The following is a 57671-nucleotide window of genomic DNA, read 5'->3' on the forward strand; positions in this document are numbered from 1 at the left end:
CAGGAGATTATTAGTGATTTGACCAAAGAGGCGCTCCACAATGGGAAATTTATTATACGCAATCAGGTGGCTGATCACTATACCCCGCAAATTCACTCACTTCTGATTGTACCATTTGAGGAACACGGCGAGGTGACTGGAACACTTAAAATCTATTATCGTAAAGCCTATAAGATGACCTATTCGCTCCAGACTATGGCAATTGGTCTATCACAAATTATCTCCACCCTGATGGAGGTTTCACGGATTGAACTGATTAAAGAGGCCGCCAACAAGGCGGAGCTGAAGGCGCTCCAAACGAAAATTAACCCGCATTTTTTATTTAATGCCCTAAATGCGATTGCCTCGACAACACGACGGAATCCGGACAAGGCACGCGAATTAATTATCAATCTGTCTGGGTATATGCGCTACAATTTAGAGGTGAATGATGAATTCATTGAGATTCATAAAGAACTAGAACAAGTTCGTGATTATGTTGAAATCGAAAAGGCTCGTTTCGGCAGCCGCTTGACGGTGGAATATGAGATTGATGAAGTACATGTACGAATACCGAGTCTGCTTATCCAGCCTTTAGTTGAGAATGCCATTAATCATGGCATTTTAAAAACGAAAGGACCAGGTGTAGTCACCATTGCCGTCAAGGATGTGGGGGATAGGGTCAGAATCAGTGTGAAGGATACTGGTCCAGGCATTAGCGCGGAGGTTATCGATCATCTATATCATGATGATGTTCCTGCTAAGCAAATTGGCTTGTATAATGTGCACCAGCGGGTGAAGTTAATCTATGGAAAAGGGATTATGATCCATCGTCTGTCACCGGGGACAGAAGTTCTTTTTGATATTGTAAAGGAGAGCATATGAGAGCAATTATTGTCGAAGACGAAATTCCAGCTCGAGAGGAACTGGAGTATTTAATTGAGGCCTACAGTGGAATCGAAATTACTCATTCCTTTGATGATGGCCTCGATGTGTTAAAATTTTTGCAAGAGCAAGAAACAGATGTCATTTTCTTGGATATTAATATTCCTTCACTAGATGGGATGCTGTTAGCCAGTACCATCCATAAATTTACGAACAGGCCTTATATTGTGTTTACGACTGCCTATAAAGAGCATGCCGCACAAGCATTTGAACTAGAAGCCTTTGATTATATTTTAAAGCCCTACGATGAGAAGCGGATTGCCACGATGTTACGGAGGCTGGAATCTGCTTTTCAGCGTGATCAGTTGGAATGGGAAGCACCTCCGGAAAGAAAGCAGAAAGCCGAAGGGAAAGAAGGTGAAAGCTTCGCACCAACCTCGAAGCGAATCAATCTGAAGAAAAACGACAAAATTATTGTCACAGAAGTGAATGATATTTATTACGCTGCTGCGAGTGAAAAGCTTACTCTTATCTATACACAGCAGGAGGAGTATTCCATGGCCATGAGTATATCGGAATTTCATTCCCATTTACCAGAGGATCTATTTTTTCGCTGTCATCGTTCCTACACGGTCAATTTAACGAAAATCCGTGAAATTGTACCATGGTTTAACCAAACCTATATGCTCCGTCTTAAGGATCTTTCAATAGAAATTCCGGTCAGCAGGAGTAAGGTGAAAGCGTTTAAGCAAGTGATGCAACTATAACCGCCATTCATTCCGAAAACTAGCTATCTCGTTCTGAAAACGATTTCTTTTCTTTTTCCGATGTTATGATGATGATGTAGACAAGCTACCATATAACGATTCAGGAATCATCATGTTGATACAGACAGAAAAGAGGAGATTACTATGAAAACAAATATAGAACGTCGATGGTTGATCGTGTTGGGGACGATTATCGTACAGATGGGATTAGGGACCATCTATACATGGAGTCTTTTTAACCAACCGTTAGTTGAACTATTTGATTGGAAGTTAAATTCAGTGGCACTTACGTTTTCCATTACCAGCTTCGCCTTAGCCTTCTCGACATTGTTCGCAGGCAAGCTGCAAGATAAATGGGGACTGCGTCGATTGATTGGCTGTGCCGGGATTGTGTTAGGTGCAGGGTTAATCCTTAGTTCTCAGGTATCCTCACTGTGGATGCTCTACCTTTTGGCTGGTATCGTTGTTGGGGCCGCAGATGGTACGGCTTACATTACTTCTTTATCAAATCTTATTAAGTGGTTTCCGGAGAGGAAAGGACTTATTTCTGGTATCTCCGTTGGTGCGTACGGAACAGGAAGTTTACTATTTAAGTACATTAATGGTTCACTCATCCAATCGGTTGGTGTGACGCAGGCATTTCTTTTCTGGGGTATCATCGTGATGGTGATGGTTGTGGGCGGTTCATTCCTTGTGAGGGAAGCAACATTGAGTAAAACTACACAAACTGTTAATGGAATGCAGCAGAAGGATTTTACGATAAAAGAAATGTTGAAAACGAAGGAAGCTTACCTCTTGTTTGTCATTATGTTTACGGCTTGCATGAGCGGTTTATATTTGATTGGCGTCGTCAAGGATATTGGGGTAAGAATGGTTGGACTTGATATTGCTACTGCCAGTAACGCCGTCGCGTTGGTTGCCATCTTTAACACTAGTGGACGAATTATCCTCGGAGCATTATCTGATAAAGTGGGCCGATTAAGAGTGGTCGCAGGTGCACTCCTTGTCACAGCTATAGCAGTGACGGTCTTAAGCTTTATTGACTTGAATTACGGTTTGTTCTTTGCCTGTGTGGCTGGAATTGCCTTTTGCTTCGGTGGGAATATTACCATTTTCCCTGCAATAGTGGCTGATTTCTTCGGGTTGAAAAATCAGAGTAAAAACTATGGGATTATCTATCAAGGTTTCGGTTTTGGCGCTATTTCAGGTTCCTTTATTGCTTCATCCTTAGGTGGATTTGTTCCTACCTTTAAGTTGATTGCTGTACTCAGCATCGTGTCCTTACTGATTGCGATGACGATTAAGGCACCAGGACAGGGGCCGTCAAGAACGAAGGAAAGAAGAAACAGCAAAGACATTCGCTCGATGACACCTCGAACAAAAGCCAGTTAAGCCTGTAGTGAACGAAAGGCAGCGTACCCATTTAGGCTGGAGGCTGCCTTTTTCCTTTTTAATGCCACTATTTTTTTCTCAATTTGTTTTATAATAGAGAAAAGAGAATTAGGGGAGGCCATAGGATTGAAATCGTCAACAGGTTTAGAGCAGCAAGGAGAGGGTATTGAACCAAGCATTATTTCAAAGATTACCAACAATAGTATCCTTCTGAAAAATGGCATCCATATTATGTATACATTCTATGAAAGAGAAAAATATATTCAAAATGCTGCAAATTACATTTGCGAGGGATTCGTTAAAGGCCACATGATCTTATTGGTAGACAAGATTGATATTTATAAGGAAATAACTGTCCTGCTACTTGCAAAAGGGTATAACAAGCACCATCTAGAGTCTATTATCTTTTTGGATAATGATCAATTTTATTTATCCACTTATGGCTTCGATATTGAAGCAAGCCTACGAAAACTTAACGAAATATTACAGCCATATCTTAGCCAAGGTGTATTTATACGTACTTGGGGACAAGTTTCACTTCCTGAGAATGATTCGTTGTTGTCGAAACTAAGAGTATATGAATGTGAGGTTAACAAGTTCGTTGGTCAGCATAAAATGATATCAGTTTGTACGTATAATGGTTTAACCATTCCATCTTATATTCAGAATGAAATGCTAAAGGTCCATCATTATTTAATGACAGATAATGAGGTAAGAGTATCCCCATTTTATAATAGTAGAAATCTATCGATTCCTTCAGGTGAAGAGCTAAAAAGACTGGAAAAGATTGATGAGGAAAATAAACAATTACACGAAAAAAATAAATTATTACAAGAAGAAAATGATTTTATTAAAATGAAAAAAGCTGTTATTGAGGAGAGTGAGAAATTTTACCGAGCATTGATCGACGAAATTCCCATCACTATCCTGATTACAAAGGAAGATCATATTATTTATGTGAATCGGAGAGGGAAAGAAAAATTACTTGGTGCGAGTATAGTAGGTAATCATTTTACGAATTTATTTGCGTCACTACCCAGGAATTCTGTAAATGGGTTAAGTGAATACGTTTTTTTACCAGGGAATTCTGACTCTCGCTATTTTGAAATTAAATCCATTCCATTATGTAATAAAGGTGATGACGCTATATTACATGTCCTCATTGATCTTACTCAACAAAAGCTAAATGAAAAACTTATGATCCGTACGGAAAAATTAAGTATCGCCGGTGAATTAGCCGCGGGGATTGCTCATGAAGTACGAAATCCTCTAACCGCAATTAAAGGTTTCATTCAGTTGCTGGACCGGATTGATGACGGGAATAAGGAATATTTAAATATCATAAATGATGAGATTATCAGAATTGAACAAATATCAAGCGAACTATTGATGCTCGCAAAACCACATTCTGACAACTATAAGACTGCAAATATTATCGAAATCATTCAAAAGGTAAAAACGTTATTAGATACACAGGCGATAATGAAGAGTATTGAAATCGAACTCATTTCCAAAAAAAATGAGCTAAATATTTATTGTGAAGAAACAAAAATCAGGCAGGTCTTCATAAATCTTATCAAAAATGCGATTGAAGTGATGGATCAAGGAAAAATATTGATTCATGTTAGGGAACATAATGACTACGTGCAAGTCGATATTATCGACCATGGTGAGGGTATGTCGAAAGAGATATTGACCAAAATTGGCGAACCTTTTTATACCACAAAGGAAAAAGGAACAGGCTTGGGATTAATGGTTTGCTATAAAATTATTGAAAATCATCAAGGGTCCATTGACGTAAACAGTCAACAAGGGATTGGCACTACCTTCACGGTTACTTTGCCATTATCCACTATAAAATAATATGCAGTAGAGTCCTAAGTGTAGCCACACTTGGGATTTTTCCATTTTCGGATTATTTATATTTCAGAAACCGGAAATTTCGGGAATGAAAGTAAAGAGCATTTATGATACTATGACAATATCAAAATAAATACATACTTTTTTACAATTGGGGAGATGGAGTAGCATGCTAAGGTGGAAACGTAATTTGTGGGTCCTTTGGATTGGGGTCTTTTTTACAGCAGCTAGTTTTTCCATGGTCATTCCGTTTTTACCGATATTTCTGCTCCAAATTGGAGTACACGAACACACAGAAATGTGGTCAGGCTTACTTTTTAGTGCGGCCTTTTTCGCAGGGGCGATAGCGTCACCGTTCTGGGGGAGGATGGCCGATCAATACGGGCGGAAGCCGATGATCATTCGGGCCGGTTTTGCTTTGTTTGTCATCTATACATTGATGGCATTTGTGCAAAATCCGTACCAGATATTAGCCCTACGACTCCTACAGGGGTTATTAAGTGGCTTCATTCCGGGAGCAATCGCCTTAATTGGCACGAATACGCCAAGTAATCAAGTTGGCTATGCTCTTTCCATGATTTCGACTGCTTCGGCTTCAGGAGGAATTATTGGACCGCTGTTAGGCGGAGGCATAGCGGACCTAGTGGGGAATCGCTGGGCTTTTGCAAGTGCTGGGCTGATCGTTTGCTTGTCAACACTGTTGATTATTTTCTGGGTAAAAGAAGAAAATTTTAAGCCAAGTAAAGAAAAGGGCTCTGTAAAAAAGGATTTTATAATGGCTTTAAACAACCGCCCCTTAATGCTTGTCCTCCTTCTTACACTCGTCACAAGTTGTTCTGTTATGACCATTGAACCTGTTTTGCCCTTATACATTGTGAAATTGGGAGGTTCCTCTGACAAGGCATCGTTACTTGCTGGGATTGTCTTTTCCTTACCAGGCATCGCGAGTGCTCTGTTTGCTCCCGTTTGGGGGAAATGGGCCGATAAGGTTGGCTTTCAACGTGTGTTATTTATCGGGTTACTTGGCGGTGGTTTGGGCACATTAGCTCAAATTCTCTTCACCCAAATTTGGGGATTTTCGATGATCCGTTTTGTTTACGGGATCTTTTTCTGTGCCGTTTATCCAGCTTTAAACGGTCTTATCGTCAAGTCTACCCCGGATGATTTCCGCGGCAGGGCCTTTAGCTTGAGCCAAACGGCAAATCAATTAGGCGGCATGACCGGTCCGATGATTGGGGGATTCATTGGAGGAATTTTTCCCGTTCATAGCGTATTTGTGGTCACGGGCCTTTTGCTATTAGTGGCGATGGGAACAGCCTACTGGAACGCCGGGGATCTTAATAACCGGGTAAAACGAAAGGCCGTTCATGGGAAGTAAAAAGTCAGATCGATTTGATTGTTGAGGATTAGAATTACTATTTCGATTACTTTAACGCCTGAGGGATATCGTTCTTGGAAGAGCTTTTCGTGCCACACCTTGTTCTCGCTTTTACCTAATTTACAAAAACCATCCATTGATTTGGATGGTTTTTTCAATGGGTGTTTGAAAGCCCCTATTAGTATTTCCTTATAGACAATGCATTTTTGCTTCCGCTTCATTCCAAGGAACGGAATAACCTTGACCCTTGGAACAAAAAATAGAAGCTGAACTATAGTCTGGATCGGCCTCTTTATTGTAGTTGATTTTTTCAATAACCTCTTTTTGATTGTGACAAGGATAATAACCGCCGAACACCAGAGTCAGGATCCCTTTCCCCTGGGTAATTGAGGCAAATTCAGGTCCATAGTTCATGAAGGTTGCCACGGGCACTTTTCCAGTAAGGATAGCTTTGTTCCCTTCAGTAATAGGCGTGTCGAAGCTGCCGTGTGCCTGTTGGATATCGGTCAAGATTTTTCCCATCTGTTCTAGGTCTATTATTATATTAAAGTCATAAAACGGCTCGAGCAGGATGTTCGTCGCTTTTTCTAAACCTTGCCTTAACGCCCGGTAGGAAGCCTGTCTAAAATCACCGCCGGACGTATGTTTGTTATGGGCTCGACCTGTGACTAAGGTGATATGCACATCGGTGAGATGGGAGCCAGTCAGGATTCCGTGATGATCCCGTTCAAAAAGATGAGTCCGAATGACATTCTGTGTCCCAATCGGCAAATGATCAGTATGACACACACTTTCGAATGAAATGCCACTATTTCGAGCGGCTGGCTGAAGCTTTAGGTGCACCTCTGCATAGTGCATTAATGGTTCAAAATGTCCATACCCTAATATCTCAGAGCCAATGGTTTCCTTATATAAAATTTCCGGATCACCAAAAGTGATATCAAGATTAAACCTTTCTTTAACGATTTGTTTGACCACTTCAAGTTGGATCGTTCCCATCACGTGGATATGGATTTCTTGTGATCGTTCTTCCCACGTAACGTTCAATGCAGGGTCCTCTGCGTCTAGGATCATAAAATCGTGTAACGCCTCTTTTATGTTGATAGCTGAATCAAAAATCACTCGTGATTTTAGGGCAGAGACCATTTCGTATTGAGCTTTATCTGTTAAAGTCCCAATGCCATCTCCTGCGGCTGTGGAAGATAATCCAGTAACTGCAAAAATATCGCCCGCTGAAACATGATCAACAGGTGTAACCTTAGTCCCATTACATAACCGGATTTGGGTGACTTTTTCAGAAAGTGCCTGTTCCCCATGATTGTAACGAATTTCATCACGAACCTTTAAGGTCCCACTTAAGGCTTTAATAAACGTCATTTTTGTCCCTTTTTCGTCAAAATGTATCTTATAAACACGACCTGAAAAAGGAGAGCGGTTGTCATAGCTTGTGGTGGTTAACAGGTCTAATTTTTCAAGAAAATGGTCGACCCCAATATCTTGTAAAGCTGATCCGGAAACACAAGGGAAAAGTTGATTTTCTCGGAATAGGTTTTTCAGTGCTTCTAGCCATAATTCCGCCTGATATCCTTCGTTCATATAGGTCTCTAAAAGTAATTCATTTCGTTCAGCGATACATTCGATCAGCTCTTCACTCATCTCCCAATTGAACAAAGTGTTAGTAAGATCGCAGACATCCTCGGTTAAGTGGACGCGAATCTCATTTAGTACTTTCTCAGGATCAGCCCCAACCCGATCAATTTTATTAATAAAGAAAAAGGTGGGGACTTTATGCTGCTGCAAAAGCCTCCATACCGTTTCCGTATGTCCTTCCATTCCTTCGACCGCACTAATAATGACAACAGCATAATCCATCACTTGAATTGCACGTTCCATCTCTGGGGAAAAATCGACGTGTCCTGGAGTATCGATCATATAGTAGCTTGACTCATTATAGTCGAACATGGCTTGGCCAGCGAATACAGTAATACCCCTTTGCTTTTCGATGTCATGTGTATCTAGAAAGGTATCCTGGTGGTCGACCCGGCCTCTTTGTCTAATGGTGTTGGTATGGTACAGCAGTTGTTCTGCCAATGTGGTTTTTCCTGCATCCACATGTGCAAACAGCCCGATTGTTTTTTTCATGTTGCCACCTCAACGTTCTCTTTAAATCTATACTAATAGTATAGCAAAAACTCCATACCAAAACTTCATTTGGCCACTTTCATTTTTGAGTTGTTCATCATTTCTATGTGAATATCATAATATAGATGTAAACCAAATATTATCGAGGGCTTAGGAGGAGAAAACTTGTATTATGCGCGGGTTGTACAGTATAAATTAGGAGCTGGTCAACGGCATGAGGCAGAGCGCCTAACAAAAGAGCTTGATCAAGTCAGTCGAAAATTAGTGGGCTTTCGAGGGAGTGTGTACTTTTTTAATGACCCTTCTGGTGAGTACAGAGCATTGAATTATTGGGATACAAAGGAAGAAGCAGAAAAGGCCCATCAGGTGTTATTCCCTAAATTGGAAGTTGCTCTAAAAGCGATTACTACTGAAAAACCGTCTTGTCAATTTTATCAGGTATTTGAAGCAACGGATGATGAGGATTTGTTGAAATCACATATTAAAATATGACCGATAACATGAACTCGAATGAAACCAATTTATTTGGTTCGTTCGAGTTCTTTTTCATTTATGGATGTTTTTCATTGATATTATCTAGTAAAATGAAGTAAGGAAAGCTCAGTTGTACTATGCTTTTATAGGGGGAGTTATCAATGGAGAAAGAAGGATACATTGAGGTTACAGGGGGAAGGGTTTGGGTTCATACATATGGTTTACAGTCTAAAGGGATACCACTGATTATTTTACATGGTGGCCCTGGTTCATCGTGCTACTCACTACAAGTTCTTAAAGCCTTGGCACCGGATCGCCCTGTGATTTTATATGATCAATTGGGTTGTGGAAGATCTGATCGACCTACAGATACAAAGCTTTGGCATATTGACCGATTTTTAGAGGAATTAGGTCAAATTCGACAAGCACTAAACATTGATGAAGTACATATTCTAGGTCATTCCTGGGGAACGACGCTAGCTGCTGCTTATTACTTAACTAAGCCAAGCGGTGTAAAAAGTATCATATTTTCAAGTCCTTGCTTAAGTGCACCCCTATGGGAACAAGACCAAAAGAAAAACCTTCAGATGTTGCCAGCAGATATCCAGGAAACGATCAAACGCTGTGAAGAACAGGGAACAACGGATTCAGCAGAATTTGCTGCCGCGATTGAGGTATTTAGTAAACACTTTGTTAACAGACTGGAGGATAAACCAGAATGGTTAGAACAAAAACCAGCTGACTATCGAAATGCTGAAATCTATCAGATCATGTGGGGCCCATCAGAATTTACCGTCCTTGGAAACCTAAGGGAATTCGATTGTACACCACAATTAAAGGAACTTACTTGCCCTACCTTATATACGTGTGGGCGTTTTGATGAGGCGACCCCAGATACAACGGAGTACTATAGCCGTTTGACACCAGGTTCATCCTTTCATGTCTTTGAGAACAGCGCTCATATGCCCTATATTGAAGAGACGGACGAATATTTAACGGTTATCGGGCATTTCCTTTCCAGTGTTGAGAAGCTATAATTTAATCACAAAAAGACAGGAGTTCTTCACATAGTGGAGAGCTCTTTTTCTGTCGAAAAGCGATCGAGGAGTATTTTGCTGAAGAAATCGCTTTGATTTACTGATCTAACATATAAAAATGTTGTGACAGCTAAGAATCTTAAAGGAAAATGGAGGAAAATGTCGAAAGAATAATTGAATATAAATATCAAGTAAAGAGGAATTAAACATGAAAAGATTAGGTCAAATTTTTCTGGTGCTCCTATCAATCGGATTTACTAGTTACCAAAAAGTTGCTGACGGTCACACTTTTTTTACGCTAGACTTTTTTATATTTACCATCATTGCCTGGTTTGTCGGCTGGCAATACGATAAGGCCCGCTTTTTTGAAAAAAAAGCACGTGAAAGTGAAGAGAGTTATAAGCGATTGTTAGATTCGCTGCCGGAACCTGTTTATATTACCCATAATCATCGATTCCTATATGTGAATAATGCAGCAGCGCAAATGATTGGCGCAATTAATAAAGAGGATCTTTTCGGCAAGCAAATTTTTGAATTTATTGTACCCGAGTACGAAGCGCGATTACTGGAACGATTTAAGCAGCTTAATAAAGTGAAACGTCCGATCAACGCCATTGAATATAAAGCAAAACGGTTGGATGGATCAAAGTTTTTTTTTGAAGTGTCCTCTTTGTCTATTGTTTTTGGCGGAAAAGAGGCCATCCTTTCGATTGGTAAGGATGTGACTGATCGAAAAGAACAGACAGAACGGCTCCTCTTAAAATCTGAAAAGTTAGCGTTATTGGGTCAAATGGCAGCAGGCATCGCCCATGAGATCCGCAATCCGCTTACTTCCATTAAGGGCTTCATTCAGTTGTTTAAGGCAAATCAACAAAAGGACGAATACTTTGATATAGTTTTATCGGAGCTTGATCGGATTAATACGATCGTGGGAGAATTTCTCGTTCTTGCCAAACCGTCCGTAGCTGTTTATGTCGAGCAGGATGTCCGTGTGTTAATTAAGGATGTCGTGACATTGATTGGCACGCAATCGATTATGACCAATGTAGAGATTTTTGTTGATTTTGAAGAGGATTTGCCAGAGATAAGCTGTGAGGAAAACCAACTGAAGCAAGTGTTTCTAAATCTTCTTAAGAATGCCATTGAATCGATGCCAGATGGCGGCCATATCCAGGTGAAGGTGTGGACGAAAGAGGAAGGGAAAATCTCGATTAAAATTGTTGACCAAGGGGTCGGAATACCGGAAGAACGGATTTTGACACTCGGTGAGCCGTTTTATACAACGAAAGAAAAGGGGACCGGGCTCGGACTGATGACCTGCTTTCGGATCATTGAAAGTCATAATGGGGAAATCGATATTAAAAGTAAGGTGAATGAAGGAACAACTATTGAACTCACCCTTCCGACGATTACCCAGCCGTTATTAAAGAAAGAACAGTTCGTGGTATGAAGAGTTGGAATTTTAATAGGGAATGTATACATAATTTGCTATAATAGGAGACGCGTGCAAAAACGAATTGTTAAAAATAGGTGGATTCATCAAAGATTTACTCTAAGGAGGATTTTATGAAAAGGAATAGATATGTCTTTTGGGGACTAGTCATCACAACCCTAATCTCCGCCCTCGATGCCAATATAATGCAAACTGCAAGCCCAACTATAGTGAAACAACTTGGGGGAATGGAGCTGTTTGCCTGGATCTTTGTCGTATATATGTTAGCAAGTACGGTAACGGTTCCGCTTTATGGCAAGTTGTCAGATATGTATGGAAGAAAAAGATTGTTAATGGTCTCAGTGGGCTTATTTACCGTCGGCTCCATTTTGTGTGGAATCGCTAATTCGATGGTGATGCTGATCGTTTTTAGAGGGATTCAAGGCTTGGGCGCTGGCGGGATGGTTCCACTTTCGATGATTATCGTTGGTGATTTGTTTACGATTGAGAGACGTGGTAAAATCCAAGCCGTTTTTAGTAGTATATGGGCCATTTCCTCGATTGTCGGTCCCATATTAGGATCATTCTTTGTAGAAGCCTTAACATGGAGATGGATCTTCTTTATTAATATACCAATCGGGATTGCAACAGTTCTCTGTTTAATTCCTTATCAGGAAAGCACCCAATTTAAAAAGACCCATATTGACTATAAAGGATTTTTCTTATTTGGAATTTCAATTACACTATTATTACTGTCTACCAATGTGAGCCAGCCCTTTTGGTACCTAGTAATGGCTGTGTTAGGATTGATCGTGTTTGCTCTTGTTGAACGAAAAGAAGCACAACCGTTTCTCCCTGTATCTCTATTTAAAAATAAAGGGATCCTGATGACTAACCTCTTTATGCTCATCTATTGTCTGTCCTTTTTTGGAACATCGAACTTTATTCCGTTATTTTTACAAGAAGGCAATCATATGAGTATCTATAAAAGCGGGCTCATTTTATTAAGTATTGCGATGGGGTGGATGTTTGGAAGTACGCCAGCAGGGAACTGGATTATTCGATTTGGCTATAAATCCTTATTTATCATCGGCAGCTTCGTTACCGCTATTTCAGGACTTCTACTTTATATTTTTATCAATGATATCTCTTATCTTGGATTATTCTTGATTCTAGTTTTTCAAGGGGTAGCCTTCGGGTTATTATTTGCTGTAGGTACGATCGCTTCACAAGAATTTGCCGAAGCGGATATTAAAGGAATGTCCACGTCGCTTCAAATCTTCCTTCGAAATATCGGGACTTCCATCGGGGTAACTATAATGGGATTGCTCATTAATCAGGCTGCAAATATTGCGATTGGCATGAAAAACGTGTTCTTGTATGCCCTTTGTCTGAGCATCGTTACGGTTATACTGAGCTTTTTCATTCCTGCAAAGACGTCTGCTGTAAGCACTAATTAAAAAGAAATAACAATAATCAAATTATGTAAACTAGTTACAAAAAGAGTTCGCCCAAGTGAGGCGAACTCTTTTTGTTTAGGAAGTATGGTGTCAGGCACCGAATGAAAGCGCTTTATAATTAACAAAATAGTTAAAATAGTCTAAAAATATTGACAGGTTATTTTTTCGGTGGTACCCTTAGTTAAAATTGGATATGAATTGATGACGAGAAGAGTAGGATAGAATTTGTTTTGCAGAGAGTCGACGGTTGGTGGGAGTCGATGACAAAACTATCTGAAGATCATCTCTGAGATGTAGAGCTGAATGATTGAGTAAGCTGTACCGGAACGTCCACCGTTAACATGGAACACGTACAATGACACTGTATGTTGATCGAGAGCCGCAATAGGGTAGACTGTTGCGGAAGTAGGGTGGTATCGCGAGTTAACTCGTCCCTATAACCATGGGGCGAGTTTTTTGGTGTGTTTATAGCATATGAACACGCATCAAGTGAACGAAATGCTGGTGAAGTGATGGGTAAAATAAGTGAAATGAATAGTAAAGGAAAACCGAGGAGGAACATGAATATGAGTCAACAAGTCGATAAAAAAGCATTTAATGTGGAGGATATTATTATTGCAAGTCACACCATAAAGGACGTCATTTCGCCAACACCTCTACAATACAATCACTTATTATCAGAACGGTATGACTGCCATGTTTACTTAAAACGTGAAGATATGCAAAGCGTCCGTTCCTTTAAGATTCGCGGTGCGTATAACCGCATTAAAAAGCTAAGTAACGAAGAAACCATTAACGGAATTATTTGTGCAAGTGCAGGGAATCACGCGCAGGGCGTTGCATACTCGTGTCACCTATTGAAGATTAACGGAAAGATTTATATGCCCAGTACAACCCCTAAACAAAAAGTGAACCAGGTGAAATTCTGGGGCAAGGACAGTGTCGAAATCGTGTTAGTAGGTGACACCTTTGACGATGCTTATGAAAAGGCAATGGAGTGCAGCCAAGCTGAGAAGCGCACCTTTATTCATCCCTTTGATGATTATGATGTCATCGCCGGTCAAGGTACGGTGGCGGTTGAACTGCTCAATGATTGTCCGGAGAAAATGGATTATCTATTCGCAGCCATTGGCGGTGGCGGTTTGCTCGCTGGGGTTGGCACCTATTTAAAGCATTATTCACCGACAACGCAATTAATTGGTGTTGAACCTCAAGGAGCTCCTGGCATGAAGGAATCGTTCTTAAAAGGAGAAGTTACATCTCTTAAAAAAATTGATCCATTTGTTGATGGAGCTGCAGTAAAAACAGTAGGTTCAAAAACCTTTACCATTTGTAAAGAAATCGTCGATGATATTATTGTGGTGCCTGAAGGAAAGGTCTGCACGACTTTATTATCTTTATATAACGAAAATGCTATTGTTGTCGAACCGACAGGAGCCTTGTCCGTTGCAGCGCTAGATACATATGCAGACGAAATTAAGGGAAAAACAGTCGTTTGTATCGTAAGTGGAGGCAACAATGATATCGGAAGGATGCAGGAAATCAAAGAGCGTTCCAAGCTATATGAGGGCTTACAGCATTATTTTATTGTCCAATTTCCACAGCGCCCCGGAGCATTGCGTGAATTTTTGTTCGATGTCCTAGGACCCAATGATGACATTAGTCACTTTGAATATACGAAAAAGAATAACCGCGAAACAGGTCCGGCATTGGTTGGAATTGAATTGAAGGATAGAGAAGATTATCTTCCATTAATTGAACGAATCAAGACGAAGGGGTTTATTTATCGGGAAGTGAATAATGATAGTACATTGTTTCAAATGCTAGTCTAACATTCATGTATCTAGAAAAAAATAAATGTTGCAACTATACGTTCATAATAACGTTTGGGCTGGATCAAACGGTCGTTGGATTGACCTTTTGATCCAGCCTCTTTTTATTTTCTGACCATTTCATCATGTGTAAATGAAGGAATAGTTAATAAAATTTGGTAAAAGTTATTAAATGGGTGGTGATGATGCGTGGTGTTTCGAAAAGCAAACTATAAACATAGTGGAAGGAAAAGGTATCCTATGACCAGTCCTTCCAAAGATCTAGAAGTACAAGATCGTAAATATATAACCGGTTCACTAAAAGATACAGAGGAATCAATTAAGGCCATTTTAGGTGAAAATGATGATCTTAGCATGAAACATTTTAAAATCTTTGGACAATATCATGCGGCCATTTTCTGTTTTTCTGATTTAGTGAATCAAGAAGTTATGAATAAAGAAATATTAAAACCATTAATGTATGTCCCTGAACATTTAATTGGGAGAGAAAAGCCGCTCACGCTTTTAATGGATATCATCATGAATGAAGCGCTCTATCATAGTCAAGCAGGTACAGAGAAGAGGATAGATCTTCTCATTGAAGCGCTGTTACTCGGTAAGACCGTGATTTTCATCGAGGGGCTTAAAGAAGCGATTCAAATTGAAACGAAAGATGTCGAAAAGCGGTCCATTGCACAGCCTGAGACAGAACAAGTCATTTTGGGACCAAGGGAAGGCTTTATTGAAAATATCGCTACGAACATTGCTTTATTAAGGTATCGACTTCCTACAGCTGATTTTCAAGTGAAAACGATGAAGATTGGCCGCTTGACTAAATCAACCGTGGCCTACTGCTATTTAAAAGGAATTGCCAGTGAGACGGTCATCAAGGAAGTAGAAAAACGATTATCAGAAATTGACATTGACGCTATATTGGACGTGGGATATTTAGAACAATTTATTGAGGATAATCCGTTTTCACCGTTTCCGCAGACACAAAGTACGGAACGACCTGATCGAACTGTCGCCAATTTAATCGAGGGAAGAGTAGCCATTCTGGTGGATGGTTCACCTTTTGCATTGTTGGTCCCAGTTGTATTTAACCAATTTTACCAAACAACAGAAGATTATTCGTCCAGGTTCTTGATGGGTAGTTTTGTTCGGATGGCCCGTATTGTGGCACTTGTATTTTCTCTTATATTTCCGTCCCTTTATGTTTCGTTTATCTCTTTTAATCCCGAGTTGCTTCCGACTGAATTTGCTGTTGCCGTAGCTGGGGGACGAGCTGGGGTGCCATATCCTGCTGTTGTCGAAGTTCTTCTTATTGAAGTGGCTATGGAGGTTTTACGGGAGGCGACGGTCCGCCTTCCAAAGCAAGTGGGTGGTGCCTTGTCCATTGTGGGTGTTTTAGTGATTGGGCAAGCTGCTGTAGAAGCAGGCTTATCAAGTCCGATTACCGTGGTGGTCATTGCGATTACGACGATTGGTTCGTTCGCAACTCCCGCTTATAGCGCCGCATTTGCCCTTAGGATGCTTAGGTTTCCTATTATGATCTTAGCGGGTATTTTTGGTTTATATGGAGTGGTGATTGGCGTGATTTTTATTTTTAATCATATGCTTTCGTTAAAATCTTTCGGTGTTCCTTATATGTCACCCATTTCACCAGAGAACTATCAAGGGATGAAGGACGTTGTCTTTCGCAGTCCGTTATGGTGGATGCCGAAACGACCTGGATTTTTACATCCACAGAACCAAAACAGACTTAAGAAAAATGATAATACCGTCTTAAAACACAACAAGGTTGGCAACGATCAAAGGGAGGAGAAGAGTAATGGGGGATCCGAAGGAAATTACGACACTCCAGGCAACAACGATCATTATTAGTACGATTATTGGTGTCGGCGTTCTTCCCTTGCCGCTGTTTGCAGTCCGTGCTGGCGAGACAGGGGCGCCGCTCGTCACATTATTAGGGATTCTGTTAGCGGCTACGGGATTATTTATCCTCACATATTTAGGAATGCGTCATCCCCAAAAAACGATCATTACGTATAGTCATGATATTATCGGCAAGTGGCTCGGAAGATTCTGCAGCATATTTGTGATCGTCTTTTTTTATATTCTCACAGGACTTGCGGCTCGTGAATTTGGTGAAGTGGTAGTATCAGCTGTATTACGGGAAACTCCCTTGGAGGTAACGGTTCTAGTCATGCTTTTACTAGCCTGTATTAGTTGTCGGAATAACATCAATGTGTTTTCATACATTCATAATTTTTACGTCCCTATTATATTAGCACCAGGTTTAATTATTGTGGCATTTTCATTAAAGAATTCAAACCTATTATATTTACGTCCCATTATTGGAAACAATTTTCAAGATATGGCAGCTGGAACGTTGACCATTTCCGCTTTGTTTCAAGGTGCATTTATCATCACCTTAATTATTCCATCGATGAAAAAGCCAGCAAAAGCGTTAAAGGCTAGTTTTTGGGGAATATTTGTTTCCGGTGGTTTATATCTATTAATTGTCATTGCTACTGTATCTGTTTTCGGTTCAGAAGAGATTAAACAAATTTTTTGGCCGACATTAGAATTGGCTCGAACAACTTCACTGCCTGGAAATATTCTGCAGAGATTGGATGTCATCTTCTTAGCTGTTTGGGTGACGGCGGTATTTACCACCTTATTTTCCAGCTATTATTTAACCATTCATTCGATTAAAGAATTATGCAATTTAAAGGATCATAAAATGCTAACCTATTTTATTTTGCCATTCGTGTTTATTTTCGCGATGCTTCCGCAAAATATCGTCCAAATGTATAAGGTTATTCAAGACATAGGCCGCGCAGGTTTGGTAATTACATTTCTATATCCGGGCTTATTATTACTAATTGATGTTTTTAAAGGTTGGAGGAAGAAAAGAAGTGTTGTACAAAAATCGTAATGTCCAGTTGTTTCTGTTGTCCGTTCTTCTTCTACCAATCCTATCAAGTTGTTGGGATAGTCAAGAAATTGATGAACGAGCCAATGTTTTGGCGATTGGAATTGATGTAGCAGATAAACAAGAAGAGAAATCGGAAGATGAAATCGCTCATTTAAGGGATTTTTCGATAACGAATAATGAAATCTTTAAGCTCACTGCTCAAATTGCGATCCCCGGCCGGATTCCGCTTGGCCCTGAACAAACAGGAGGGAAAGAGAAGCCCGTCTTGGTTGTCCAGGTTGTCGGACATACCATTGAAGATGCGATCATCAATCTCCAGCAAGAGGTTGCCAATGAACTATTTTTAGGTCATTTACGTATTATCGTTCTCAATGAAAAAGTGGCAAAACAAGGGACGCAGCGCTTCAATGACTTTCTTAGACGCAATCCAGAAATACGCAGAACGGCTTCACTGGTCGTTTCCAAAGAATCGGCAGCCACCTATTTAAAGGTGTCACCAGAGCTTGAACGAATACCATCCCTTTATTTAGCGGACATGGTTGATAATTTAACAGCGCTCGGGAAATTTCCGCCCAGTTTTATCGGGCTGTTTTGGACAATCCTATCCAGCAAGGGTCAGGACGCATATTTGCCCTATTTCCGTCTCAAAAAAGGAGATAACCTAGAACTAAATGGGCTCGCTTACTTTAAAGGAGATAAAATGGTAGGCAAAACGAATCCAGCCGATATTGGCATCTTTATGTCTGTTAAAGGAATCCACAGAGGGGGTTACGGAGCCTTTGTAAAGGTGCCAGGCACCAATGAAGTCGTCGTTGTGAAAGCCATGAGTCGAAGAACAAAAATTAAAGTCAGTTTAAAGGATGGGAAACCGCATGCGTCCATCAAAATCAGCTACGAAAGCACCATTGATGAAAAGGGAAATCCTAAACTGCTAGTATCAAATTCGAGTTTGTTAAAAAAAGTGGAAAAACAAGCATCCAAGGATGTCGTTGCCTCTACTAAAAAATTTATTAAACGCACTCAGCGGGTAAAATCAGATGTTTTTGGATTTGGAGAGCATTTTAGAGCGAAGCTGCCCCATTTTTGGAATAAAAAAATTGGTACGAAGGAAAAGTGGGAGGACTACTATCAACAGCTTACATTCGATTTACAAGTAGAGACGCATATTCATCGGGTTGGAATGAAGGCAAAATAGTTTTTTTGAAAGGATGAGACATCCTTGTATATCGGCTATTTGGGCTATGTGATTACTATTTTTTGTTCAGCAGGCTTATTGCTGCTTATATCAGATGTAAAAGGCTATAGAAATGCTCATATGAAGAAGGAGCAAAAAGTATCCCAAGTTTTAGGCTGGATGAACATTGTCATTGGATTATCCCTATTGGTGGTAAATTGGTTCTATCAGACATTTTTTTAAAACATCAATTTGGGTTGAAAAGAGAGGAAATTCTCGCTTTTAAACATTAAACACTTAACAAATGAAGACTTTAAGGTATAATATTATCTGTGCGAAATGCAACCTTTAACTATTTTTGTTACTCTATTAACAGAAATCGGCAGGAACATAGAATGATTAGGTTGAAAGCAATGAAGGAACTTTTTTTAACATTATCATTTTATGTAGATTCAAACCGGAAAGAGAGTGTTCACAATGGGACGTAAGTGGAACAATATTAAAGAAAAAAAAGCGTCAAAGGATGCCAATACGAGTCGTATTTATGCGAAATTCGGTGTTGAAATTTACGTGGCCGCAAGACAGGGTGATCCGAATCCTGAATCCAATCAGGCCTTGAAATTTGTCCTTGAACGAGCAAAAACCTACAATGTACCAAGACACATTATTGATCGTGCGATTGAAAAGGCAAAAGGTGGTTCAGAAGAAAGCTATACGGAACTTCGTTACGAAGGTTTTGGACCAAATGGGTCTATGGTCATCGTTGATGCACTAACCAATAATGTCAATCGTACCGCAGCAGATGTCCGCGCGGCATTTGGAAAAAACGGTGGAAATATGGGAGTTAGCGGTTCAGTTTCCTATATGTTTGATGCAACCGCTGTTATCGGTGTAGAAGGAAAGTCAGCTGATGAAGTACTTGAACTATTAATGGAAGCAGATGTGGATGTGCGCGACATTTTGGATGAAGATGAGCAAGTGATTGTTTATGCAGAGCCAGACCAATTCCATGCCGTACAAGAGGCATTCAAGCAAGCTGGGATTACCGAATTTACCGTTGCCGAATTAACGATGCTGGCGCAAAATGAAATCACCCTTTCAGAGGATGCTTTAGCAAAATTTGAAAAGATGATTGATGTATTAGAAGATTTAGAAGACGTTCAACAAGTTTACCACAACGTAGATCTTGGAGAATAAAGAATGAAAGCAGGCCATAATATAATGGTCTGCTTTTTTCATTTCCGCTTGGATATTGAGAGAATAAATATCTACATTGTTTAACTAAACTAGCAGGCGATATTTTTTATATAGCGAAAAGCTATCAAAATGCTAGCATTTCTGTTTTTATCTGATAGTGTTGTGGTACTTGGGGCTATTTAGCTTTCTAAGGTATTTTTTGACATTTACACTATTTCGTATGGTATTATACTAAATAATACATAGTGGGAAAGGATGAATCCAGTGTCATTTGAAAGTGTAAAAACTCATTTTAAACAATGGAATCGTGAGACAGATATTCTGGAATTTGCAACATCCAGTGCTACGGTGGAGGAAGCTGCCGCAACGATTGGGGTGATCCCAGCTCGCATTGCCAAAACGTTATCATTTCGAGGTTCTGAGGAAACGGCTATGTTGATTGTTGCTGCCGGTGATGCAAAAATTGATAATAAGAAGTTTCGCCAGAAATTTGGTTTCAAAGCACGTATGCTCACGCCTGATGAAGTGCTCGAACAAACAGGTCATGCTATTGGTGGTGTGTGCCCGTTTGGTTTAAAAAACGATCTTCCCGTTTTTCTGGATGTTTCGATGGAACGCTTCGTGACCCTTTTTCCAGCGTGCGGTAGCAAGAATTCGGCTATTGAACTTACAAAAGAAGAGTTAGTTACCTATTCCTTTGCCAAAGAATGGGTAGATGTTTGTAAGGGGTGGCAAGAAGAGGAAGAGCCAGTAAAAGATGTTGAGCACATTGAAGTGTAAATAAGAAACGCGCTAGGCGCCCGTCTATCGGTGATAAAGGGAAATTTAGTCGTTTGAAAATCGGCTAAGTCTCCCTTTATCTATTTTTCCTGCAGTAGCAGTGTGCCCTCTACTCCAAGCAACAAAGTCGAAAAAACATCAATAACTTTAACAAAGCAAAAAGGAAAGGGCCTGTAAGCAAGCCCTTTTCGTAATAAGTATATTTTTCAAAAGAAATTTACTTCAACCGATTTACGACAAAATCACCAATTTCATCAATCGACATTTGTCCCTCAGGGATTGCGAATGTTTGGAAAACATGCCACATATCATCCCAAATTTTAAAATTGACCTCCACGCCTGCAGCCCGCGCCCGGTTTACTAGACGAACGGAATCATCTAAGAGAATTTCATCATTTCCGACATGAATGAGCATTGGAGGGAATCCAGTCAAATCCGCATGTATAGGTGATACAAGTGGGTGACGCGGATCAAGGTCACGAATATATAACCTTGGAGTTTGCCGCATTGAATCTGGAGACAGCCATGGATCGGCCTCTGCACGTGTTTTCACCGATTCACCTGATCCTTCCATATCCGTCCATGGTGATAAGAGCACGGCCAAGGCTGGTAACCGTTCGCCTTCATCCCTTAAGGAGAGGAGGGTAGCTAACGTAAGCCCGCCGCCAGCTGAATCGCCGCCAATCACAATATTCGCCGATGAATACCCAGCAGCGATTAACCAGCGATAAATCCGAACGGCATCTTCAATTGCTGCTGGATATGGGTTTTCAGGTGCAAGTCGATATTCAGGAACTAAGACACGTGCAGCAGTTGAGCGGGATAACTTGGAAGCCAAATAACGGTGGGTGTTGCAGCTTCCCATAATGTAGGCACCACCATGAAGATACAGAAACACACGGCCTTCGACTGCATTGGGCGCCGTAACCCATTCAGCGTTCATTCCTTCGATAACCGTTTTTTCTATGTCGATATCTGGACTGACTGGGGTTAAAGTGGATAAGGCTTCTAATCCTTGACGAGCCGCTTCAATACTTGCCTCTGCGGTTTGGTTCGACTTTCCCGCTTTTAAAAACTGCCTCACTACTAAACTTTCTTGACTAGCCATTTCGTTGACTCCTTTCAAATCATATTGAATGCGTTTACATTTATGTATTTCTTCATTCATATTGAAAATCCTCTATTATCTAATAAATAAACCCACATCTTTTCTTTCAATGATGTGGGTTTGCTCAGCTTATCTGGGGGTTATCGGTTTTACTGATATGGCAGGGGACAGAGTCGTCACAACGCAGCCTTCTAATTGATTGGGCTGTAATAATCCTAGGTTAAGTGCGGCCTTTATTTTTCCGTCATCGGGCTTTTTGACCACCTGAATGAGATCAGTCATCCGTAAATCTTCTAATCTTTTAATGGTTTCCTCCTCCTGATATTTTTCCATTTTCCGGATTTGCCGTTGGAGCTTGTAGCCATTAATCGTAAGTTCTCCTTTATGATCGCTCCCCACTTGTTGATTAAAATAGGATTGAAACGTTTCCTTTAATTGATTCATTTCTACCTCGATTTCTTTTTTCTTTTTATTAAGTTCGTAATATCTGTTTAGCATCTCACCTGTGATCAAGGACTCCTTGTTTTTCCCCATCAATCTCGTCCTCCTTTATACGAACGTACATTCTATATTATGAGGAACCAATTGAAAATATAACTAAAAGGAATTTTTGGAAGGGAAAAACATTTGCATTCTTCCTCATATCATGGCAAGCTTAATTATGATTAAAAACTTCTTTGGAAAGATATTTATAGGTGATTAACATGATTGAGGTAAAAACATCAAAGCTAAGCGATGGGGAATTAAATAGAGGGGTATTTGCAACATGTGATATTGCGAAGGGTGAGCTTATTCATGAAGCCCCGGTTATTCCTTATCCAAATGAGGAACATGTTCATATAGAAAAAACGTTGTTGGCCGATTATGCATTTGAGTATGGAATCAATCACACAGCCCTCCTATTGGGATATGGGATGTTATTTAATCATTCCTATCAGCCCAACGCTATTTACGAAATTAATTTCCCCAACCATACGTTCGATTTCTACGCCTACCGGGATATAAAAGCAGGCGAAGAAATCCTCATTAACTATAATGGTGATGTAGATGACAATGAACCGCTTTGGTTTAACAAGGACGAAAAAAATGATTAAATAAAAAAGGGATAGATTGAGCAGTGATTCTGCTTAATTTATCCTTTTTTTATTTGTAAAAACTTTTTAGCAGGATATCTCGTCTAAGGTATAGAAAGGGGGGACAGAGGTGGAAGAATTCATTGTTGAAGTGTTAGAAACAGAAGATATGGATAACGCAATTGATGAAATTATGATTAGATATGGCCAAGAGATTTTACAGCTTGTATATTCCTATGTGAAAAATAAAGGGCTTGCTGAAGATCTGACCCAAGAAATTTTTATCAAATGCTATAAAGCTCTACCTACATACAGCGGAAAATCGAAGTTACGAACGTGGTTGTGGCGCATCGCTATTAATCATTGTAAAGACTACTTGAAAAGTTGGTATTACAAAAACGTAATGATCACTGATCAAGAACCCGTGAAGAGTAAAACGAAAAAGGAAATGATCGAACAGGCAGTCATCCAAAAGGAAGAGGGAGATGAATTGATTGCCGCAATCATGATGCTGCCGATTAAGTATCGTGAGGTTATTTACCTATTTTATTACGAGGATTTGCCCATTAAGGAAATAGCTCATCTTACAGATACAGGTGAAAATACGGTGAAAACTAGACTGAAACGAGCAAAAGAACTTCTAAAAAAGCGATTGGAGGTATAGGACATGGAGGATCGTTTAAAAAATATTAAGAAATCAATGGATCGAACAACTTTTTCGCAGTTGAATTTTACAGAAAAAAATCGGAAAGAAATTCGTAATAAAATCAATCAACAAAATGAAAGAGAAGAGAATATTTTACTGGCCCTCATGCAGCTTCTGGTCACACAAAAAACGGGTTTCGAATTGGCGCAGCTTTTGCGTGCCCGGGACATTCGGAAGTTCGAAGACAGCCAAGGAGGCTTATACACACTATTACACCGTCTAGAGCAGTCAATGTATATTCGCTCAAGCTGGGACGTCACCTCTGTTGCTAAATATTATCAGTTAACTGATAAGGGGGGCAAAGTATTGAAAAAGCTTGAAAAGAAACAGACAAATACTCGCTTGGCATTCAAGGAATTATTAGAGGGGTGAGAGAGGTGGAAACAAAAAAGCAGGGTTTCTTAAACGAAGTTTCCAATCAAATTCATTCAAATGAAGCAAAGAAATTTGTCACGGATGAATTAAGTTATCATTTAACTGAAACAAAGAAAATGTGGATGGAGAAGGGATTAACAGCAGAGGAAGCAGAGGAACAGGCGGTCGACCAAATGGGAAGCGCCATTATACTTGGCAGACAATTGAACAAGCTGCACCGACCAAAGGTGGATTGGCTGCTTGTAGGACTTTTACTTATGACATTAATCCTTGGATTTTTGCCCATGTATTCGCTTGGCTATATGAATGTAGGCCATTTTATTTTTAACAAGATCATGTTTGTCTTGATAGCAACTGTTGCTGCTGGTGGCTTGATGTTAATCGACTATCGGAAATGGTTTAAGCAGGGATGGTTGTTTTATTCGATCGGGTTATTTATACTGCTGTTACTGAAATATTTTTCCAATACGATGATTAATGGACTGCCTTTGTTTAGAATCCCACCACTTATTACAATTGAAAGCCTTATGGCGGTACCATTCCTTTTTCTTGCCTGGTCAGTATTTTTTGATAACGAGCGGATGAGAGTATGGCAATTTGTCCTTTTGTTTTTGATACCATTTGGTTTACTGTTATCTCTTCCTAGTATTTCAACCACGTATCTATATACTGGAATGGTATTAGTCATGCTGTGGGGAAGTAAATTCCGCAAAAAAACGATTCTAACCATTTGGACAGGTGCGGTGAGTTGCTTCTTGGTATTTATCTTGACTTCATGGTTTTTCCTTAAGGAATATCAGACCGCGAGATTGTTTGCCTTTTTGAAACCAGAAAAATATTCAGATGGTGCCGGTTACATGATTTTACGGATTAAAGAGTTATTGTCCAAAGCAGGATGGTTTGGTGCAAGTAAAAACGACTTCATTCCTGAAGCGCATACTAATTTTGTTTTTGTCAGTTTTACGTATTATTATGGATGGATCTTTGCTGTTATTCTTGTTTTGATCCTCACCTTATTTGTGGCTCGAATCGTTGCCATCTCCGTGAAAATCAAAGACTCGTTTGGAAAGCTCCTATTAATTGGTGCAGTAGCTCTCTATGGCATCCAACTGGTAACCAATATTGCTATGGTCCTCGGAATAGTACCGATGATTACGATGTCTTTACCCTTCATCAGCTATGGGTTAATGCCAACTTTATTTAATGCCTTTTTAATTGGAATCGTATTAAGTGTTTATCGGCGCAAGGACTTGATCCCGGGCCACAATTTGTAAATGGAATCAAACAGTTTCAATGGATAAAACGTAAAGGATGCGAACGATGACAAAGCAAGAAGTGCTTAAAATATTAGTACTAATAGAATCAGTGTACACTTCCTTTATGCTTAAAAATGATACAGTGCAACATTGGTTAGAATTATCCAACCAAATGAATTATGGAAAAGTATTGAACGCGCTATTAACCTATATGAAAAAAAGTCCTTATCCACCAATAATGGCAGATCTTGTTGAACAAAAGATTGAAACAATCGAATTATCTACGAGACGAATCCCGTCAATCCACGAAAAAAGAACAAAAATCGTACAGAACAATATACCTTTAAGGACTAACACACAGCAAATTTGGATGGCAGAGTATTCCTTAAAGTAAGCCGTCCTGTGACGAGATTGCTTAAGTGTAGGTACCTTAAAAACCTCAATAGTTTGAAAAAACAAGGACATCTGCCTATGCCTTTTATCCATTCCAACATAGTCTAGACTGTAACCTATAAAAGGAGAGATGCTCAAATGAATGATATGAGACAATTTAATGTTGGAATGGGTACAGGCGGTTTCCCAGGGATGGCTGGATTTGATGGTGCAGGAATGGGTGGCTACCCAGGAATGGGTGAATTTGGCGGATGGGGCGGATTCCCTGGTCATGGCGGACATGGTGGATGGGGCGGATTCCCTGGTCATGGTTGGCATGACGGATGGGGCGGATTCCCTGGTCATGGCGGACATGGTGGATGGGGCGGATTCCCTGGTCACGGTGGTCATGGCGGATGGGGCGGATTCCCTGGTCACACTGGACATGGTGGAATGGGCGGATTCCCTGGTCACACTGGACATGGTGGAATGGGCGGATTCCCTGGTCAAGGTGGCATGGGAGGAATGGGCGGATTCCCTGGTCAAGGTGGCATGGGAGGAATGGGCGGATTCCCTGGTCAAGGTGGCATGGGAGGAATGGGCGGATTCCCTAGTCAAGGTGGCATGGGAGGAATGGGCGGATTCCCAACCAATCTTTAATTAATACTTGCCCTTAGCGAAAATTAAACTAATTTAATAAATATATAAATTTGAGCATAATCGGTATGCCAATCCGATAGAATAAAGAAAACTCGCCGATTGGAGAGCCCCTAAGGGCGAAGACAGAGGCGGAATTATACTTTCCTATCGGCTAAAAAAACCTTGAACATATTCAAGGTTTTTTTATTTCTCTTTACACTACCTAAAATTCGACCAGCATTCCTGGCTTATTTTTCACTCATCGTTTTTAGACGTGCAAATGTTTCTTTATCTCAAACAGTAACATGAATTTTTTTATCAAACCTTGCTTCAACGCTAGTGATGGCAGTTGCGATTAATAGGGTTTTTCCATCGACGAGGAGTGGATCCCTTGTGGCGAAATTATTCTCTGTTATTTGATCGGCAAAAATAATTACCCAATTTGCTTTTGGCAAATTGGCATTAAGGAGTGTTTCTTCATTTGTGGCATCCCCGCGAACATAAAACAGCCGTTCATCCATCACCGGAGCTTTTTCTAACTGATCGATGATAACAATATCAATCTTTTTATCAGATTTTACTATTTCTTGATCGCTAATTTCGATTTTACACTCCAGCCAATCAACACAATATGATTTTTGCCCGTATTATAGAGCCATCTTTTCAATGCCATTCCCACGAATGATTAATCCTGCCTTTCCAGAGATCGAATATTTTTTGCCTACCCAATTAATAAAAATTAACAGCACAAGGAAGCATCAGAATCATTTTTGTTTAAGCATGCACGATGACTTGATAAAATAAATATAAGGGGAGGAGAAAATAGCGACTGCAGATGAAACCGAAATTTTGGAGGGGAAGCTACTGATGAAAAATTTAGTAAGCACGAACGAAGTAGTCATTGGGAAAGTATATATGGTCGAAATGCAAGATGGAGAAATTAGTTCTTTCCGTGTACTGAATGAAACGCCTACGCATTTTATTTTTTCTTACTCCACAAATGAAACGGTAGATGTATTCGAAAAAGCTAAAAAAGATGTATTTGGGATATTTGAGGTTCGAGAGTGGTGGGATACAAAAGGGAAGCATTCGAACCCATTGATAAATTAATGACTAAATAACCCTCATTTCCTTCTCGGGAAGTGAGGGTTATTTTCTTAAAGAATACTATTTTTCATCGTCCAGCTATCACTTACGTCACAATCCATAATATAGGTAATCGGAATGAGCAGGGTAGAATCATCCCCATTTTGTTCCCCAAATCCCTGGTTCCTTTTATAGGAGATAAACTTGTCAGTAAATTGCAAGGGTCCCATACTCAGAATAGAACCATGGTCCAACACATTAATTTTAAGATCCCCAAGATTCACAGACATTGGTGCAAAGATCACCAGTATTCCCCCTTGTTCGAGAATGATTCCTATATAATACTATTTTTTGCGGTATTACTATCTGAAATGTCAGGGTCAACTACCCAAGAAATCGGGATATTCACAGGTGATAAATCCCCATTTTGTTCTCCAACCCCCTGATTCCTCTTATAGGAGACCAACTGGTCAATAAATTGATTAGGTCCAAGGTTGACGAAGGAGGAATTGTCAAGGGTGTTTACTTTAAAACCGATAAAATTAATGGCCATTGGTGCGATATTCACCTATATCACTCCTTATACTTACAGTTTAAGCTAATGTCATGGATGAGAGGAAACTTACACCCCCATTTCTCTTCATCGTCGGCATATCGATAATTTCGTTATCTAGCACAAACTGGATCGGGACCACGATTTTGGAGAAATCCGCTAATTGTTGACCGAATCCTTGATTTTTTTTCCCATTGACATGGTTTCCTATTAGGATGGCTGGACCTATGGAAACTGTGTCCTGGTGGTCTGCACTGTTTATTTTCAATGAGCCAAGGTTGACTCTTGTGGGGATAAAATACATAAGTTTCTCCTTTCCAATGCTCAAAGAAGCAAAATTCAATTTCTTATTACTATATTCCTCAGCTCCGCCGATAAGACCATATTAGTATGGCATCATCATCTTTTCTACAAAAAAAAAGAAAGTGGTGGAAGCCACTTTCGAAAGAAGGAAAACTTTTATGGGTTAGTACAGCATATGTTCTAGCTTGTACGTGCATGTAGTGAACATGTCCATTTTGAAAAAATATTTTAAAGGGAGCTACAGGAAACTACCTTACTGCGACCTTCTTGCAAAATCAACAAAACGAAATTTATCAGGGCGATGTCTTGACTCTGTATATTGGAAAAGGGTGGCGTCCTCCAAATAGACAAGGTTTTTAATCACAACGATATTATGAAAACCCTCAAGATCTAATAAGGTCTTGTCTTCTAATGTAGGTTCAACTACGACAATTTCCTTTTTCGCAAAACTAATCGACAAATTCAAATCATTTTCAAGGTATTGATAAATCGAATCCGCACAAATTTCTTCCGTTAGAGAAGGGACATACTTACTCCATAAATAATCCTTATCTAAGATGATTCTTTCTCCAGTCATTTCCCTTGTTCGGGCGATCTTCCAGACAAGGTCCTTACTGCCAAGGTGGAGCTGCTGCCGGATATAGCCATCGGGCTTAACTAAGGAAAGTTCATTGACAATGGTTTTTGGCTTACTGCCCATTTTACTTGCCAGTTCCTTAAAACTAACTAATCCAGAGACAGGAAAATCAAATTTGCTGATATCGATGACAATCGAACCTTTTCCTCTAACTTTTTGTATATAGCCATTTTGTGAGAGTAGATTTAACGCTTTTCTTATCGTTTCCCTTGATGTATCAAATTGATCCTTTAATTCATTTTCAGAGGGGAGCAGCGTTTGCGGAGGAAGTTCGCCGCTTTTTATTTTCTCGACTATACTGTTATAAATGGTTAGGTACTTGTTCGTCATAAGATATCTCCGATCATTATTTCAGGTGGTACACAATCGACTCATATGGTCGTAAAAGAATCTGCATTCTAAGTTGTGCTGAGGAATCCTCATAGTTAGAGAGTACCATCTTACTCTTACACTCATCAAGATTTAAATGAGCCGGAAGGGAAAATCTCTTTTCTTTGCTATAAAAATTGCTCATGACGAGTAATTTTTCTGAATCATTTGTTCGTATAAACGCAAAAACTTCTTCATCTTGATCTAAAATTAACTGGAAGTCTCCATCCGTGATGATATTCATTTCTTTTCGTAATTGAATGAGTTTTTGGTAGTGATAGAAAATCGAATCGGATTCTTGTCTTGCTTTTTCTGCATTAATTTCTTGAAAATTCGCAGCTGTTTTGATCCAAGGTGTACCGGTTGTGAAACCTGCATGTTCACTTGCATTCCACTGAACAGGGGTCCGGGAATTATCTCGTGATTTTTGCTTGAGGATTTCGATAATCTCTTGTTCGTCCATCCCATTATTTTTCAAAATAGTAAACATATTTAAAGACTCAACATCACGATAGTCGTCGATCGCATCAAAATTTGGATTGGTCATCCCGAATTCTTCACCTTGATAAATATAAGGAGTTCCTTGCAGCATATGGAGCACAGTTGCTAACATTTTCGCCGATTCTTTATGGTATTTCCCGTCATCACCGAATCGAGATACGACCCGAGGCTGATCATGATTACACCAGAAGAGAGCGTTCCAACCGCCGCCTTTATTCATTGCTACTTGCCAGGTAGCCAAAATTTCTTTCAATGCTTGAAAATCAAACTCCGCCTTCGTCCATTTTTCTCCATTTAGATAATCGACTTTCAGGTGATGGAAATTAAAGGTCATATTTAATTCGTTTTGTTCAGGATTGGTGTAAAGAATACAATGCTCAATCGAGGTGGATGACATTTCACCAACGGTCATAATATCGTAGTGCGAAATTACTTGTCCATTCATTTCTTGTAAAAATTCATGGATTCTTGGTCCGTCTGTATAAAATTTGCGCCCATCACTATCATCCTGAGGGAACTGTTGATCTTTCGAGATTAAGTTGATGACATCCAATCTAAACCCATCTACACCTTTCTTTAACCAAAAGTGCATCATCTCATAAAGTGTCATGCGTACTTTTTCATTTTCCCAGTTTAAATCTGCTTGTGTTACATCGAACAAATGAAGATAGTATTGATCGGTTGGCTCATCATACGCCCAAGCAGATCCGCCAAATTTTGATTCCCAGTTGGTAGGCGGCTCGCCGTTTTTACCATCTTTCCAGATATAAAAATCCCGATAAGGGTTATCCTTAGAGGACTTAGCTTGTTTAAACCATTCATGTTCTGTTGATGTATGGTTGATCACGATATCCATTATTATTTTTAAACCGCGTTTATGTGCTTCTGCTAGCAGCAAATCAAAATCCTCCATCGTTCCGTATTCATCATGGATAGTGTAGTAATCACTGATATCGTAGCCATTGTCCCGTTGTGGTGATTGATAAATAGGGGTTAGCCAGAGAACATCAACACCAAGCTCTTTTAAATAATCTAGTTTTCCAATGATTCCTTGAAGATCTCCTGTCCCATTTCCGGTTGTGTCATGAAAGCTTTTTGGATAAATTTGATAAACGACTGCTTTTTTCCACCATGCTGTTGACATATTAAACACCTGCCTGTAAATTTTGATAACTCTAATGTGGAAAAGGAGGGAGAGAGTCTCCCTCCAATTATGGAGTGTACATTACTTTTTAAAATTTAATTTTTTAATCCCTGTTTTTGCAAAGATGTTCGTTAATACAAATGGAATGACGATGGCAATCACCATGCAGACTCCAAAGATAACCATATATTTCGGCTGAATGGATAGGATACCAGGAAGACCGCCAACTCCAATCGAGTTAGCCATTACGCCAGATGCGACTGATACGACCCCGGCAATCATCGAACCGATCATTGCTGCCAAGAATGGGAAGCCGTATTTTAAGTTAATACCGAACATCGCTGGTTCTGTTACACCTAAGTAACATGAAATAGCCGCTGGGATCGAAACTTGCTTTTCTTCTTCATCTTTACGGTTAATAAAGATCATGGCAAGAACGGCTGAGCCTTGAGCAATATTGGAAAGAGCGATCATTGGCCAAAGGTTTGTTCCACCCAGCTCGCTCATTAATTGTAGATCAATTGCATTTGTCATATGGTGTAAGCCAGTAATTACAAGTGGGGCATATGCAAAACCAAAGATAGCAGCAAATAACCAACCAAATGCAGAAGTTAAGCTAGAGTATACAACATGAGAAATTCCTGAACCAATCGACCAGCCGATTGGACCTAAAATCGTGTGGGCAATTAAGACGGTTGGCACCAATGCTAAAAATGGTACCACAATCATTGAAATGGAATTTGGAACGATTTTTCGTAATCGCGTTTCTAAGAAACCTAATACTAATCCAGCTAGGATGGCAGGAATAACTTGTGCTTGATAGCCAATCATTTCAATTTTTGCAAAGCCGAAATCCCAAACGGGAATATCTTTTGCACCTGCAACAGCATAAGCATTTAATAATTGCGGCGATACTAAGGTAATACCAAGAACGATCCCAAGAATTTGCGACGCGCCCATTTTCTTCGCTACGGACCAGGTGATTCCAACAGGCAAGAAGTGGAAAATCGCTTCACCAATCAGCCATAAGAAAGCGTGGACACCCGCCCAGAACTGAGACACCTCAACAATCGTTTTGGTTCCGTCATCTAATAGTTTAATGTCACCGATTACATTTCGGAAACCAAGGATAAGACCACCGACTACAAGGGCAGGAATTAATGGGGTGAAAATTTCTGCTAGATGCCCCATTAATCGCTGTAACCAGTTTTGATTTTGTTTAGCAGCAATTTTGGCTTCTTCCTTAGAAGTACCATCTACTCCGGCAATTTTCACAAAGTCATTATAGAAGCTTGAAACTTCATTTCCAATGATAACTTGGAATTGCCCAGCTTGTGTGAATGTACCTTTTACAAGTTTAATGGCCTCGATTTCTTTTACATCGGCCTTGCTCGGATCTTTTAAGACAAATCTCATTCTTGTTACACAGTGGGTAACCGCTGCAATGTTTTCTTTTCCACCAATGTGCTCTAGTAACTGTTTTGAAGGCTCAGTGTACTTGCTCATCTTCTTTCCCCCTAATGGAATGGGATGGACCCATTCTTTTATCTATTTTTTTATTCCTTCATATACAGGCAATGGGTACGTTTTCATCTTTTTAATCATGCTTGTATATACAAGTTTTGATTACGTTTTCATTTTAACTTGTATATACATGTATGTCAACAAGTTATTATAAATGATATTTTTCCTAAATGATTTGGGTTGGATTGATTCTAGTAAGTTAGGCAGGGTATTATATGATCGACTGTTCCTGAATAGAACTGTGTCTTTTGAACGACTTTTATACTTTACAGCAATAAATCGTTGAATGAATATTTCGAAAATGGTATTATTAACTTGTTTAAATTCTTCTGAGTTTAGACCTCCTAATTATGAGAGCTTAGCCTAGACCTCTAAGTTCTTGATTTTAACCTTTGAATTTTTTTCAAAGGTTCTTTTTTTGTTAGGTAAGGCGAGCATTATAGCTAAATCCGTTTATCAAAACTTAAAGAATCCATTAATCTATTCAGCCTGTTGAAAACGACATCAATCGTATATTAATAGTAAAGATGTCATTCGTTGACCATCCATGGAAAGGAAACATTTTGAAGATGACTTTCCAACCAATCCGTAATACAATCAATGAATGTAATCCTGCAAACATTAATAAAAGGTTATCTAGGCATGACAAGCCCAAATCCAGTTAGAAAATTAACATACCTATAACCAATGAATAAAATGAAAATTATAAAGAAGAACACGCGTAAAATAAGAAAAATATAAAAATAAGAAAAATTACCCATGGTGCCTGACACTCAATTGTGCATTTTCAACATAGAAATGGTATAATTGATGATGGCCAGTTTGTTTCTAGACTAGTAACTTAGGAAATTGGTTCTATAAATTCTTGCAGGGAGGAATAGGCATGAGAAAATTAATAAAAAAATCTCCCTATCTACTATTTTTGCTGGTGTTTCCGCTTTTAGCCGTTATCTATACGTTATTGAATGGCCGGTCACATAAAGCGATTGACATCTCCACTTCCATCGATCACTCCATTCCGTTTTTGCCAATATTTATCATACCGTATATTCTTTGGTACGCTTATATTTTCTGTTTTTTAATTTACTTTTGCTTCAAGGACACAAAAGTTTACATTAAAACAATATTGATGATTGTGATAGGTGAACTAATTTGTTTTGCCATTTATTTCTTTTTTCAAACGACCGTTCCAAGACCTACATTGGTTGGTGATAATGTTATCATAAACCTAGTGGAGTTAATTTATGCAAATGATCAACCGTTTAATTGTTTTCCAAGTATCCATGTTTTGACAACCTTTACCGTGATGCTCGCCTCGATCCATATAAAAAACAAACATATTCTAATGAACCTTTGTATTCATATTATTGGATCATTCATTATTATCTCGACTCTTTTTGTGAAGCAACATGTGATCTTTGATATGATTGGTTCCATGTTCTTGGTTACGTTTCTATATGGAATCTTATTTGAACTGTTGTCGTTTCGTGTGGAGAAAAAAACGGAAACTGTGTATGTAAAAAGCAAATAGTTAACGAGTGTTATAGATTTATTAAAAGGAGTGTCGGTGAGACACTCCTTTTTGGTTTTTTTAAAGCTTGTTTAAAAATAACCTATAAAAAAACGGTTATGCATTTATGTCATATGGATGGTTTTGATATGCTGCAGATTGATAAAAGTGGGTTCTTCCTTAGCACCTGATAGTTCAACAAAATTGTTCCTAATACCTTGGACCTTACCAATGACATTTTCATCTTCACCGACATTGAAAATAATCAATTCGCCAACTAATTTTTCAATTTGTACTTCAAATGAACGGGCAAAGGTAATATTGCTTGGATTCACAGGTAAACTGGAGTTACTGAGACCATACGGACGTTGATTATTTGTGTATGGTATTAACCATTTTAAATGGTTAAGGGAGATAAACATGGTTTTGTAAATGGGAGAATAAAACACAAAATAATTATTCATAATACTGATTATATAACCATGTAATGCTTGTTTACTTGTTACGTAGATTTCTGTAAAAATCCCTTTAGCAGACGTAAGCGTTTTTCTTAATGAAGTTTCTTCGCTATGATTATAAATTGGTGTTGCTTCATCATTAAAACTAATCTCTGAAATCTCATCCTTTTTTAAAAATTGCCAGTGTTGAATATGAACGGTTGGTATATAAAGATAATCAGTACCGTTAAAGACAACCCAAATATCACTGCCAATATCGACTAACAATCCGCTAATAAACTTCTTTCCTGATATCTCCATTTTAATATATTTACCGATGTTCTGCTTTAATTTCATTTACTCACATCCTTTCTTGAATTGTTCCATTTACAAATAGAGGAGGGCTAAATGAGACTGCTTTCTTTTAGGATATAAAATTGATGAGACCTGCCCAGCTCATATTTGTAATCGGACTTGGAAAAACTGCCAAGATCCTTCAATAGAAGGAATCCACCATGAACATCATTGTTTCTTTGAAGTAGTTTTTGGCTAAAATCTAAATGTTCGCTTGCTTTTGGTTGGCCAACCAGCAAACGGGAAACTGCGCTCAGAATCATGGGAAACGGGTTCACCAGTAAAACGGAAAGCTCTTGTTTCCTGGTCCTTTTGTTTCCACACATTTTTAGTATCGTTTGTATAGTTGTCTTTTTTGACATTTTCAGCTTTATGAGATGACATATGTGAGGTAACAGGCGTGGAAGCATGTTCAGCCTCATGGGATTTTGAAGATTTTCCATCTTTCATTTTCGCTGGTAAAAAGGCAGGGGGATTCGTTGGTTGCTTAACAGACTTGGTACCTTTCAGTTTTCTCAAAGCAGCTTCATCATTCTTGTTCTCTTTATGCTTCATTTCATTCGTAGGTTTTTTAATCTCGTGTTTGATTTTTTGATGGCTTTCACCAAAGAATTCAGGTTTCTTTCCTTTATCAGTGTGATCAGTCTTGGCGTCGCTTATTTCGGGTTCCGTCTTGATTGGTTGTGACCATCCCATGGTTTTATTTGGTTCAATGACTTCTTCTACCTCACAAACCTCTTGTTTTTCAGATTTGATATGATGCGCTGAAGTTTTCTCAGCTTTCGCTGTTTGCTTTGAATTGGCTTCCGTCATTACTTCTGCCGTGTATTCCTTCGTTTCACAAACATCTGACTCTTCTTCTTTTTCGTGATTTTTAGACTCATTTTTGCTTTCCTGCTTTTTCTCTTGTTCGTTTTCCTTTTTTTCCTCTTCCTTTATAAATCCTTTTAAAATGTTAGATACATGAGTTAACTTAATTAATATTCGTTCTTCACCGTTAATTAACGTCGCAAAATCAGCATCAATCTCGCTTAATACACCGGTGAATTTTTGTTTGTTGATACTCAAGATTGTTACCCAGGAATGCTGAAACGATTTTAAAAGTTCTGTTAAGCTCTGCGTTTTTTGAAAGTTAACGGTCGTTTTCTCTGGTTGGAACTGTTTCGTATTTTTTGTGATAGCCTGAATTTTATCAATGTTATAATAAAAGATGTACTTATTGTCCGTCTCTAACACGACATGGTCTGTTTCTACCCCAAGTAATTTCCCTTTAAATATGTCTTCACCTACATATAGATTTACGTTAAAACCCGTTAATAAATCCAATGCAGCTGAAAATTTATCTAATCCCATGAATGAATCCTCCTTAAGATATAATGGGTCGCTCCTCTGTATGGAGAAGCGACGTAATGGTTACTCGTTGTCATCGTTTTTTTTGTCTTTGCCCTCGTCATCACTTTGTTTGTTTTCAGAATCACCTTTATGTGGTTTTTCAACCATTAAACCGTAACTAATATTACGGATATGTTTCATTGAAAAACGAACCACTTCATCCTTAACGATAAGGGATGCATAGTGTTTGTTCGCATCACTTAGGACACCCTCTAATGACTCTGCACCACCACGGTTGATTTTCACCCACTGAAATCTAATACTTTCTAACAGTTTGTGGAAGTTCTCGGCTGTCTTGTAGTCTAATTTTTCAGGAACTTTTAAACCGAATTTCAAACTATCCTTAGAGCTCTCTGTAATGCTTCTGATATGGTTTGTTTTGTAGTAAACCACGCCGTCGCTTTCGGTTAAAAGGACAAAATAGTCTTCGAATACTGCCAGTAATTTTCCGATTCTAGATTCTGGGCCGCCTCGATCAACCCTAATCGTTTTGCCCACATGCAGATTCATTAATTCTCTATCCATAAAAGTTTTTTCCTCCTTTGTTTAAATAAACATTTACACTGCATCTATATGTATCACGGGATGATGTTGTACTAATAAAGTAGCCTTTTTTCATAGAATCACTGAAAAATAGGCAAAAAAAAGTATATGATATTTAACCATATACGTGTTTCTTCACTGGAGCCTACTTAATTGTTGTTTTAGATAGTCGTTCCTTTTTTGAATAAAATCGATCATGTATGCATGTTCACGATCGAAGGATTCCACCTTTTTATTGATAAATGGATCTAGGTGGGAATAACATTTTAAGCTTTGAAAGAGGTCTTCAATGATCGATGATTGCACTTCAACAGTAAAATCGTTTTCTAATGTGGTGGAAAGAATTTCACGATATTTCTTCCTAAAATGAGAAAAATGAAGCAATCTTGCCGTTAAGGTATTATAGCCAGTGATGGGTATATAGTCATAGTTGAGTTGTCTTCCATAGAGGTCTCTGCCCCAAGTCCCATCATAATCCCATGGTGTGATTTCGTATGCACCCGTCTCACCATTCAGATAAAGGGCATAATTATGGATAAAACCATCAAAATTTTGGGTACAAACAACGCCTGTCAGCCATGTTAAATATTGGTCAACATTTAATAGATTCGGTATTTTCTTTTCAAATTCCTTATCATTGAGGGTATTTATCATCGCAATCAGATTCTCCAACACAGGAAGATCATCTTGTTTTCCATATTTGATTGTATAGCCTTCTGACAAACTTGTTTTTAATTCCTTTTCTGGTGTTAATAATGAGAAATTGGCGTAATAATTAGTGGCATAAATTATCGGACCCAGTGGTAGATTTCTTTTTTGTAAAAGATATTGGTCAAAAGATTCAAGCTCTAAGTAAATGCCCTTACAAAACCCGTTGATATACAGGAGGATATGTTTGGAATGGGGAGAAATGACGCCAATTCTGTCAAAGAAATCAAGAGAAAGCTTGTTTCGGCTAAGTGATCGATCGTTATATTCGGCATTCAGGTGGATTTCATGGGCCTCATTTACGGTATGTGGTTTTTGAAAAATAATATGATACGATTTCTTTTTTTTCTTTCTAATGACATTCCCTCGATAGGCAAGGCTGATTGAATATTGGTCGGGGCCTATTTTAAGGACAGCGGGTACAGGTTCATCCAACCAAATATCTTTATTTAGTTGGTTCAACATCTTCGGATTGATATAAATTTCATATTTTTGCAATTTACATACCCCTATAAATATTTATTTTTTAGAATACTATGCATTTTAACTGTTAGGGGTGCAGTATCTGGGTATTTGGTTAATTATAAAAAAATAAATGTATGTCTATATCCAATTCCACATTCTCCCCATAAATTAACAATGAGAATAAAACTTTGGGAAAGTGGTGGAGAAAAGTAATGAACATGGGTATGGAGGAACTGTTATCACAAGCACAGGAAAATGGGGTTATGGAATTTTTAATCAATAATCCTGTTGAATTTAAATTAGAGAGGAAAGGTCCTAAAGGTCCAAAGGGGACAAAAGGTAGTTGTGGGTCTAAGGGCAGCGGAGGTTCGAAAGGAAGCCATGGTTCCAAAGGCAGTGATGGATCGAAAGGAAGTCATGGCTCCAAAGGCAGTGGTGGATCGAAAGGAAATCATGGCTCCAAAGGCAGTGGTGGATCGAAAAGAAGTCATGGCTCCAAAGGCAGTGGTGGATCGAAAGGAAGCCATGGTTCCAAAGGCAGCTGTGGATCGAAAGGAAGTCATGGCTCCAAAGGCAGTGGTGGATCGAAAGGAAGTCATGGTTCCAAAGGCAGCTGTGGATCGAAAGGAAGCTATGGCTCCAAAGGTAGCTGTGGATCGAAGGGAAGTTATGGCTCCAAAGGTAGTTGTGGTTCCAAGGGTAGTAAAGGATCAAAAGGGAAGAAAGGTCCAAAGGGTCCTAAAGGTCATAAAAAGTAATCTCTGGGATTCTATCGTTATAAAAAATTATTACTATAGAATATAAAAAATAACGCCGGTACTTAAAAAGTATCGGTTTTATTTTTTATAACTTTAACAGCTTGACATATTATCGTTCCCCGTCATACATATGCCTATTTTGCTGTTTGTGGGTATCAACCTATGGAAAAAATGCCAGGCGATGGTCTATTCATTTTCGACTTACATTTTCTAGATTAATGCTGATTTGCTACCATACGAGATATTCGTTTAGAACAAGCCCTACATTCGGACGTACTATAAACCAAGGCAAGAAAAATAAACGGAAAATATAAGAAGGAAACTTATTGAAGGGAGTCATGTAATTTTTATGTATCATCAAACGACGGTGATCATCACAATTTTTGCATTTATTTTCACTATGTTTATGATCTTTATCCGTCCCAAAAATATGAATGAAGCAATACCAGCCTCAGTTGGGGCAATGCTCGTCTTTTTAAGCGGAAGTGTTTCAACAGGAGATTTATTAGATATAAGTTCTAAAGTAACAGGTGCGGCTATTACCATTATTGCTACGATCGTTATGGCAATTGTCTTAGAAAGCTTCGGCTTTTTCAGCTGGACAGCTGCACTGATGCTAAAATTGTCAAAGGGATCAGGGACTCGCTTATTTTGGTACACTTTACTACTTTGCTTTTCCATGACCTTATTTTTTAATAATGATGGAAGTATCTTAATCACTACACCCATCCTCATTTTGATCTTAAATAATCTGAAGTTGAAAAATCGGCAAAAAATACCTTATCTATTAAGTGGTGCTTTAGTGGCAACAGCTTCAAGTGCCCCAATTGGAGTAAGTAATATTGTTAATCTCATTGCGTTGAAAATTATTGGAATGGATCTGTATCTGCAAACCGAAATGATGTTTATTCCTGGCGTGCTCGGACTGCTATTCCTTTCGTTTTTGCTGTTCCTCGTCTTCAAAAAAGATATCCCTAAAGAAATACCTTTCCATTCCTACTCGATTCCACTACAAAAAAATCGGCCTTACCATCCATTACAGAAAAACACCGAAAGCTTATTTGACAAACAAAAGAAATTAATGATTAAAATGTTAATCTTCGTATTTTTGGTTAGGATCAGTCTATTTGTTGCCTCCTTTATTGGCATCTCTGTTTCACTCGTGGCAGTGTCAGGTTCACTTATCTTATTGATTTGGCGCTGGATCTATTTAAAGGTAAATCCAAAAGACGTCGTTGGGAAGATTCCTTGGCATATCTTACTTTTCGCCTTTAGCATGTATGTCGTAATTTATGGCTTACACAATATTGGTTTAACAACTATATTAGTTGATCATTTTAAAATACTGGTGAATGATAGTCTATTGCATGCCAGCTTAACGATGGGGTTGATCACAGCCTTTTTATCAAATATTTTTAACAATCATCCAGCATTAATGGTCTCAACTCTTGCCTTAACGGAGATGGGACTAGATCCACTCATTATGCAAACGGTTTACTTAGCGAATATCATCGGCAGTGATATCGGATCCCTAATTCTACCAATCGGTACACTGGCCACCCTTATTTGGATGCATATTTTAAAGAAAAATAATATTAAATTTTCCTGGTTTGAATATATTAAAGTAACGATCCTAGTTATTCCGCCGACGTTGATTTTCACATTACTCAGCTTATACCTATGGCTTTTACTCGTCTTCGTACATTAAGATAAAAGGGTTGAAACGGTTCTGCCGGCTTCAACCCTTTTCATTTCATGGTTAATCGGTAAGCTACTTGAAAATTCATAAGCTTTAATAAAGCAATATTTTTAAAAGTATGAACATTCTTCATCGCTTGGATTTTTTCAAAAGGATGGGTAAAATCTAAGATATGGATGTTTATTTAGCCAAATATAATGATTGGGGAAAGCAAAATGATTGCAAAGACTGAGGAAGATTTCAATAGTTTAAAGGAAATTGGTAGGATCGTCGCATCGATTCGAGATGCATTAGTTGAAAAAACGATTCCTGGAATCACAACAAAGGAACTAGATACCCTTGCTGGGGAACTATTTGACAAGGCAGGAGCGATTTCAGCACCAAAAGGGGAATACGACTTTCCTGGCTACACGTGTATTAGTGTGAATGAAGAGGTGGCTCATGGTATCCCAAGTGATCGAGTTATTCAGGAAGGGGATCTCGTAAATATTGATGTATCAGGTTCGAAAAATGGTTATTTTGCGGATACAGGCATTTCTTTTGTCGTTGGTAAAGGGGATGAAATTTTAACCAAAATCTGTGAAGTGGCAAAGGAAGCATTTGAAGAGGGATTGAAAAAGGCAAAACCAGGCGCAAAAATTACTGGAATGGGTAAAGTCGTGCACCAAACAGCAAGAAAACATGGCTTAACTGTCATTATGAACTTGACTGGTCATGGTATTGGCAGAACAATTCATGAAGCGCCTGATTATGTATACAACTATAATGAAACGTCTGATCACGGGATATTAAAGGAAGGAATGGTGATTGCCTTCGAACCGTTTATTTCGACGAAGGATGAAGAAGTATTTCAACTTGATGACGAGTGGACATTTGTTACAGAGCAAAGCTTTGTGGCCCAATATGAGCATACGTTAATTGTGACGAAAGAAGGACCGATCATTCTAACGAAATAAATTTTTCACCATTAGAGAGCGTATTTTTACGCTTTCTTTTATTATTCAAACAGAAAGGATTCAACAGGATAATAGCGGAAACCAATGTAAACAGTCATTGTACCCGCTTTCTTTAGGTTTCACAAATCTGTCATAATCTATTATACTATGGTTTGTTCACAACGGACCCGACTTTCATGAGAGTTGGAAGTCACTTATAGAAAATAGGATGATAGGAGAGGTGCTACGTTTGAATTTAAGTAAAATGAAACTAGCTTGGTTTGGAAATATTAGAGGGGATATATTAGCCGGAATTGTGGTGGCACTCGCTTTAATTCCAGAAGCGATTGCTTTTTCCATCATTGCGGGTGTTGAACCAATGATCGGTTTATATGCATCCTTTTGTATTGCCGTGACAATTGCATTTGTTGGTGGACGACCAGGAATGATCTCAGCCGCTACAGGGGCAACTGCACTATTAATGACTTCGTTAGTGAAGGATCATGGGCTGCAATATTTACTGGCAGCGACGATTTTAACAGGAGTCATCCAAATCATAATGGGCGCGTTAAAGCTAGGACGTTTAATGAAATTTGTTCCCCGTTCCGTAATGACAGGATTTGTGAATGCCTTAGCTATTCTCATTTTTTCGGCGCAATTGCCACATTTTGTTGGTGAATCATGGCAAATGTATGCTATGGTTGCAGGTGCGCTGGCCATTATTTATATTCTGCCTCGTTTTACGAAGGCAATTCCATCTCCATTGGTTGCAATTATAGTGATGACCGCCATCGCCATTTTTACTGGTAGTGATGTTCGAACAATTGGCGATATGGGTGAATTAACTTCCAAATTGCCAGTATTTTTACTACCAGATATCCCCGTTAACTTTGAGACATTGCAAATCATTTTTCCCTATTCTCTATCTATTGCAGTTGTTGGTCTAGTAGAAACATTATTAACTGCCTCAATTGTTGATGATATGACGGATACCGAAAGTGATAAAAACAAGGAAGCACGCGGTCAGGGGATTGCTAATATCGTTTCAGGTCTGTTTGGTGGTATGGCTGGCTGTGCGATGATTGGTCAATCAGTCATCAATGTCAAGTCTGGCGGGCGAGGCCGTTTATCAACGCTCGTAGCAGGTGCGTTTTTAATGACCCTTATTGTCGTTTTTAAAGGATTCCTCGTACAGATTCCCATGGCAGCCCTAGTCGGTGTCATGTTTATGGTATCAATTGGGACATTTGATTGGACTTGCTTAACCTCTTTTAAGAAGGCACCTGTAACCGATTCTTTAGTTATGGTTGTGACTGTTATTACTGTTGTAATGACGGATAATTTATCAATTGGGGTTTTAGTTGGGGTTATTTTAAGTGCCATATTCTTTGCCTCGAAGATTTCAAAGGTAAAAGTGACCAGTCTTTCTGCACCAGGGTCGCATAAGAAGATCTATCACGTGACTGGTCAACTTTTCTTTGCCTCTGTAACCGATTTTGTAAATATTTTTGACTATAAAGAAAAAGTCGATGAAGTTGACATTGATTTATCCACTGCCCATCTTTGGGATGATTCCGCAGTTGGTGCGATTGATAAAGTAGTCATTAAGTACCATCAAAATGGAGTGAAGGTAAATCTTAAGGGTTTAAACTCAGAAAGTATTAAATTGATGGATAAAATCGCCGTGCATAATAAGCCAGGGAACCTGAATAAGGTTGCAAGTCATTAAGATAAGAGGAAAGCACGCTGTCATTTAAGCGTGTTTTTTTATTGACATGAAATAAATTTTGTATTAAGATTATCTCATATTCAAGATAAATACTTTCGAGATAAATAAATTTTTGCCAGGCTTCAGAAAGGTGATAAAAGATGAAACATATTTTCAATAAAGGGACAGATTCTACAAGACCCACTTTACTTTTGCTACATGGTACAGGTGGAAATGAATTAGATTTACTGCCACTTGCAGGAAAAATTGAAGATAAGGCATCTGTGTTAAGTGTGCGGGGAAATGTGTTAGAAAATGGCATGCCGCGTTTCTTTCGGAGATTAGCGGAAGGCGTATTTGATATCGAGGACCTTATTTTCCGAACGAAGGAGTTAAATGAATTTCTTGATGAAGCAGCAGAAAGATATCAGTTTGATCGAGATCATATCGTAGCCATTGGTTACTCGAATGGGGCAAATATTGCAGCAAGTTTATTATTCCATTATCAACAGGCCATCAAGGGAGCTATTCTTCACCATCCAATGGTACCTAGGAAAGGAATCGACCTACCTGATTTATCTGGGAAGTCCGTTTTTATTGGCGCTGGGACAAATGATCCCATTTGTTCCCCCATGGAATCTGCTGAATTACAGTCTATGTTAGAAAGCGCAAATGCAAAGGTGAAAATTCATTGGGAGCATAATGGTCATCAATTAACCTTTGCGGAAGTAGATGCCGCTGCCGAGTGGTATAAGCAAATTTTTAAATAAACACAAAGAGTCAATCGCATCGTCGATTGGCTCTTTGATGTTTATCAGTTTCTATTTATCATAGAAAACTTATAGCTCTTTTGAGGAAACCGGTAAAAACAGCTTTATTCCCCGTTTATTAAACGGTAAAAATTTAAGATCTGCAATTAAATGACTGATGTATCCTGCCAAGCAGGCATAGAAAACTCCATCAATTCCGATTGACAATTCAAGTCTTGAAGCGATTATTCCAAAAAAAATAACCCCTAAAATGGAATGGGTATAGCTTCGATGGGCGACGAAAGAAGCTATAAAAATATAAACTCCAAGCAGAATCAGCCAAATTTCTGATAGGGAGTAGCCACCCATTATTATTCCGATTCCTGTGATGGTTAACATATGGTTTTGCTTGATGAGGGAAGATAGAATGATCATTCCCAAACCAATTCCCGCACCAATCCATTTCTCTTTTGCGGATCCCTCGTAAAAGCTATAAAAGATCATCAATATACCGATTAACAGGGCAGCTGCCTGAATGATCTTATGGGATAGCGTGATTTTCTCCCGTAGCTTCCCATCAATGTCCAAATCGGGGACTAAGCCTGAAAGGCCACCTAATCCCACAAATAGTAGGGTAGTAGAGGCTGAATGATGATAGGTGTTGGCAACAATAAATCCTGTTGCTGCTCCCAATGCTGCATGTGCTGTACCGTTCAATTGTTCATACTCCTCTAACTAAATGCTGTGGTTTTTAACAAAACTCCACGCTTTATACATTTTACACCAAAACATCCGTTCTGTTTATAGGCAATTGATAATGTTTTTAAATGAAAGATTTATTTTTTTAGTAAATAGAGAAGAAGAGAGGTGAGGGCAATAATAAAAACAATTAGAATCGGGATTATCAGACTTGAAATAAATCCACATCTAAAAAGAAAAGACCGCTAAAAAAGTTAACGGTCTTTATTGCTGTAGTCCCAGTACTTAAGTGTATCGGTTTTTCCCGTTGGTTCACTCTTGATCACGTTCCCATCTATGTCCTTATATATCTCGTATTCCTCATACGTTTCCACGATATAGCCATCTACCCGTTCACTTTTCTCTAATTTTTCTTCCAACACAGGGACATCGGTTGATGGCTCAAGGCTAGCAGGTTCAGCAATGACAGGTTGATCGGCCGTATACGAATAGTTCACGTTCAAAAATGAGTACGGTGAGTCTAGATAGGCTGCAAACCCTAAACAAACCAAAAGGAAAGCAACAAATGTAATCGTTTTTAGTTTCATTTACCAGGGCTCCTTTTCGCAATAGAATCCTCGTAAATCATTTTATGCATGTCCATTCAACATATGCCTATTGGTTTGTTAATTTTGCCGAACTGAACTGTGGCCGAAAAAAAAGTAATAAGACGAATGCAACAACGGTAATGACCACTCCAGAGATATAAGGGAGCCCGATCGCTAAGGAAAATAACCAGCCACCAAGGGGTGGACCAATAATCCGTCCTAATGAATCAAACGAGGACAACAGCCCGGTTGAACTGCCATGTCCTGCTATGGAGGTTTTGGTAAGAATGGAGGAAACACTTGGGCGTATGACGCCGTTCCCTAATCCAAAGATTGTTAAATAAATCGCAGCTGTTGCAAAATTATGTACGAGTAAGATTAAGGAAAAACCAATTGCAGAAACAATCATCCCGCCTTGTATGACCTTACTTTCTCCGTATTTCTTGGTCAGTTTACCAACTAAACCACCCTGAACGATGGCACTTCCAAAGCCCATGATCATAAAAATATAGCCTAGTTGAATGGAATCTAAGCCGGCCTTTTTGGCTGCAAAGTAGGCAAATGTAGCCTCTAAGCCGGAAAGTGATAAGGAAATTAAAAATTGGATAAAAAACAAAAGCGATGATGCACTAGTAAACGCTTGCCAAAAGGATGGTTTTTCCTTAGCAGACTGGGAATGAGCTTGTTTTGATTCCTTCAATAAAAGAAAGACAAGAAACAAGGTTAGAAAGGACGATCCACTTGCAAGAAAAAACGGCATATTTAAACTGATTTTCGAAAAAATCCCCCCGATTGCTGGACCGAATACAAATCCTAGTCCTGTGGCAGCTCCAACAATTCCCATGCCTTTACCGCGATTTTCCTCTGTCGTGATATCGGCAACATAGGCCATAGCTGTAGGCATATTGGCGGCAGATAACATCCCCCCAAGAATTCTGGCCACAAACAGCATCCAAAGTTCGGTGGAGATGGCCTGAATCAAGAAGGAAAGGGCAAGGCCTGCGATGCCGATCATCATCACTGGTTTTCGTCCAATACGATCAGAAACCTGTCCCCATATTGGCGCAAATAGGAGCTGCATGAGCGAATAAACCGCCATAAGCATTCCAAGTTCTGTCGGAGTTGCCCCAATTTCCTCCGCATAAAAAGGTAAAACTGGAATGATGATCCCGAATCCCACCATAACTAAAAACATCACTACAAATAAAATCGGTAAGGCTTTCTTTGTTTGCAACGGATTCTCACTCCCAAGATGTTCAATATATTGTCAACGTTTTCTTTCCTATTATAGGATATAGGAAATGGTTGGTCCAAAACAAGCCTTTCCCTTCATTTCTTTCTTTCAAGTTCGATCGTATGCCATTTTTGAAATGAAAAGTACAGATTGCCCATCCAAATAAAAGCCACATTTCCATTTGAAAATGCGGCTTGAAATTCGTTTTCTTATTTTACGGCTTTCCGCGTACTTTCCGAAGCAAAATCGGCTATAATGACGAGAATCATATAGCATAAGAGTAACAAAGTAATTTGTGTATAATTGAAAAAACTCATCGCTAGCTTAAAATCCATACCGAGTCCACCAGCGCCAACAAAACCTACCACAATCGTTGTCCTCATAATTACTTCCCATCGGTAAAGGATATAGGTGAGGAACCTTGGTAAGACGGTGGGGAGAATGCCATAAAAAAAGATTTCTATTTGGGAGGCACCAGCCATTGCTAAATTTCGAATCGGGCGGGCGTCCATGTCTTCGATCACTTCAGCCCATAACTTTCCAAGTATTCCGAAATTGTGAAGGGCCAATGCGATAGCACCAGGTAAAAGACCAGGCTTGAAAATAAAAATGATCATCATCGCCCAAACAAGTTCTGGAACAGAGCGGGAAAAAATGTAGCCGATCCTGACCATTCCATAAAGGATCCAATTGTACCATTTAGAAGATCCGGTTAATGTTCCATTCGCAATGCTTCTGACAGCAGGGACAACGGTAAGAAAGGCGGCAATCGTTGCAAAACCAATCGCCATCATACTCATTTCCAGCGTTTCCAGGGTAAGTTTTAGTGCATCAGACCAACTATCCGCGTCAAGAAAGGCGGGCTGATCACTCTGTAATCCTATAAGTCCACTAAAAAATCTTTTTGCTGCTTCGATATTTTTATGAGAAAGTAACTCGATAAACTGTGCATTTTCCCCAAGTTTGATATAAATCCAGGAAGCAAGAATAAGGAAAAAGGCGAAGATCACAGAATTCCAACCCGTGTTCATCACACCACGCTTTTTTCGTTCAGTAATTCTCTTTCGCACCAAATTACTCCAACTATCAACGAAAACTACCAGTACGATGAGGAAAAAGACGAATGCCCAAACCCGATCGTATTTTAAATCCTGGAGGGATAATTGAATTTGGTAACCAAGACCCCCAAGACCAATAAAACTCATAATAGCGGAGGAACGGATCGCACATTCAAATCGATACATCGTATAACTGATCATATCAGCCCAAATGATGGGTATATACCCGTAAATAAGGGTTTGCCATTTATTTGCACCGGCAGTTTTTAAGGCTTTTATCGGCTCCTCTGATACATCATTTAGCATATCAGCAAAAATTCTCCCAAGGATACCGCCATACGGAATGGCTAACGCGAAAATCGCCGCATATGGAGAGAGACCAACTGCTGCAACAAACAACCAAGCCCAAATTAATTCATGAATCGATCGAGTAAATCCAAGTATTCCCCTAAAAATTACCTTCGATAAGATTCTAGTTGCTTTATTGGAAGTCAACACTCCAGATGCGAGGGTCCCAACGATCAATGCATAAATAATGGCAAGAAACATCCCAGCAACCGCGTAGGCCAGCGTAATCCAAGCTGACTTAAAACCAAGGTATAGCACATCAGCAGACAAATCAGGATGGAAAAGACCTTCAACGATCTGCAACAGGGTCGGAATCCCGCCGGAATGAACCAAATCAGCATTCCATTTGATAGAAAAGAGACTCCAAACAAAGACAGCAATCAAAATCAGACTGAGGATGAGTCGGTTATGCAACCGAAAAACATTGCCTGCTTTCATCAGCGTTCACCATTCTTAAGATGGTACAGTTCAGCTAACAGGTCATCCGTCACTTCTTCGGTTGGAAGATCAAAGAAAACCTCCCCGTTTCGCATCGAGATAATTCTTGTGAAATATTTTTTGGCGTAGTCTACGGAGTGTAAGCTTGTGATTAACGTCTGTTTTTTTTCTTTAACGATGTTGGTTAGCATAGCTAGAATATCATCCGCTCTGGCAGGATCGAGGGAGGCCACAGGTTCATCAGCCAGGATTATTTCAGGATTTTGCACCATTAGGCGCGCCATGGCTACCCGTTGCTGTTCGCCACCTGAAAGATTAGAGGTGATTTCATATGCTTTTCCATTTAGTCCAACTCGTTCTAATGCTTGAATTGCCAGGGTCTTTTCTTGTGGAATAAGTAAGGATATGAGGGATTTTATCATGCCCCAATCCGAAAGCTTTCCAGCTAAAACGTTATGGATGACTGCCAATGGACCAATAAGATCAAATTGCTGGCGAATGACACCCATTTTTTTTGCGAAGACCTTACCTTTTTTATAGGCAGAAAGGGGCTGACCATCAATGAGAAGTTCTCCACTAGTGAGTGGAACCAATCCTGCAATGGAATTAAGCAAAGTGGTCTTACCAGCCCCGCTTGGACCAATTAAGGCCACTAATTCCCCTTGCTGAATGGAAAAAGAAAGGGAAGATAGGGCTATCTTCCGCTCAAAATGTTTTGTTAATTTGTTTGCTTCAACCATAATTTTTGAAGACATATCTAGAACACCTACTACTTAATAATCTCTAGTTCTTTTGCTACCTTTTCAATCTTTTGGTAATTATCATTATTCGTTTCGACAAAGGAATCGGTTTGGAATAAGTCGGCAATTTCCTTTTGGTCGCCAGTAATGGAGAGAAGGGCATCTTTCACTTTCTTCTTCGTTCCTGTACCAAAGACCTTTTCGACATTGCTATTAATCGTCCAGTTATAGTCGAAGTAAGCAGGAGTAGTGTAAAATACTTTTACTTTATTGGTATCGACTTTTCCTTCCTTCACAGCGGCTTCCCATACAGCTTCATTTAGTGCTCCAGCTTTAAAGGCACCAGATTCTACTAATTTGTAAGTAGTGTCATGAGAACCTGAGAAGTTTGGTTTCCCATCAAAGTCTTTGTTTGGATCAATCCCTGCTTCCGTTAAGAAGTAACGAGGCATTAAATGTCCAGACGTAGAGCTCTCACTTCCAAATGTAAAAGACTTGCCTTTTAAATCCTCAAGCTTGTTAATATTTTCTTGTGCTTGGGTGATAAACACGGAATGAAATTCAGCATCACGTGGTCGTTGGACAATCGATTCTGCATCTGGGACAAGATTTCTAGCTTGAACGCTCGTTAAACCGCCAAACCAGGCCATATGGATTTCCCCACGTTGGAAACCTGTTACCAGCGCTGCATAGTCAACGGATGGGACAAACTCCACCTTCAATCCCGTCTTTTCGCTAAGGTATTTTGCGACAGCTGTCATTCCTTTATCAAGATCAGCGGCATTTTGATCAGGAATGGCACCGATTTTAAATACTTCATTTGTCTTTGTTTCTTTATTTCCTTCACTTGTTTTTTCATCTTTTTGGCTGCCGCATGCCGCTAATGAAAAGACAAGCATAGTAAGTAGTAGAACAGAAAACCATTTTTTCAAAATCAATCACTCCAGGTAAGATTTATGTACAGTGTAATTTTACAGGACTCGACATAATTTGCAACGAATTTCACCAAATTTCCATAATTTTTTTAAATGATCATCATAAAAAAATTTTATTAGTTAATGATATAGTTCATTATCTAATAAATTTGCCCCTGCTTATTAAACAGGGGCAAAAAAGTTTACTATTATACAGTCTGTTGTGACCATTCTTCAACATTCCAAACCTTTGTTACCCAATCTTTAATTTGTAAACATGCCTACTATGGAAACAAGAAAAGCTTATGAAATTGAAGGTTGACGGAATAAGGAGTCAGTTTTTATGTATAGATTTCCTTATTTTTGGGGTAAAGTAAAAGTAAAAAAGGGCGTATTACATGATTGGACTGTTGATTGCTATTTTCTTATTTAACATATTTGCTTTTAAGAAAAATAAAATACTATCGTCTAATCAAATTGTACATATTTGGACTTTTACTATCGCGTTTCAATTGATATTTGACATTTTTGTTGAATTTAAATTTCATGGTTATTGGTATTTTGATAAAGAGATTGACTGGGCCGGGATTCTTCCACATGCCTTCTTAGTCCCTGCTGTTAATATCATTTATCTAAATTGGTTTCCATACAATGGGAAGCTGATTAAAAAGGTTCTATATATTACCGTTTTTACGGTTATGATTGTTCTTTACGAGATGGTGACTTTATTACCTGCCCCATGGGGCTATTTTCATTATGGTTGGTGGACAATTTGGCATGCTGTCTTTCTTGATCCGATTTTATTGCTTATTTTGCTAGGATATTATAAATGGATTTGTAAATTGGAAAAAGAGGCCTGCGCTCGATGAAGTGAAGACAAATATTTCTTGAACCAAGCTGCCATGCTTGTACATATAATAGTCATAAGGGGAAAGGGGTGGTTTGATTGACTGTTAATCGTGAAGGGATTACCATTGGCACCATTTCCGGAGGGATTGTCAACTTTGGAGGAGCCTTTTGCATTTCTCCAATCTCCATTACCAAAACGTCAACTGGTTCCGGGTCAGATGGGGAGTCATCTGGTCTTAGTTCAGATAATGTTTCAGGTTTACTTGATGTTTTTAATGGGGGTAATAGTTCAACTGATTAAAAGGAAGACGATACCAATGAAACGGTATCGTCTTTTGTTTTCATATTTTCGCTTTACGCTACTGATTGTTGTTTAGCTGAACCTTTTTGCTGTTTGATCGGCTTGGCTACATTAAAGATGACATTTAAGAAGATCGCTGTTAGGCTCCCCGCTACAATTCCACTATTGGTTAGAATTTTAATGCTTTCTGGCAATTGATCAAATAAGGTTGGGACAGTGGTCACACCTAAGCCAACGCCAACTGAGCAAGCAATAATCAACAGATTTTCCTGTAAAGAAAAATCTACCTTGCTGAGCATTTTGATTCCGGCTGCAATCACCATTCCGAACATGGCAATCATGGCACCACCGAGAACCGCCGTAGGAATTACCGTCGTTAAAGCGGCAATTTTCGGCACAAAACCAAGGAAAATCAAGATGCCCGCCATAGTATAAATTACATTTTTACCTTTAACGCCTGAAAATTGCACGAGACCGACATTTTGCGAAAAGGTCGTATAGGGAAATGAATTAAATAATGCACCGATCACACTGGCTAACCCTTCAGCACGATAGCCTTTCACTAAATCCGCTTCCGTTAATTTCCGACCTGTAATGTCACTAAGTGCAAAATAAACGCCAGAAGATTCTACAAGACTGACAATCGCAACAATCGTCATCGTGATAATTGGTGCAAGTTCAAAGGAAGGAACCGCAAAGTGTAATGGTGTGACTAGATGGAACCAAGAAGCGTCCCCAACTGCGGAAAAATTCACTTTCCCCATTAAGGCAGCGGCAAATGTCCCGGCAACTAACCCTAATAAGATTGAAATCGAACGGATAAATCCTTTAAAGAATCGATAAAGAATAATAATGAATAATAACGTTCCAAACGCAAGGGCAATGTTCGATACGGAACCAAAGTCAGGGCTACCTTCACCACCGGCTACATTATTCATGGCGACAGGAATGAGCGTTGTTCCAATAATAGTTACAACAGATCCAGTCACAACGGGAGGGAAGAAGCGTATTAGTTTTCCAAAGAATTTGGCAATCACCATAACGATCAATCCAGAAATCAAAATCGAACCATAAATGGCAGAAAGTCCATACTGACCACCGATGGCAATAATCGGTCCAACGGCAGTAAATGTACAGCCAAGGACAATCGGCAATCCAATTCCGAAGTAACGATTTTGCCAAACTTGTAATAAAGTGGCGATCCCACTAGTCAGAATGTCAAGTGAAACTAAATAAGCTAATTGCTTACCAGAGAAATGAAGTGCGCCACCAATGATGAGTGGAACGATGACCGCTCCTGCATACATCGCTAGGACGTGCTGAATACTTAATGAAGCTGTTTTTAAGGGATGCTGTTTCATTAGATTAATTCCTCCACTTTTTCATTTAGAAACTCAACCTTGCCTTCTGCTAACGAGGCGATCCTTGCTAATGATTCAACGCGGATTCCTTGTGAGGCTAGTATTTCTGCACCTTGTTGGAATGATTTTTCTATGACAATTCCAATTCCGATTACCGCGGCACCACTTTGTTGAACAATGTCGACTAACCCGAGAGCAGCCTGGCCATTTGCTAGGAAATCATCGATAATCAGGATGCGATCCTCTTCAGTAATGTACTTTTTGGAGATGGAGATTTCATTGGTTTCATTTTTTGTAAACGAATGAACAGATGCTGTTAGTAAATCATCAATAAGTGTTAAGGATTTTCTTTTTCTAGCAAAAACTACTGGAATGTCCATATATAAGCCCGCCATTACAGCAGGGGCAATTCCTGAAGATTCAATCGTAACAATCTTTGTAACCCCTTCATTTGCAAAGCGTAACGCAAACTCCTTACCAATTTCCTTCATAAGAACGGGATCAATTTGGTGATTTAAAAATGAATCTACTTTTAAAACTTGATCTGAAATAATCGTTCCGTCAGTCTTGATTTTTTCCTCTAGCAATCTCATATGCGAATATCCTCCTTAATAAAAAAAGCCCAAAGGTCATTGCTCACATCAATAATAGAGTGAGGCAATGACCTTTGGGCTTCATGTCCAAATGGAAAAGAAAGTGCAAGTCAAAAAGTTGCAAAATCTCATTACCCACTCATAGTCAGATTGTTAATGGCAATCTGGTAGAAACTCGCGGGCCATATCCCCGCTATTATATGAGTGAAACCGTATGAATTTACTCACATTATAACATGGAAAAAAAGGAGTTCAATCCTTTTTTTGATGTAATAACGAATAATTGATGTTGTAAAGGAAATTTCATTCGTCTTTTGAAAGTGTATCCAATATGTATAGGACGGGGGCAAACAAGGATTAAATAGTCATTCAGTTTCGCTAGTTTTTGAAAGGAGTTTTATATTTTCGAAGATTCAAAAAGAGAGAACAACAACATACTAAATTCAACTTCTGTAAAAAATAAGCATTTCCGTACTGCGGGAATAGAAAAATTTCGAAATATGTTGAAACGAACCAGGGTACACTAAAAAGGAATAAAAAAATGTCCGTTTGTAGTGAACAAAATTGAAAAAATATGATAAAGTATAGTTTAGAAAACCTTACATACCACCATTTGATAAACACAGAGTGTCTTCTTGAGGAGGACAATTGTTTTTTTTGTAAATAACTAATCGATTTGTAAACTAAGGGGGAATAAATGTGTCCAGCCATATTTTAGAGCAATTTTTAAATGAAAATCTTGATGAATTAAAAGGGAAAGGTTTATATAATGTCATCGATCCACTCGAAAGTCCGAATGGACCTGTGATCACTATTAACGAAAAAGAACTGATTAATCTTTCTTCAAACAATTATTTAGGTTTAGCAACAGACGAACGCTTAAAAAAAGCGGCTTCAGATGCAATTGAAAAGTATGGTGTCGGAGCGGGTGCTGTTCGGACAATTAATGGAACCTTAAAACTTCATGTGGAATTAGAAGAAAAATTAGCGGAATTTAAGCACACTGAGGCAGCAATTGCCTACCAATCTGGTTTTAATTGTAACATGGCCGCCATTTCAGCCGTTATGGATAAAAACGATGCAATCCTTTCAGATGAATTAAACCATGCCTCGATTATTGATGGCTGCCGCCTTTCTAAAGCGAAGATTATCCGTGTGAATCACTCCGATATGGCGGATTTACGTGCAAAGGCAAAAGAAGCAAAAGAATCTGGTCTTTATAATAAAATTATGGTCATTACTGACGGAGTTTTTTCTATGGATGGAGATGTCGCTTTACTACCTGAAATCGTAAAAATTGCCGAGGAGTTTGATCTCATTACCTATGTAGATGATGCCCATGGTTCAGGTGTGCTGGGGGACGGTGCTGGAACAGTCAAGCATTTTGGCCTTTCAGATAAAATTGATTTTCAAATCGGCACATTATCTAAGGCAATTGGGGTAGTTGGCGGATATGTGGCTGGCAAGAAAAATCTGATTGACTGGTTAAAGGTTCGCAGTCGTCCTTTCCTTTTTTCGACTTCATTAACTCCTGCTGATGTGGCAGCAAGTAAACGGTCGATTGAAATATTAATGGAAAGTACAGAACTAAACCAAAAGTTATGGGACAACGGCAATTACCTTAAAAAAGGCTTGAAGGAACTAGGCTTTAATATCGGGAACAGTGAAACGCCGATAACTCCATGTATCATCGGTGATGAAACACTTACACAACAATTTAGCAGAAGACTAAATGAAGAAGGCGTCTATGCGAAGGCGATTGTGTTCCCAACAGTACCACAAGGAACAGGACGTGTCCGCAATATGCCTACAGCAGCCCATACAAAAGAAATGCTTGATCAAGCGATTGCCATTTATAAAAAAGTCGGTCAAGAAATGGGCGTTATTAACTAAGTGTCGCGACACTTTACCCATTCGGGTGACGTATGAATAAGGAATATAGAAACACTCAGCATAAGTGAAGAGGACGGAGAAACAACGATGAAGCGTATTTTAATCACAGGGGCCTTAGGGCAAATTGGTTCAGAATTAACGTTAAGATTGAGAGATATTTATGGCGCAGACAATGTGATCGCGACAGATATCAAAAAAAATGATAGTGAAGCCGCCCAAAGTGGTCCTTTTGAGACGGTTGATGTTACCGATGGTACTAGAATGCTTGAGACAGCAAAAAAGTACAATGTTGATACGGTGATGCATTTAGCGGCTCTCTTATCGGCTACAGCAGAAGCAAAGCCTGTCTTTGCTTGGAATTTAAATATGGGTGGACTAATGAATGCCCTTGAAACAGCAAGGGAGGTAAAGGCACAATTTTTCACTCCTAGTTCCATCGGCGCATTTGGTCCAACTACACCAAAAGATCTTACCCCACAGGATACGATTATGCGTCCATCGACGATGTATGGGGTAAACAAGGTTGCAGGCGAACTGCTAGCGGATTACTATTTTCATAAATTTGGTGTCGATACACGCGGATTGCGTTTCCCAGGCTTAATCTCCTATGTCGCTCTTCCAGGCGGTGGCACCACCGATTATGCTGTGGAAATCTATTATGAAGCCATTAAAAAGGGAAAATACACCTCCTATATTGACAAGGGAACCTACATGGATATGATGTATATGCCTGATGCGCTAAACGCGATTGTTGACTTAATGGAAGCAGATGCATCAAGATTACAGCACCGGAATTCCTTTAATGTTACAGCGATGAGCTTTGCTCCTGAAGAAATCGCGGCAAGTATTGCCAACTATCTGCCTGGCTTTGAGATTTCATATGCAGTGGATCCAGACCGTCAAAAAATTGCCGATAGCTGGCCGAATTCCATTGATGCTACTGCAGCAAAGGACGAATGGGGTTTCAAATACGAGTACAATTTAGATAAAATGACAGTAGACATGCTTGAAAAGCTACGCAAGAAATTATAATACGTTAAAATCCCGGTCAATTAGATCGGGATTTTTTATCGTTATGTTGAATGGGCGCATATTTTGAAGGTTATGGCTATTTTTTTAGCATTATTGGATCATTTTTAATAGGAATCGGCTCATTTTTCAACACGATTTTGGATCATTTTTTAGCATCATCGGATTTTTTGCCAAATAAAGGATAATACTAAAAAAACAGCGAAGCGTTATGCTTCACTGCTGCCTTTTTACATAAATATATTTCTCTTGTTTCTCAACTACTCGACCAACTATGGCTGCGTGAACGACTCCTTTTGCGCGGAGCTGATCCACATATCTTATCGCATCCTCTTCATTCATGGATACAAGCAGGCCACCAGAGGTAATAGCATCGCAGAGAATAAGTTGTTCTTCATCAGGAATACCTTCGTATACTACATCATCACTAATCCACTTGTGATTGGATTTAGATCCTCCTGGAACAACGCCATTTTTAGCTAATTCGACTGTTCCTTCTAAGATGGGGACTTGTTGATAAAAGATTTCAAAGCTCACTTTACTACCACGAGCCATTTCACTTCCATGTCCCAATAAGCCAAATCCGGTAACATCTGTTACTGCATGTGGCCGATACTCCATTAACACTTCTGCCGCTGTCTTATTTAACATCGCCATTGTTTCAGTGACAATCTGTTCTTGTTCTAAAGTTACCACACTTCTTTTAATCCCAGTTGTTAAGATACCGACCCCAATCGGTTTAGTTAGGACGAGAACGTCACCTGGTTGGGCGCCAACGTTTTTCCATACTTTTTCAGGATGAACAATTCCTGTTACTGAAAGACCAAATTTGGGCTCTTGATCATCGATGGAATGACCGCCGACAGTAATGGCACCAGCTTCCTTCACTTTATCAGCTGCACCGCGCAAAATATCGCTAAGTATTTCAGCCCCAAGCTTTTTAATGGGAAATCCGACTATATTCATAACTGTTTTCGGCTGGCCGCCCATGGCATAAACATCGCTAAGTGCATTTGCTGCTGTTATTTGTCCGAACATATAGGGATCATCCACGATGGGGGTAAAATAGTCTACCGTCTGAATCAGGGCAATCGAGTCTGTTAATTTATAAACCCCCGCATCGTCAGAGGTGTCAAGTCCGACCAACAATTCAGGGACAGGTTCTTGTTTAGGTAATTGACGCAAAACTTGCGCCAGGTCCTCTGGACCAATTTTGCAGCCTCAACCAGCTTTTGTGGATAAAGAGGTTAGGCGAATTTTATCTTGTTCACTCAATATGTTCACCTCCATTATAATAGTATACCTCTTTCATTTTAAATCCGCACTAATCGTGCAGAACATTTGCAGTGGAAAAGGGATTCGGATAAAATAGTAATTACTATCTTGGTATAAGAAAGTCTTGATTTAGGAGGATAACATGAAAAATTATCAAGTAACTGTTGAATTCTGCATGCAATGAAATTATGCACCAAAAGCCGCGAGTTTCGCGGAAGAATTGTTTAACCATTTTTATCGTGACATACAAAAACTAGAACTGATCCCTAGTTCAGGTGGGGCATTCGAAGTGACAGTCAATGGTGAAAAAATATACTCTAAGTTGGAAACTGGCGTGTTTCCAGATACTGATGAAATGATTGAGATTATTTCATCTAAATAGAACGAACCCTCATATCAGTTGGATATGAGGGTTTTCTATAGTCGATAATTATATTATGTAAACTAATGCAAAAAAAATGAATCCAAAATGGGAACTTAAGGTAAGGTAATGAATCGATTTTTTCCTAATCCTGTTTCTGTTTTTGAAATAAAAATCTCTAATATACCACTTGCAAAATGTGCGTGGACTTCATGTTTAATGATAAGAAAAGGGAATTCAAGCGAACGACATTTTTTGTATGATTGTGCGGATTGGGGGGATTTATGGGCCGATATTTGTAAAGACGTATCTTCCATATACACCTTTATTTCTGATGCATCAAAGTCACTAAGAATCGCTTCCACAATCCATTCGTTT

Annotated in this window: 58 protein-coding genes, 1 riboswitch and 1 other annotated feature (2 of these 60 cut by a window edge); of the genes, 34 read left to right on the forward strand and 24 right to left on the reverse strand. The window is 39.2% G+C overall.

Annotated features, from left to right (window positions below):
• The 5 genes from TY15_RS00485 to TY15_RS00505 form a co-directional block, all read left to right on the forward strand.
• Positions 1-864: the 3' portion of a sensor histidine kinase gene (locus tag TY15_RS00485; protein ID WP_040209034.1), read on the forward strand. It extends 798 nt beyond the left edge of the window; the window shows 864 of its 1662 coding nt (coding positions 799-1662); its start codon lies beyond the left edge, outside the window; it ends in the stop codon at positions 862-864.
• Positions 861-1631 carry a LytR/AlgR family response regulator transcription factor gene (locus TY15_RS00490; protein WP_040209032.1) on the forward strand — a complete coding sequence of 257 codons (771 nt, stop codon included), beginning with the start codon at positions 861-863 and terminating at the stop codon, positions 1629-1631. Before TY15_RS00485 ends, TY15_RS00490 begins: the two co-directional genes overlap by 4 nt.
• Before the next feature lie 144 nt (positions 1632-1775).
• Entirely contained in the window at positions 1776-3023 is a 1248-nt protein-coding gene (locus tag TY15_RS00495) for an L-lactate MFS transporter (RefSeq protein ID WP_040209031.1), read from the forward strand.
• A gap of 126 nt (positions 3024-3149) precedes the next feature.
• Positions 3150-4886: an ATP-binding protein gene (locus tag TY15_RS23080; protein ID WP_052353673.1), complete on the forward strand. Its 1737-nt coding sequence runs from the start codon at positions 3150-3152 to the stop codon at positions 4884-4886.
• A gap of 166 nt (positions 4887-5052) precedes the next feature.
• Complete coding sequence (locus TY15_RS00505; protein ID WP_042373932.1) at positions 5053-6261, forward strand: MFS transporter; 1209 nt, start codon at positions 5053-5055, stop codon at positions 6259-6261.
• 189 nt (positions 6262-6450) lie between these two features.
• Here TY15_RS00505 and TY15_RS00510 read toward each other — a convergent pair whose 3' ends face one another.
• A complete protein-coding gene (locus tag TY15_RS00510) occupies positions 6451-8403 on the reverse strand; it encodes a GTP-binding protein (RefSeq protein ID WP_040209029.1) in 1953 nt (650 codons plus the stop codon).
• 165 nt (positions 8404-8568) lie between these two features.
• Between TY15_RS00510 and TY15_RS00515 the strand changes: the two genes are divergently transcribed.
• The 11 genes from TY15_RS00515 to TY15_RS00565 all read left to right on the forward strand — a co-directional run bounded on the left by TY15_RS00515 (position 8569) and on the right by TY15_RS00565 (position 20709).
• Entirely contained in the window at positions 8569-8895 is a 327-nt protein-coding gene (locus tag TY15_RS00515; protein WP_040209028.1) for a hypothetical protein, read from the forward strand.
• Positions 8896-9038: 143 nt separating this feature from the next.
• Complete coding sequence (locus TY15_RS00520; RefSeq protein WP_040209026.1) at positions 9039-9914, forward strand: proline iminopeptidase-family hydrolase; 876 nt, start codon at positions 9039-9041, stop codon at positions 9912-9914.
• A gap of 208 nt (positions 9915-10122) precedes the next feature.
• Entirely contained in the window at positions 10123-11364 is a 1242-nt protein-coding gene (locus TY15_RS00525) for an ATP-binding protein (RefSeq protein WP_040209025.1), read from the forward strand.
• 116 nt (positions 11365-11480) lie between these two features.
• Positions 11481-12806, forward strand: coding sequence for an MDR family MFS transporter (locus TY15_RS00530; protein ID WP_040209024.1), 1326 nt, complete (start codon positions 11481-11483; stop codon positions 12804-12806).
• Between the two features lie 192 nt (positions 12807-12998).
• Positions 12999-13245 (forward strand) — a binding site (T-box leader).
• Positions 13246-13372: 127 nt separating this feature from the next.
• The gene (ilvA, locus tag TY15_RS00535; RefSeq protein ID WP_040209023.1) at positions 13373-14638 is read left to right on the forward strand and encodes a threonine ammonia-lyase IlvA; all 1266 of its coding nucleotides are present in this window, start codon (positions 13373-13375) and stop codon (positions 14636-14638) included.
• Between the two features lie 240 nt (positions 14639-14878).
• Positions 14879-16501 carry a spore germination protein gene (locus TY15_RS00540; protein ID WP_042373949.1) on the forward strand — a complete coding sequence of 541 codons (1623 nt, stop codon included), beginning with the start codon at positions 14879-14881 and terminating at the stop codon, positions 16499-16501.
• Positions 16449-17558, forward strand: a complete 1110-nt coding sequence (locus tag TY15_RS00545; RefSeq protein WP_040209022.1) for a GerAB/ArcD/ProY family transporter — start codon at positions 16449-16451, stop codon at positions 17556-17558. The genes TY15_RS00540 and TY15_RS00545 overlap by 53 nt, the downstream gene beginning before the upstream one ends.
• Entirely contained in the window at positions 17539-18753 is a 1215-nt protein-coding gene (locus TY15_RS00550) for a Ger(x)C family spore germination protein (RefSeq protein WP_040209020.1), read from the forward strand. The genes TY15_RS00545 and TY15_RS00550 overlap by 20 nt, the downstream gene beginning before the upstream one ends.
• A gap of 24 nt (positions 18754-18777) precedes the next feature.
• Positions 18778-18975: a CLC_0170 family protein gene (locus TY15_RS00555; RefSeq protein WP_040209019.1), complete on the forward strand. Its 198-nt coding sequence runs from the start codon at positions 18778-18780 to the stop codon at positions 18973-18975.
• A gap of 234 nt (positions 18976-19209) precedes the next feature.
• Positions 19210-19929 carry a YebC/PmpR family DNA-binding transcriptional regulator gene (locus TY15_RS00560; RefSeq protein WP_040209018.1) on the forward strand — a complete coding sequence of 240 codons (720 nt, stop codon included), beginning with the start codon at positions 19210-19212 and terminating at the stop codon, positions 19927-19929.
• A 264-nt stretch (positions 19930-20193) separates the two neighbouring features.
• Entirely contained in the window at positions 20194-20709 is a 516-nt protein-coding gene (locus TY15_RS00565) for a YbaK/EbsC family protein (RefSeq protein WP_040209017.1), read from the forward strand.
• A 217-nt stretch (positions 20710-20926) separates the two neighbouring features.
• Here TY15_RS00565 and TY15_RS00570 read toward each other — a convergent pair whose 3' ends face one another.
• Positions 20927-21817 carry an alpha/beta hydrolase gene (locus TY15_RS00570; protein WP_040209069.1) on the reverse strand — a complete coding sequence of 297 codons (891 nt, stop codon included), beginning with the start codon at positions 21815-21817 and terminating at the stop codon, positions 20927-20929.
• A 129-nt stretch (positions 21818-21946) separates the two neighbouring features.
• The gene (locus TY15_RS00575; protein WP_052353674.1) at positions 21947-22351 is read right to left on the reverse strand and encodes a hypothetical protein; all 405 of its coding nucleotides are present in this window, start codon (positions 22349-22351) and stop codon (positions 21947-21949) included.
• A 170-nt stretch (positions 22352-22521) separates the two neighbouring features.
• Here TY15_RS00575 and TY15_RS00580 point away from each other — a divergent pair, with 170 nt between their 5' ends.
• The 6 genes from TY15_RS00580 (at position 22522) to TY15_RS00605 (ending at position 26259) form a co-directional block, all read left to right on the forward strand.
• Positions 22522-22911: an SET domain-containing protein gene (locus TY15_RS00580; RefSeq protein ID WP_040209016.1), complete on the forward strand. Its 390-nt coding sequence runs from the start codon at positions 22522-22524 to the stop codon at positions 22909-22911.
• Between the two features lie 109 nt (positions 22912-23020).
• Positions 23021-23554 (forward strand): sigma-70 family RNA polymerase sigma factor, encoded by a 534-nt coding sequence (locus TY15_RS00585; protein ID WP_040209015.1) that lies wholly within the window; start codon positions 23021-23023, stop codon positions 23552-23554.
• A gap of 3 nt (positions 23555-23557) precedes the next feature.
• Entirely contained in the window at positions 23558-23968 is a 411-nt protein-coding gene (locus TY15_RS00590; protein WP_040209014.1) for a PadR family transcriptional regulator, read from the forward strand.
• 5 nt (positions 23969-23973) lie between these two features.
• Positions 23974-25245 (forward strand): FtsW/RodA/SpoVE family cell cycle protein, encoded by a 1272-nt coding sequence (locus TY15_RS00595; protein WP_040209013.1) that lies wholly within the window; start codon positions 23974-23976, stop codon positions 25243-25245.
• Positions 25246-25291: 46 nt separating this feature from the next.
• Positions 25292-25621, forward strand: a complete 330-nt coding sequence (locus TY15_RS00600; protein WP_040209012.1) for a replicative helicase loader/inhibitor — start codon at positions 25292-25294, stop codon at positions 25619-25621.
• Between the two features lie 137 nt (positions 25622-25758).
• Positions 25759-26259, forward strand: a complete 501-nt coding sequence (locus tag TY15_RS00605; protein WP_042373936.1) for a hypothetical protein — start codon at positions 25759-25761, stop codon at positions 26257-26259.
• 272 nt (positions 26260-26531) lie between these two features.
• On the opposite strand, the gene TY15_RS00610 is transcribed toward TY15_RS00605, so the two are convergent.
• Complete coding sequence (locus TY15_RS00610; RefSeq protein WP_081799316.1) at positions 26532-26855, reverse strand: NAD-binding protein; 324 nt, start codon at positions 26853-26855, stop codon at positions 26532-26534.
• A gap of 250 nt (positions 26856-27105) precedes the next feature.
• Between TY15_RS00610 and TY15_RS00615 the strand changes: the two genes are divergently transcribed.
• Positions 27106-27348 carry a BRCT domain-containing protein gene (locus tag TY15_RS00615; RefSeq protein WP_040208989.1) on the forward strand — a complete coding sequence of 81 codons (243 nt, stop codon included), beginning with the start codon at positions 27106-27108 and terminating at the stop codon, positions 27346-27348.
• 47 nt (positions 27349-27395) lie between these two features.
• On the opposite strand, the gene TY15_RS00620 is transcribed toward TY15_RS00615, so the two are convergent.
• The 6 genes from TY15_RS00620 to treP all read right to left on the reverse strand — a co-directional run bounded on the left by TY15_RS00620 (position 27396) and on the right by treP (position 32337).
• Complete coding sequence (locus tag TY15_RS00620; protein ID WP_040208988.1) at positions 27396-27629, reverse strand: hypothetical protein; 234 nt, start codon at positions 27627-27629, stop codon at positions 27396-27398.
• Positions 27630-27658: 29 nt separating this feature from the next.
• The gene (locus TY15_RS00625; protein ID WP_040209011.1) at positions 27659-27877 is read right to left on the reverse strand and encodes a hypothetical protein; all 219 of its coding nucleotides are present in this window, start codon (positions 27875-27877) and stop codon (positions 27659-27661) included.
• Between the two features lie 40 nt (positions 27878-27917).
• Complete coding sequence (locus TY15_RS00630; RefSeq protein WP_042373937.1) at positions 27918-28181, reverse strand: hypothetical protein; 264 nt, start codon at positions 28179-28181, stop codon at positions 27918-27920.
• Between the two features lie 252 nt (positions 28182-28433).
• Positions 28434-29147 carry a trehalose operon repressor gene (gene treR, locus TY15_RS00635; protein ID WP_040208987.1) on the reverse strand — a complete coding sequence of 238 codons (714 nt, stop codon included), beginning with the start codon at positions 29145-29147 and terminating at the stop codon, positions 28434-28436.
• A 16-nt stretch (positions 29148-29163) separates the two neighbouring features.
• Positions 29164-30831, reverse strand: coding sequence for an alpha,alpha-phosphotrehalase (gene treC, locus TY15_RS00640; protein WP_040208986.1), 1668 nt, complete (start codon positions 30829-30831; stop codon positions 29164-29166).
• 81 nt (positions 30832-30912) lie between these two features.
• Entirely contained in the window at positions 30913-32337 is a 1425-nt protein-coding gene (gene treP, locus TY15_RS00645; protein ID WP_040208985.1) for a PTS system trehalose-specific EIIBC component, read from the reverse strand.
• A gap of 901 nt (positions 32338-33238) precedes the next feature.
• Between treP and TY15_RS00650 the strand changes: the two genes are divergently transcribed.
• The gene (locus TY15_RS00650) at positions 33239-33886 is read left to right on the forward strand and encodes a phosphatase PAP2 family protein (protein WP_040208984.1); all 648 of its coding nucleotides are present in this window, start codon (positions 33239-33241) and stop codon (positions 33884-33886) included.
• A 104-nt stretch (positions 33887-33990) separates the two neighbouring features.
• On the opposite strand, the gene TY15_RS00655 is transcribed toward TY15_RS00650, so the two are convergent.
• The 4 genes from TY15_RS00655 to TY15_RS00670 form a co-directional block, all read right to left on the reverse strand.
• Entirely contained in the window at positions 33991-34659 is a 669-nt protein-coding gene (locus TY15_RS00655; protein ID WP_040208983.1) for a hypothetical protein, read from the reverse strand.
• A 192-nt stretch (positions 34660-34851) separates the two neighbouring features.
• Positions 34852-36009 carry a hypothetical protein gene (locus TY15_RS00660; protein WP_040208982.1) on the reverse strand — a complete coding sequence of 386 codons (1158 nt, stop codon included), beginning with the start codon at positions 36007-36009 and terminating at the stop codon, positions 34852-34854.
• A 60-nt stretch (positions 36010-36069) separates the two neighbouring features.
• Positions 36070-36573: a hypothetical protein gene (locus tag TY15_RS00665; RefSeq protein ID WP_040208981.1), complete on the reverse strand. Its 504-nt coding sequence runs from the start codon at positions 36571-36573 to the stop codon at positions 36070-36072.
• A gap of 153 nt (positions 36574-36726) precedes the next feature.
• Positions 36727-37797 carry a CotH kinase family protein gene (locus TY15_RS00670; RefSeq protein WP_244440862.1) on the reverse strand — a complete coding sequence of 357 codons (1071 nt, stop codon included), beginning with the start codon at positions 37795-37797 and terminating at the stop codon, positions 36727-36729.
• Positions 37798-38109: 312 nt separating this feature from the next.
• Between TY15_RS00670 and TY15_RS00675 the strand changes: the two genes are divergently transcribed.
• From TY15_RS00675 to TY15_RS00695, 5 genes are all read left to right on the forward strand, one after another.
• Complete coding sequence (locus TY15_RS00675) at positions 38110-38568, forward strand: hypothetical protein (protein ID WP_052353675.1); 459 nt, start codon at positions 38110-38112, stop codon at positions 38566-38568.
• 303 nt (positions 38569-38871) lie between these two features.
• Positions 38872-40230 (forward strand): arsenic transporter, encoded by a 1359-nt coding sequence (locus TY15_RS00680; RefSeq protein ID WP_040208977.1) that lies wholly within the window; start codon positions 38872-38874, stop codon positions 40228-40230.
• A 206-nt stretch (positions 40231-40436) separates the two neighbouring features.
• Positions 40437-41177 (forward strand): type I methionyl aminopeptidase, encoded by a 741-nt coding sequence (map, locus tag TY15_RS00685; protein ID WP_040208976.1) that lies wholly within the window; start codon positions 40437-40439, stop codon positions 41175-41177.
• A gap of 229 nt (positions 41178-41406) precedes the next feature.
• A complete protein-coding gene (locus TY15_RS00690; RefSeq protein WP_392391329.1) occupies positions 41407-42885 on the forward strand; it encodes a SulP family inorganic anion transporter in 1479 nt (492 codons plus the stop codon).
• A gap of 140 nt (positions 42886-43025) precedes the next feature.
• On the forward strand, positions 43026-43634 hold the full coding sequence (locus TY15_RS00695; RefSeq protein WP_040208974.1) for an alpha/beta hydrolase: 609 nt from the start codon (positions 43026-43028) through the stop codon (positions 43632-43634).
• A gap of 69 nt (positions 43635-43703) precedes the next feature.
• Here TY15_RS00695 and TY15_RS00700 read toward each other — a convergent pair whose 3' ends face one another.
• The 6 genes from TY15_RS00700 to TY15_RS00725 form a co-directional block, all read right to left on the reverse strand.
• On the reverse strand, positions 43704-44330 hold the full coding sequence (locus TY15_RS00700; RefSeq protein WP_040208973.1) for a metal-dependent hydrolase: 627 nt from the start codon (positions 44328-44330) through the stop codon (positions 43704-43706).
• A gap of 236 nt (positions 44331-44566) precedes the next feature.
• Positions 44567-44899, reverse strand: coding sequence for a hypothetical protein (locus tag TY15_RS00705; RefSeq protein WP_040208972.1), 333 nt, complete (start codon positions 44897-44899; stop codon positions 44567-44569).
• Between the two features lie 67 nt (positions 44900-44966).
• Positions 44967-46133 (reverse strand): tetracycline resistance MFS efflux pump, encoded by a 1167-nt coding sequence (locus tag TY15_RS00710; RefSeq protein ID WP_040208970.1) that lies wholly within the window; start codon positions 46131-46133, stop codon positions 44967-44969.
• Between the two features lie 209 nt (positions 46134-46342).
• Positions 46343-47977, reverse strand: coding sequence for a PhnE/PtxC family ABC transporter permease (locus TY15_RS00715; RefSeq protein WP_040208969.1), 1635 nt, complete (start codon positions 47975-47977; stop codon positions 46343-46345).
• The gene (locus TY15_RS00720) at positions 47977-48732 is read right to left on the reverse strand and encodes a phosphonate ABC transporter ATP-binding protein (RefSeq protein WP_040208968.1); all 756 of its coding nucleotides are present in this window, start codon (positions 48730-48732) and stop codon (positions 47977-47979) included. The genes TY15_RS00715 and TY15_RS00720 overlap by 1 nt, the downstream gene beginning before the upstream one ends.
• 14 nt (positions 48733-48746) lie before the next feature.
• Entirely contained in the window at positions 48747-49649 is a 903-nt protein-coding gene (locus TY15_RS00725; protein ID WP_040208967.1) for a putative selenate ABC transporter substrate-binding protein, read from the reverse strand.
• A 380-nt stretch (positions 49650-50029) separates the two neighbouring features.
• Between TY15_RS00725 and TY15_RS00730 the strand changes: the two genes are divergently transcribed.
• Both TY15_RS00730 and TY15_RS00735 read left to right on the forward strand, forming a co-directional pair.
• Complete coding sequence (locus TY15_RS00730) at positions 50030-50500, forward strand: hypothetical protein (protein WP_040208966.1); 471 nt, start codon at positions 50030-50032, stop codon at positions 50498-50500.
• 77 nt (positions 50501-50577) lie between these two features.
• On the forward strand, positions 50578-50781 hold the full coding sequence (locus TY15_RS00735; RefSeq protein ID WP_040208965.1) for a spore germination protein: 204 nt from the start codon (positions 50578-50580) through the stop codon (positions 50779-50781).
• A gap of 53 nt (positions 50782-50834) precedes the next feature.
• On the opposite strand, the gene TY15_RS00740 is transcribed toward TY15_RS00735, so the two are convergent.
• Together TY15_RS00740 and TY15_RS00745 are read right to left on the reverse strand one after the other, a co-directional pair.
• Positions 50835-52142 (reverse strand): nucleobase:cation symporter-2 family protein, encoded by a 1308-nt coding sequence (locus TY15_RS00740; RefSeq protein ID WP_040208964.1) that lies wholly within the window; start codon positions 52140-52142, stop codon positions 50835-50837.
• The gene (locus TY15_RS00745) at positions 52142-52735 is read right to left on the reverse strand and encodes a xanthine phosphoribosyltransferase (RefSeq protein WP_040208963.1); all 594 of its coding nucleotides are present in this window, start codon (positions 52733-52735) and stop codon (positions 52142-52144) included. The genes TY15_RS00740 and TY15_RS00745 overlap by 1 nt, the downstream gene beginning before the upstream one ends.
• A 122-nt stretch (positions 52736-52857) precedes the next feature.
• Positions 52858-52959, reverse strand: a riboswitch (purine riboswitch).
• A gap of 475 nt (positions 52960-53434) precedes the next feature.
• Between TY15_RS00745 and TY15_RS00750 the strand changes: the two genes are divergently transcribed.
• Both TY15_RS00750 and TY15_RS00755 read left to right on the forward strand, forming a co-directional pair.
• Positions 53435-54628, forward strand: coding sequence for a glycine C-acetyltransferase (locus TY15_RS00750; RefSeq protein ID WP_040208962.1), 1194 nt, complete (start codon positions 53435-53437; stop codon positions 54626-54628).
• 87 nt (positions 54629-54715) lie between these two features.
• Positions 54716-55660, forward strand: coding sequence for an L-threonine 3-dehydrogenase (locus TY15_RS00755; protein WP_040208961.1), 945 nt, complete (start codon positions 54716-54718; stop codon positions 55658-55660).
• Positions 55661-55873: 213 nt separating this feature from the next.
• Here TY15_RS00755 and selD read toward each other — a convergent pair whose 3' ends face one another.
• Positions 55874-56947 carry a selenide, water dikinase SelD gene (selD, locus tag TY15_RS00760; protein ID WP_392391330.1) on the reverse strand — a complete coding sequence of 358 codons (1074 nt, stop codon included), beginning with the start codon at positions 56945-56947 and terminating at the stop codon, positions 55874-55876.
• A gap of 127 nt (positions 56948-57074) precedes the next feature.
• On the opposite strand from selD, the gene TY15_RS25240 reads away from it, so the two are divergent.
• Positions 57075-57314: an Rdx family protein gene (locus TY15_RS25240; protein ID WP_338036551.1), complete on the forward strand. Its 240-nt coding sequence runs from the start codon at positions 57075-57077 to the stop codon at positions 57312-57314.
• Positions 57315-57409: 95 nt separating this feature from the next.
• Here the strand turns inward: TY15_RS25240 and TY15_RS00770 are convergent, their stop codons facing one another.
• Positions 57410-57671 carry the 3' portion of an Hsp20/alpha crystallin family protein gene (locus TY15_RS00770; protein WP_040208958.1) on the reverse strand. The gene runs 137 nt beyond the window's last position, so only the last 262 of its 399 coding nucleotides appear in the window; the start codon falls outside the window, past its right edge; the stop codon is at positions 57410-57412.

Source organism: Neobacillus jeddahensis (assembly GCF_000612625.1).
GTDB classification, from domain to species: domain Bacteria; phylum Bacillota; class Bacilli; order Bacillales; family Cytobacillaceae; genus Neobacillus; species Neobacillus jeddahensis.

Excerpts from the sequence above, each read along its gene's own strand:
- map (WP_040208976.1), top strand. The coding sequence starts at position 40,437 with ATGATTGCAAAGACTGAGGAAGATTTCAATAGTTTAAAGGAAATTGGT.
- TY15_RS00540 (WP_042373949.1), top strand. The coding sequence starts at position 14,879 with ATGACCAGTCCTTCCAAAGATCTAGAAGTACAAGATCGTAAATATATA.
- TY15_RS00630 (WP_042373937.1), bottom strand. The coding sequence starts at position 28,181 with ATGTATTTTATCCCCACAAGAGTCAACCTTGGCTCATTGAAAATAAAC.
- TY15_RS00580 (WP_040209016.1), top strand. The coding sequence starts at position 22,522 with ATGATTGAGGTAAAAACATCAAAGCTAAGCGATGGGGAATTAAATAGA.
- TY15_RS00520 (WP_040209026.1), top strand. The coding sequence starts at position 9,039 with ATGGAGAAAGAAGGATACATTGAGGTTACAGGGGGAAGGGTTTGGGTT.
- TY15_RS00490 (WP_040209032.1), top strand. The coding sequence starts at position 861 with ATGAGAGCAATTATTGTCGAAGACGAAATTCCAGCTCGAGAGGAACTG.
- TY15_RS00730 (WP_040208966.1), top strand. The coding sequence starts at position 50,030 with ATGATTGGACTGTTGATTGCTATTTTCTTATTTAACATATTTGCTTTT.
- TY15_RS00665 (WP_040208981.1), bottom strand. The coding sequence starts at position 36,573 with ATGGATAGAGAATTAATGAATCTGCATGTGGGCAAAACGATTAGGGTT.
- TY15_RS00720 (WP_040208968.1), bottom strand. The coding sequence starts at position 48,732 with ATGTCTTCAAAAATTATGGTTGAAGCAAACAAATTAACAAAACATTTT.
- TY15_RS00695 (WP_040208974.1), top strand. The coding sequence starts at position 43,026 with ATGAAACATATTTTCAATAAAGGGACAGATTCTACAAGACCCACTTTA.
- TY15_RS00615 (WP_040208989.1), top strand. The coding sequence starts at position 27,106 with ATGAAAAATTTAGTAAGCACGAACGAAGTAGTCATTGGGAAAGTATAT.
- TY15_RS00755 (WP_040208961.1), top strand. The coding sequence starts at position 54,716 with ATGAAGCGTATTTTAATCACAGGGGCCTTAGGGCAAATTGGTTCAGAA.
- treC (WP_040208986.1), bottom strand. The coding sequence starts at position 30,831 with ATGTCAACAGCATGGTGGAAAAAAGCAGTCGTTTATCAAATTTATCCA.
- ilvA (WP_040209023.1), top strand. The coding sequence starts at position 13,373 with ATGAGTCAACAAGTCGATAAAAAAGCATTTAATGTGGAGGATATTATT.
- TY15_RS00570 (WP_040209069.1), bottom strand. The coding sequence starts at position 21,817 with ATGGCTAGTCAAGAAAGTTTAGTAGTGAGGCAGTTTTTAAAAGCGGGA.
- TY15_RS00740 (WP_040208964.1), bottom strand. The coding sequence starts at position 52,142 with ATGAAACAGCATCCCTTAAAAACAGCTTCATTAAGTATTCAGCACGTC.
- TY15_RS00590 (WP_040209014.1), top strand. The coding sequence starts at position 23,558 with ATGGAGGATCGTTTAAAAAATATTAAGAAATCAATGGATCGAACAACT.
- treR (WP_040208987.1), bottom strand. The coding sequence starts at position 29,147 with ATGACGAACAAGTACCTAACCATTTATAACAGTATAGTCGAGAAAATA.
- TY15_RS00705 (WP_040208972.1), bottom strand. The coding sequence starts at position 44,899 with ATGAAACTAAAAACGATTACATTTGTTGCTTTCCTTTTGGTTTGTTTA.
- TY15_RS00660 (WP_040208982.1), bottom strand. The coding sequence starts at position 36,009 with ATGGGATTAGATAAATTTTCAGCTGCATTGGATTTATTAACGGGTTTT.
- TY15_RS00680 (WP_040208977.1), top strand. The coding sequence starts at position 38,872 with ATGTATCATCAAACGACGGTGATCATCACAATTTTTGCATTTATTTTC.
- TY15_RS00495 (WP_040209031.1), top strand. The coding sequence starts at position 1,776 with ATGAAAACAAATATAGAACGTCGATGGTTGATCGTGTTGGGGACGATT.
- TY15_RS00600 (WP_040209012.1), top strand. The coding sequence starts at position 25,292 with ATGACAAAGCAAGAAGTGCTTAAAATATTAGTACTAATAGAATCAGTG.
- TY15_RS00745 (WP_040208963.1), bottom strand. The coding sequence starts at position 52,735 with ATGAGATTGCTAGAGGAAAAAATCAAGACTGACGGAACGATTATTTCA.
- TY15_RS00625 (WP_040209011.1), bottom strand. The coding sequence starts at position 27,877 with ATGGCCATTAATTTTATCGGTTTTAAAGTAAACACCCTTGACAATTCC.
- TY15_RS00510 (WP_040209029.1), bottom strand. The coding sequence starts at position 8,403 with ATGAAAAAAACAATCGGGCTGTTTGCACATGTGGATGCAGGAAAAACC.
- TY15_RS00605 (WP_042373936.1), top strand. The coding sequence starts at position 25,759 with ATGAATGATATGAGACAATTTAATGTTGGAATGGGTACAGGCGGTTTC.
- TY15_RS00575 (WP_052353674.1), bottom strand. The coding sequence starts at position 22,351 with ATGGGGAAAAACAAGGAGTCCTTGATCACAGGTGAGATGCTAAACAGA.
- treP (WP_040208985.1), bottom strand. The coding sequence starts at position 32,337 with ATGAGCAAGTACACTGAGCCTTCAAAACAGTTACTAGAGCACATTGGT.
- TY15_RS00650 (WP_040208984.1), top strand. The coding sequence starts at position 33,239 with ATGAGAAAATTAATAAAAAAATCTCCCTATCTACTATTTTTGCTGGTG.
- TY15_RS00655 (WP_040208983.1), bottom strand. The coding sequence starts at position 34,659 with ATGAAATTAAAGCAGAACATCGGTAAATATATTAAAATGGAGATATCA.
- TY15_RS00525 (WP_040209025.1), top strand. The coding sequence starts at position 10,123 with ATGAAAAGATTAGGTCAAATTTTTCTGGTGCTCCTATCAATCGGATTT.
- TY15_RS00715 (WP_040208969.1), bottom strand. The coding sequence starts at position 47,977 with ATGAAAGCAGGCAATGTTTTTCGGTTGCATAACCGACTCATCCTCAGT.
- TY15_RS00530 (WP_040209024.1), top strand. The coding sequence starts at position 11,481 with ATGAAAAGGAATAGATATGTCTTTTGGGGACTAGTCATCACAACCCTA.
- TY15_RS00505 (WP_042373932.1), top strand. The coding sequence starts at position 5,053 with ATGCTAAGGTGGAAACGTAATTTGTGGGTCCTTTGGATTGGGGTCTTT.
- TY15_RS00545 (WP_040209022.1), top strand. The coding sequence starts at position 16,449 with ATGGGGGATCCGAAGGAAATTACGACACTCCAGGCAACAACGATCATT.
- TY15_RS00560 (WP_040209018.1), top strand. The coding sequence starts at position 19,210 with ATGGGACGTAAGTGGAACAATATTAAAGAAAAAAAAGCGTCAAAGGAT.